A 50,739-nucleotide genomic window follows, 5' to 3' on the forward strand; every position below is an offset into this window, starting at 1 on the left:
TGCCGTGATCAGCACGAATACGAGCAGGCGACTGCCCGTCCACGCCAGCCCCCACCCGAGCCTTGCTCCCTGCGGCCCGCGCTTGCGCCCCTCCGCCTCCCGTGGAGCCGCATACAAATCGTTCACCAGGTAGCCGATCTCGTACAGGCTGATGAACGCCAGGTAAGCAAGACCCGCCATAGCCAGGGCCTGCCGCGGCTCCACCGCACCAACCGCGACCACGAGCACCATCGCAGCCAGCCACTCGAAGATCACGTGGAAGCTAAGGCTGCCCTCCCGGAGACGGGTGTCCAGGAAATAGCTAAAAGGGAGGAGGTAGACAAAGTTCATGCGTTGATCTCGATGAAGTGCACCCCGAGCCCCTGCCAGCGTTCACGGTGTGATGCATGGTGAATGACGATATAAGCCACCGAGGCCATCTCGACGAGAGCCCTATCCGAAGCATTGTCTGTCATCACGCCAAGCGGTCCTCCCAGGAGAGACTTGCCATACTTCGCGGCCAGCGCCTGCGGCTTTTGGCCTGTCAGATCCGTCTCGTAGCGCCCCGAGAGGATGCCGTCACGCTGCTCCAGCGTGCTAGCCACATACCGAGCACCGGTCAAGGAGGCCAAGGCCGCTACTACCGGATCCAGGCTGGCTGAGGCCAGCACGACACGCCCTGTCGCGAACGGTTCTTCCAACACATGCCATACGGACCCTATCCGCCGTTCAGCCAACAATTTGCTCGCATACTCGCGGGCACTCTCGTCGAGCGCCTCGCACCGCTCCCCGGCCAACAGGCGTACGACAAAACGCTTCAAGAGATGTTGCCCAGTCAACTTCTCTGCCACCGCGAAGCCCCACCACAGCAGGCGACGGCGGGAACTCACAGCATTGAAGAGCTTGGCGCGCAGCGGCCGCGCGGCATCCCTGGCAAAGTGGTGGCGCAGAAGACCGAGCGTGGTGTCATCGAAGACTAGGGTGCCGCAAACATCCACCACATAGAGTTCGGGAGCAGGCCACCCCATCATGACAAGGCCTCGATCTGCGTATAGACTTGGTGATAGGACATCCTCGCCCTTTCCAGCCCCAGACATTCCTGCGCCCTCAGTCGCAACCGCTCGCCTCCCTTGGCAAGAATCCCGTCGAGATCCCCGGCGATGCGCTCGAAGGCAGACGGATCGTTCAGATCGATCACCACACCCGCGTCCAGTGCCAGGGTAATCGCATCGATATCGCCCACTCCGGCATTGCTGATCGCAGGAATGCCCAGGGCAAACGCCTCGGCCAGCTTTGTGGGTGAGCAGGCCATCTGAGAATAGGTGGCGCGTCGAAAGCTCAGCATGAGATCCGAAGTGCCAAGCAACCCCGGGACCTCGTCGCGACGAGCAGACCTGATATGGATACGATGTCGTAGGTCGGCCAGGTTCGACTCAGCCAGGCGCGCATCATGCTCGGATGACCAGTCCTGGGTGATCAGTAGCAAATGGGCGTCGTCGCGCTGCCGGGCCACGGTCTCGAACAGCCGGAACATATCGTCAAGCAAGTAGACGGTCCCCAGCGACCCGAGATAGGAAATGACCAGTGCGCCCTTGTCGATGCCAATATCGGCGCGTGTTGCCAGTCTGTCCGATGTCGAGACCCCTGAAAAATGGTCGAAATCCGCACAACAAGGAATCACCGCAACGGGGGCATGCATGCCAGGCGCCAGGCGTCCTAATTCGGGGACCACTCGCTCGGTGAGCACGACTACTGCATCCGCACACTCCAGAAACCGTCTTTCCAGCCGCTTGTAATAGCGATAGAGCCGCCGATAGAACCAGCGGTCTTGCGGCCAGAGATTTCCCTCCACCCTGTCATCGACCCACAATCCGCGCATGTCGAATATCGTCTTGACGCCCGTGAAACGACGAAGGAAACAGCCAACCTGCATGGCCGGATAGCTGCGGCAGTGAGCGATACCAAAGCGGTAGCGCCGCTGCAACCTGAGTGCCGTGGCATACATTCGGAGCAGATCCCACATTTTTCCCAGTTTCCCCATGCGCGACGTAAAGGTGAGCGGCGTCCACCCGATTCCCCGTGTATCCAGCTCCCGCCGCAGGGCACTTTCTCCGCGTTCAAAACGACCGGGCTTCTCAAAGCTCACGATATGCAACTGGCGTGGATGATCCGCGATACAGAATAGGTAAGGCAAAATCTGACTACCACCCAGCGGGTCTAGCAAACCATCATAGGTAATGAATAGGGCAGACTGGTTAAGTCGGCGATTAAAAGGAATATTTCGCATAAAAAGACCAGATTATTCGTCATGACAATCAAGAACAAACACGACTCCAGTAACTTCATATTATGACTGAACGCAAGAATTTACCCATCAGACTTAAATGTAACTTTATTCATGAAATGATTAGAATTTACTTTCCTATTTATTTTTCTTATTGAACGCCAAAACAGAGAGTTTGAAGACACGCTAAAATTTCCATAGCCTATATTTGAAGAAAAAGCCACAAAACTTGCAGGCGCGGGGTGAATTAAAAATATTGGAAAACCTATACTTTTACTAATGGCATCCCACTGATCAGCAGTGTATTTAACAGGAGCCTGAAGAAAAATTACACTTTCAGCGAGCGGTGGAGGCAAAAAGTAACATGCCCCACTGTAAACCTTACAACCTAGCACTTCGTAAACTCCAAACTTCCCAAATGTCAACAAAGGCTTTTCCCTTACTGCTATAATATTATGCGAACTATAACAACCCAACACCAAACCATTGAGTTCTGAAAGCCTTGATCTTATCATTTCACATTGCCAATAACTTATAAATGAACCATCAAGAACGATATCATCCTCGCAAAGAAAACACTCCCTCTCCGCCGCTTCCTTCAGCAACTTGTCGCGATGCGTTATCGCGCAAGCAACAGCAGCTTCATTGACCCAACTCTTACCTCTATCCCTTTCTTTTTTCCGCAGTAACTTAAATTCTTCTGAAACATGCTTATCGGCGTCCTCAACCGTCCAGTCTCGACCATCGACACTTTCTACAAATCTATATTGAGCAGGATCCTTAAAGGAAGAAGAGAACATTAATCTACGCTCAATTTCGCTAGAGAGGCTTGCGCACAAAAACCCATCAAAGTACATATAAACAACTCCATCCGACCTTCATAAACCAAAGGGAGGCAAATAGCCGAACGAATATTTATAATGAATCACGTACTCAGCTCCCTAGCAGAGAGCTTGTTACAGATTGCAGCGTTCACTATAACGAGACTTATTCCACTTCACCCTGGACCTATAAATTCCACGAACAGGGGCGTGAGCCACGACTCTCAAGTCTTTCCTAAGTATACATTATGCCTCTCATTTTCATCCCAACAACTTGAGATACTTGTCTGCGGCCACGGAGGGAGAAAAGTAACTTGCCCTGGCGCTCAGTCGCTTACGCGAATGATCTCGTTTGAGTGATGCTGTCATGGCGTCAGCCAGTGCTGCACCATCACCCACCGGCACGAGGGAGCCATACTTCCCATTTTCCAGGATCTCGGCTGGACCGGAGGGGCAATTCGTTGACACAATGGGGGTGCCACAAGACAACGCCTCGACGATAACATTACCGAATCCCTCATAGTTGGACGAAACCACAAAGAGGTCAGCGGTATGATAGAAAGGCGTAGGATCACGATGAAAGCCGGCAAAAATCACCTGATCGTGAATGCCTAGCTCTCGCGAAAGCTTTTGAAGTCTTACTTCTTCGCCTCCCTGACCTACCAACATCAGCCGACTTCCGGGTCTTTCAAGCTGAGCAAACGAGCGCACAAGAAGATCATGATTCTTTTGGGCCTTGAGACTTCCGACCGACAAGATTCTACCGCCGCGGGGCACGCCCCATAATGACTCAGCCTCTGATATTTTCTCCAGATTCGGAACAGGCCTTTGGGGCACCGGGTTATGGATCACACTGAATCGATTTTTATTGATTCCCGACAAGAGAGCGATATCACAGGAAACGCCTTCAGAAACCGCCACACGTGCTTTTGCAAGGCGATACCCACAGGCAGTGCTCAATCGCAGAATCCCCCTATGCACCCTTCCCCAGCCTCTGTATTGCTCGGAGAGCGTATTGTGCTCCGAGATCAGAACGGCGCACGCGTGGCCGGAAAACCGAGCCGCCAAGGGCGCGAGAACAGTCATCGGCCACATGGCGGCAATCAGCGCGTCGGGGCGGTGACGTCTGAGATAGCGTGCCAGGGCCAGCGGCGAATAGCGGATACGTTCGCAGGCGAGATCATGCACTGAAAAGAGAGCTTCTGCCTCGGCCAGTAGCTCCCCTCTCGCTTGCAACAGCACGAATTCCACGTCATGACCCGCCCGGAAAAACTCATGAGCAAGATCGATATTGACCCGTTCGGCACCGCCACCACGCAGATCAGGAACGAGAATGGAAATTTTCACTCGGTTTTTATACCTCACGAGCCTGTTAATTAGAAGTGCCCACCCTCAAAGCCGGAGGGTAGTCTCTCGCCTCCTTGGTACAGCCAGACACGATCAATTACCTGCTGTGCTTTTCCTTTTCGCCCAAGACGTGATTCACGGCATCAAGCACCTTGGCATCATGCTCTTGAGACGAAAATAAGGAGCGAATGAGCTTGCCGTTTAACTCCAACTTGTCGTTGGGAATTACCAGGAGTGAGCGCATACGGGTTAACCACTCCTCCTCGTCGAAGCCCTCAATCCGGTAACGTGGATCAAATGCGGTTTCCGGCAGCCCTCCAGTGGAAGCTACCAATACCGCACGATCTGCGCCTTGCGCTTCTATCGAGACACGACCGAAAGGTTCAGCCCAAAGTGATGGCACTAACCATAACGCAGCAGAAGAAAACATAGCATCCCGGTCGGACGACCAGCCATGCCATGCAACATTTTCGGGAAGTGTGTCGGGTAAATCTCTGCTCTGGCCGTAGATAAGATAACGAAGATCAGGTGACCTGAGCGCAAGCTTTAACACAAAAGAGAGGCCCTTCTCGGGTCCGCGGGTGACAAACCCAACAGTCGATCGAGGAGTTGAGACGACCGAAGGGACTACATCACATGCCTGCTTCAAGACATATATTTTATGTTGATCCATTCGAAAGCGTGACGAGATTGCAGACCGCATAAAGTTGCTATTAGTGAGAACCGCGTCGGACCTACGCATGAGTCGCCGATCTTGAAACCGACGTACGGTCGCCTGTTTGCCAAGGTTTATCCTTTGGCGCACCGGCACCCAAGGACACAGCAGGCCAAAGTTTTCATATGCTCGCACAATAGCAATGCGGGCAGTAGCGGACGGGCAAACGTCAAATGCGGCGAGGGTCGAGGTAGTTGCCATAATGGCATCGGGAGCGTCTTCATGTTCAATAGCTGCGTTGACCTCTTTTCGAACAAAGTCAAGCCAATGTCGAATCAGTTGAGGTACCCGCCACGCCGGCGCAGGCCGTATAACAACTCGAAATGGCTCATTAGAAAAATCTGTCACTTGCGCAGTACCATCAAACGATATAACTGTAACTGAGTACTCCCGGGCAAGCACGCGAAGCATGTTTAGGTTACTGATTGTTCCACCAGTATTGCCTATACTGCCAGGCGCCGGAAAGAATGGAAGAACTGCTAACAAGCGAATAATCATTGCTTACCTTTTTGGGAGACATTTTCTTCAAATAAAATAAACCACCAGGAGCTTCTCTTAATTTAAAGTTTATAACCGTACAACCTCACAAACAAAAGTTTGGCTTCTTCGACCATCACCCCACTGCCCATTAGTTCTATTTTCTAGCCGCATTCAAGGACGACCTCAAGCTCCAAGTGCAAAAACTATTTTCTAGCTCACGAAGAGCTTGAAATAAATCATTCTTCTTAAGCAACCAATCCCCACACTGACAAAAAAAACATCAATTAAAGCCAAGGAATTAGCATGACTTAAAATCAAGACCATCAAGCTCGGGCAGCCATCAACTTGAAAGTTTGATTTTTGTTCATTAACTCACGATAACTCCCTCGATCTACCACACATCCTTTTCTAAACATATAGATGATATTGCATTTCTCTACAGTCGCCAGCCTATGGGCGATAATGATAATTGTCTTTTTCCCCAAAAACTTTTGTATGGAATCCATGATCAGCTTCTCGGAGATGCCATCCAGGGCGCTGGTGGCTTCGTCCATAATCAGCACCTCCGCATCGTGATAGAGGGCCCGGGCAATGCCGATTCGTTGGCGCTGACCGCCGGAGAGCTGTACCCCCCGCTCCCCTACTCGAGTTTCCAGGCCATCGGGCAGCTCGCCCAGGAACTCATCCAGGTGTGCGAGGCTCGCGGCATGGCGTACCTTCTCATCATCAATGACATCAGGCGGCAAGCCGAAGCCGATATTCTCGCGGATGCTGCTGTCCGCCAGGAAGATCGACTGTGGCACGAAGCCCAAGGTGTTCTGCCAGGCACGCCGGTTGGCGGATGTTACCGGCTGGTCATCGACCAGCAGCCGCCCCTGCCCCGGTTCGACCAGCCCCATCAACAGGTCAATGGCGGTTGACTTGCCGGAGCCGGAGGCTCCCACCAGGCCGACCATCTGGTTGACCGAAATCTCCAGATCCACCCCCCTCAGCGCTGGCTCCAGCTTGCCAGGATAGGTGAAGGTTACATTCTCGAGACGAATGGCATGACACGGCACCCAGCTGTCTTCCTGCGCATCAGGCGCCTGGTGACTCCGTGGCGTGTGTTGCACCCTGGCACTGGCGCGCAGGTCGTCCCGTAAGGCGTCGAAGGCCGCCAGGTTGCCGCGGATCTGCGAGATGCTGGTATAGACCTGCTGAAAGGCCGGCAACAGCTTGAAGCCCGCCAAGGCGTAGACGGAGAGCACCGGAAGGATGGTGCCGAGATTCCCCTGGTGGGCGGCCAGCAGGTAGAGAATCAGGAAGATCACGCTGCCGAAAGCCACCAGTTCCATGGCGTACCGTGGCGCCTGGCTCAATGCCTGGGTGGTGCCCTGTGCCTCGGCGAAACGCCCACTCGCGCCATCGAAACGGTCGGTGAACATCTGCTGGCGGCCGAGCAGCAGGGCATCCTTGATGCCACCGAAGCCTTCGGACATCAGCTTGAAGCGCAGCCGCTGGGCCTGGGAAATAGTCTTGCCGTTACGAATCAGTCGCCGCCGCACGGTGCGAAACAACAGCACATAGGCAATGAAGAAGATCGCCAGCCCCGCCAATGCCACCACCGGGTTGTAGAGAAAGATCACCACCGACATGAATACCGCCAGCACCAGCTTGGCGTTCATCTGCATCAGCGGGTTGATAATCTTAGAGGTGATGCGTTGGCACTCCTGAGCGATCTGGTTAGTCAGTTGGCTGCTGCTGCCACCGGCGTGAAACAGCCAGGTTTGGTGCATGTAATGCCGGTAGAGCCGACTGCTGAGCTCGGCGCCCACTCGCGCGCCATACATGGAAAGGCGCCAGATGGTGTACATCGAGAGCAGCGCCGAACTCGTGAGCACAACCAGCACGCCGATCCCCATCCAGAACAGGAAGCCGTGGGGCTCCTCGAAGCCGCTGGCGCGATAGAGCTCGGCCATCATCCCCTCGCCCTTCAGCTGGTTCATGTCGCCCACCAAGGCCATGAAGGGACCGATGGAGACCACGCCGGCGATCTCGGCGAGGGACATCAGTACCACCAGGAACTGCAGGCGCAGGAGCTTCTTGCGTTGCTCGGCGGTAAGCAGGGAATAGAGTTCTTTGAGTTGGAAGAGCATATCAGGGCCGAGGGGCAAGGGCTGAGGGCCGAGGGCCTAACGACTGCCGAAACCGGTAAGCACGGTACGGATTGTGCGCATCACGATCAGCAGGTCGAGCCAGAACGAAATGTTCTTGATGTAGTAGAAGTCGTATTCCAGCTTGCAGTTCATGCCGTCAACCTCGGCGGCGTACCCCTGCTCCACCTGGGCCCAGCCGGAAATGCCGGGTCGCACCACGTGGCGATAATGAAAGAACGGAACGTCCTTCTGATACCAATTGGCCAAGTCCATGGATTCCGGACGTGGGCCGATCAGGCTCATGTCTCCCTTAAGCACATTGAATAGCTGGGGCAACTCATCCACTCGATACTTACGGATCACCTTGCCCACGCGGGTGATGCGCGGATCATCGCTATCCACGGTATAGCCGATTCCCTGCTGACCGATGAACATGCTGCGGAACTTGTAGACGGTAAAAGGCCGACACTGAAAGCCCATGCGCTGCTGAGTGAAGAGAACCGGTCCCTCGCTCTCCAGGCGAATGGCGAGTGCGGTGATAGCCATCAGTGGCAGGGTCACAGGAAGGGTTATCACAACGGTGGACAGGTCCAGGCAGCGCTTGAGCACCTCGTAGCCCTCATCCGGATGCAGGCTGCCATAGCGATTCTCGTAGAGATGACCAAGCTGCACTCTGCCGGTCAACCACTCGTAGGTAGTGGTTGCGTGGTACACGGGAATACGGCGAAGCGTACAGTCGGCCAGGAAGCGCTCCCACTCCGACGGTAGATCGTCGTACAAGTCGGCAACCACGCCATCCACGCCGACATTGCCCAGTGCCGGGGTGCCCAGGCTGTGCCAGTCGACGCCGTGGTTATGGCAAAGGCTAGGCGCCTTGCCGAAGGGCACCACGGCGAGCTTGATCACCTTGAAATGCCGTTCGATCCAGTAGCCGACGGTACCGTATAGCATCGTGAGTAGGTAACCGACGAGATAGAGCTCATTAAGCACCTCGCTTTCTGAGATGAGCACCACCAAGTAGGGTATCGCGAAGCAAACGGAGGTGGCCGGAATACTCAGTAGATAGGCACAGGCTCCGGGTAGTCGCCCCATTCGCTGCACGGTCGTGATCGACCACCAGTAGGCTAGCGCCGTGAGCAGAAAGGTGAGCCACTGGGCCTGGTCGGCAGTGAGCCAAAAGCTGCCGCCCTGGCTAACCAGTGTAGGCATCAGAACAGCGAAAACCAAGCCTAGCCACAGCTGCAACTTACCATTAAGAAGCAGCCTTCTGACAAGATGTGATTGCCGCCCTTGACTCGGGTAGACGGTGCTAACAGTTGTCATGACATTATCCATCGGCTGGTGGCAATCAACCGGTTTCTTGTATTATTTTTTATTTATAAGCGTATGCATAATAACTGTATTTAGTGGATGCCTTTCGGCGCATCGCATTGAGGATGGCACCTTTAAGGAAGAGGCCGCTGGTCTCTAGTTTCTCCACCGTGGCCTGTATCTCACCCGGCGGGGTCATGCCGAAACGTGCCACGAGCAGGCTCGTGCCGACGTGCTTTCCAATGATGGCGGCATCGGTCACCGCGAGGACTGGCGGTGTGTCGATGACCACCAGGTCGTAGCGGGACGAAAGGTCCACCATCAACTGGGAAAAGCTGGGCTGCATTAGCAACTCGGACGGATTAGACGGAGTCTGGCCACGGGCGATGTATTCCAGCCCGTTCACCGCGGTGCTGCGGATCGCGTCTGTCAAGGTCAACTTTCCATCAAGCAGCTCGGAAAGCCCGCCTTCGCTGTCGCCATGAAAGACATGGTGTACATGCCCTTTACGCATGTCGCCGTCGATAACCAGCACTTTCTGGCCAGCCTGGGCACAGACCGCAGCCAGGTTGACACTGATGAAGCTTTTGCCGACCGCCGGCGAGGAGCTCGTCAGCATCAGCCGATTATCACCTGCCTCGAGCATGGCGAAATGCAGACTGGTACGCAGACTTCGCAGTGCCTCGATGGAGAGGTCAGACGGGCTTCGCAGCGCCAGCAGGTCAGACAGGCCTGCGCGCGTGAAGCGGTGGGCCTTGGAGCTTCTGGAGAGCTTGGTTTGCTCCCCGGAGAGAGGGACGGTGGCATAGACGGGAAGGCCCAGCTCCTCTAGCTGCCGGGGTGTCTCGATACCCCGATTGAGCAGGTAACGGGCCATGACAATGGCAATGGCAACGAGCAGGCCCGTGATCAGGCTCACTATCATGTTCCGACTCGAACGCGGCTCGATAGGCGAAGGTTGGACGACAGCACGGTCGAGGATCCTGACATTGCCAACGGTACCCGCCTGGACCAGACGCATTTCCTGCTGCTTGTTGAGCAGCTGGACATAGATCTCCTGATTGACGCGCGCCGACCGCTCCAGCCGAAGAATCTCCTGCTGGGTCTCAGGGAGGTCCATGATGCGCTCTTCCAGCTCTGCCTTGTTTACCTCCAGTTGCTGTTTCTTTTCCAGCAGCGCCCGGTAGGTGGGGTGGCTACTGGTGAACCGTTGCCCTAGCTCGGCTCGCTGGAACTCAATATCTGCCAGCTGGTTCTCAAACGCTACCAGTCTTTTCAGCATGGTTTCGGTCTGGAAGTCCAGGTCGACGGAATCGCGCTGGGCGCGATAATTGTTCAAGTTAGTTTCGGACGCAGCGAGCTGATCACCAACCTGGGGAAGCTGCTCCTCGAGGAACTCCAGCTGGCGGTCGGCCTCGGCGGATTGACGTTCGATATTCTGAGCCAGGAAGACCTGCATGATGGTGTTGAGCGTGTCCTCGATCTGCACCTTGTCCTGACCGGTCAGGCGAAGATTGACCAGCCACTCGCCTTTCGCCTGGTCGCTGCTCAAGCGCGACTTTAGCGCGTTGATCGCACTCAAGTGGGTGCTCCGATAGAGCAGGAACTCGGCGCCTGGATGCGCCTCGATGCGCTGCACGAACAACCGATAACCATCATCGCTGTGCACCGTCTGGCCGGCCTCGCCGGTCAACAGAACACGTTCCCCCTGCCGCAAGACGTACCCCCCATCGCCTATCGATTGGATGATATAGGGCCCTGAATCCGCCCCATCGGGCACCTCGAAGCGCGACACCTCAGCAAATTCATTGGCCCATACATAGGGCTGGTCACGCATGAAGGACGGCACGGACACGCCCTTATTGACCAGAAAGTCACCGAGGAAGGGCAAGCGCCTGGGTGAGACCCGGATGGTCAGGTTTTGACGATCGACGGCCTCACCCAGCACCATTCTCGATTTCAGGATGCCGATCTCGGTCAGGGTTCGGTTCTTCTCGATGCCCACCTGCCCCGGCATACCAGGCAGGTTGATCAACGAGCCATTCGCGCTTTCCACCTGGACGAGCGAATCGGCACTGTAGATGCGGGGCTGCGAGCCGGTATACAGATACCCACCAATGCCAAATAGAAACACCACCCAAATAATCAGCCATTTATGATCGACCAGCCACCCAACGAAGTGGCCAATATCGATATCCGGCACGGGGGATGATGACGATGAGAACTTATCTGTCACGGGGCGTCCTTCATGGTGGGACACGTCAGGCCACGCTACCGCCCCAAGGTAACTAGCGTATCCCTGAGGCCGTTATTAGTTGTCATTGTGTAACAAAGGCTAGTTGATTCTGGCCAATGAAGGCCGGCATTATTAGCATGGAATATTTCCTGAAAAGGGTTGATAAAAAATTGCCTTTGATTTAATCAATCGACTAACCTGATCCCTTTTATCTTATAGCCTGCATCATTTAAAACCAGCACAAAACACCATTATCAGCTATATAAAAAAAGTATGAGCGCATGAGAAAAAATCTGTATGAACCCCGTTAAAGTCAGGTTATTGAGCTCACTAACCACCTACCTCCTTATTATCGGTTTTTTGACGTTTTATGTGGATTTGGCCTCCTTGGACAGGCGGACCACCGGGTACATCTGCGAGACGTGGTTGACCATGTTTCGGTAGCGTCGTGCGCGTGGCCTGGCTGGCTGGAATGACTGATCGCACCCAGCAATCATGGGCAGCGATCCATGCGAACATTCGGGCCTCGAAGGCTCCGGGCTAATTAATCCAATGTGAGTTATACCGGCGCTGCGCCAAGCCGGTTGGGAGAAAACCGGCCTTTCGCCTCATACTCCAGGCCGTGGAGCGTATCAGCCTCAAGTTCGAGACACTGCCCATGCGTTGACCAGCGTCGCCTGACGGCTCAGTTGACGCTGGCACTGACCAGCCTGATCGCAAGTCAGCCACTGCCCTACTGTCCAGCAACAGGGGGGATGGCGATGACTCAAGTGCTTTCGCGGGCCGTGAGCTCGTAGCCAATGTCCACTCGGGACGCCGATGGCTTCCCACCCTCGAGTCTGGACAGCAACAACCTGGCAGCCTCGACCCCCATCTCGTATCGCGGGACGGTCACGGTCGAAAGCCGTGGGGTAAGATGCTCGCCCAGCGACAGCCCAAGGTAGCCGCCAATGGCGATCTCCTCAGGCACCCGGATCCCCCGCCGATTGGCCTCCAAAAGCGCTCCGGCGGCCAGATTATCGTTGGCAAAATGGAGTGCCTCCAGGTCAGGCCGAGTTGCCAGCGCCTCCAGGAACAAGCGACGCCCTGCCTCATAGGATGACGGCTCCTCGCGACGAAACAGTAGATCGCACTCCACACCCGCCGTCTCCAACACCCGCCGATGCCCCTCGAAACGCTGCATGGCTCGGTAGTCTCGATCCATCCCGGTTCCGAGGTAGGCGATGCGCTGGAAGCCTCGAGTCAGAAGGTGCTGTGCCATGCAGGCCCCGACCGCATGGCTGTCCACGCCGACATTCATGTCAATACACTCGTCGCCGAGTTCCATGATCTCGACGACGGGACGCCCCCAGCCCCTCAGGCGGCGTGCAGTGCGGTCGTGATGGCGAAGACCGGTCAAGATGACGCCAGACGGCGAATAGCCAAGTACCGAGTCGACCAGGCTCGCCTCGCGATCCAGGTCGAAGTCGGTCGAGCCCAGCAGCACCTGGTATCCAGCCTGTTCAAAGGTCTGCTGAATGCCGTGAATGACCTCGATAAAGGTCAAGATCGACAGCGACGGTACGACAACGGGAATCATCCGCATCTCCGCCGATGCCAGGCCACCAGCAACCAGGTTGGGCACATAGCCAAGGTTGGCCACGGCCTGATTAATGCGCTCGCGCAGTTTGGGCGACACACGCTCGGGCGTATTGAGGGCACGAGACACGGTAATCGGTGCCACCCCGGCCTCCGATGCCACATCTTGGATCGTCACACGATCCGAGCCGCGGTGGCGCCGCCGCTCTCGCGTTACGGGACTCTGTTTCACCATGGCTCTCCTTGAGGATGCGTCTTCTTATGTTCTCATTCTAAGGGATAATAAGCGAAATGGTAGCGCTACCATAAAACCCGTGCTAGCTTTTTTGGAGTGGCCCGAATCACATGGATCCGATCTCAAATGTCGTGATGCACGCCTTTTCAGGTCCAACGTCAGGATGAACCGAAGACGCCACTCATACTGAATTCCCAAAGGGGTACGCCAGATGAATACAAGAACAGCAAGTGGAATCGTCCTAGCCAGCCTGGCCAGTTTCGGCCTCGCCGCACACGCTAGCGCTGAAGAACTCGCTATCGCCATCCACGTCGAACCCTCTCACGCCATGTTCAAGGTGGGCGAGCGCCTCAAGGAAGCCATCGAGTCGGAAACCGACGGTGAATACACCGTCACCCTGCTGGGCACCGAGGTCGGCGGGGAACGCGACCACCTTGAGGGTGCCAGCTTTGGGGAATACGTCATCGCCCTCGGCGGGTCCATGCCGATGACCCTCTACGCCCCCGAGTTCTCCGCCGCCGACCTGCCCTTCGTCTACGGCAGCAGTGACCAGGCCCGACAGGTCTATGAGGGGGATACCGGTGACCTGATCAACGAGCAGTTGATCAGCCAAGGCAACATGCGCTTGGTCGGGCTATCGGCGCGCAACCCACGCAACCTGACATCCAACTCTCCCGTAGAAACGCCGGAAGATATCCAGGGCGTACGCATGCGCGTGCCGGAGATCGCGCCCTGGATCAAGATCTGGGAAGAGATCGGCGCCCTGCCGAGTCCCATCGCCTGGCCGGAGGTCTACACCTCACTGCAGACCGGCGTGATCGACATGCAGGAAAACCCGGTTGACCTCATTCATGCCGGTGGCATCCACGAGGTCCAGAGCCACATCAACCGCACCGAGCACGTCTATTCGTTCTTCCACTGGCTGATGAACGAGGACTTCTATCAGGGGCTCTCCGACGAGAACCGGGAGATCATTCTCGGGGCGATCGAAGAGGCTACTGCCTGGGGCGACGAGATGGTCGCCAACGGCCAAGCCGATCTCTACGAGCAGCTGCAGGAACTCGGCATGACCGTTGTCGAGCCTGATGTGGATGCCTTCCGCGAGGCCGCCGAGCCGGCTATCCGTGAGATCGCCGAATCCTACCATCCCGCAGTGCGTGATTACGTCATGTCACTGCTCGAGTAAGGCATGCCCCCGGCCCGGCGGGCCGGGGGCGCTCTCTCCCCTGACTATCCTGCATCCGGAGGCGCCCGTGACAACCGCGGACCGCATTAACCGTGCCATCGCTCTGTTCTGGGGACTTCTCACGGCCATCGTCACGACGGCCTTCGCGCTGATGCTGACGATCATGGCCATCCAGGTCATCTCACGTTATGCATTGGGCATTGCCGTGTCGTGGACCGACGAAGCCTCACGCTATCTCTTCCTGTCCCAGATTTTCCTCGGTTCGGTGCTGGCGCTGCGTTATCAGGAACACATTCGCATCACGATCGTGACCGATCTTTTGGGGCCACGCATGCGTCATATCGTGGCGAGCCTGGCCGACGTCATCTGCATCCTGGTGCTGCTGATGCTGGCCATCGGCGGCTGGAACATGATGGAGAGAACCGCCGGTGTCCTGGCCAGCACCTTTCGCTTGAGTTTCTCGTATATCTACCTGATCCAGCTCATTTCCGCGCTGATGATGATCGGGCTGTTGATTGGTGATCTTTACCACCGCCTGTTCGTCAAACTGCCCGCCATTCAAAACGACCGGAGTGAGTGACCATGGAAGTCTTCGTCATCCTGTTCGTCGGCCTGATCGTCCTGCTGATGCTAGGAGTGCCGGTCGCCTTTGCCATGATCGCTTCCTCAGCGATGGTGCTCGGGTACACGCGTGGCTTCGATGCCATCCCCATGGAGATGATCGCCCAGCGCACCCTCTATGGCGTCAACAGCTTCACCCTGCTGGCTATCCCGGCATTTCTGCTGATCGGTCGACTTATGAACAGCGCCGGCATTTCGGATCGTGTCTTCAACATCGCCAGAACGATGGTGGGCCACCTGAAGGGCGGCCTGGGCCATGTCAATGTGGTGGCCAGCATGCTGTTCGCCGGCATGTCGGGCTCCGCGGTGGCGGATGCTGGCGGACTCGGTGCCCTGGAAATCAAGGCCATGGAGGATGATGGATATCCCACCGGCTTCAGCGCAGCGGTCACGGCGAGCTCCGCCACTATCGGCCCGATCATTCCGCCCAGTATTCCCGCGGTGATCTATGGTGCCCTGGCCAATGCCTCCATCGCCGGCATCTTCCTGGCATCCATCATCCCCGGGCTCATCATGGGGCTGGGCCTCATGGCCATGGTCGCCATCATCTCGCACCGTCGTGGCTTCCCGACCCGTCCCCGGGCCCGCTTCAACGACTTCATGGCGGCATTGATGCGCGGCGTGCTGCCGATGCTGACCCCGCTCATCATCATCGTGGGAATCCTGACCGGCGTTTTCACGCCCACCGAGGCGTCGGTGGTCGCCCTGGTCTATTGCTTGTTCATTGCCTTCGTGGTCTACCGCTCCATCAGCTTTCGGGAATTCATCGGCATTCTGCGCGCTACCGCCATCGACTCCGCCGCCCTGATGTTCATCATTGCCGGCAGCGCCCTGTACAGCTGGGTACTGGGGCGTTACCAGGTCACTGCTCTGGTTGCTGACTTCCTGCTCGCTACCGTGACTGACCCGCTGGGTCTGCTGTTGCTGCTGGCCCTGTTCATCCTGCTGATTGGGCTGTTCATCGACTCGGTCCCGGCGCTGTTTCTGTTGACCCCCTTGCTGGTACCGGTTGTCGTGCAGTACGGCATCGACCCCGTGCATTTCGGGGTGGTGATGATCTTCACCCTGATGATCGGCCTGATCACCCCCCCAGTGGGTACGGTGCTGTTCACCATCCAGAAGATTACCAACCTATCGTTCGGCGTACTGGTGCGGGAGACGATGCCATTCTACATCCCCCTGTTCGTCGTCCTGCTGATCATCATCTGCTTCCCCTCCATCGTCATGTTCCTTCCGAACCTGGTCTTGAATTAAGGAGTCCCCATATGTCAGTGCTCATCACAGGTGGCCTCGGCCACGTTGGTTCCTGGGTCGCCTACCTGTTGGCAAAACAGGGCAAGCAGGTGGTTATCTGTGACACGGCCGCCAACCGCTTCGATAGCATGGGCCTGGACTACCTCGAGGAGGTACGTGACCTTCTCACCCTCGAGTCAGTCGACGTCCTCGACTACCACAGTCTCTTCGAGATCTTCCTGCGCCACCGGGACGAGCTGGAAGGCGTCATCCACGGGGTATCGGTGATCGCCGGGCCCTACTTCCAGGAGCATCCCTTCAAGCACCTGTCGATCAATGCCATGGGTACGCTCAACGTCTACGAAACGTGCCGCATTTTAGGCATCAATAAAGTCGTCAACATGAGCTCCGGCGCCATCTATGGCGATGCCCCGGGGCCCCAGCACGAAGACATGCCCTACAAGGCCACCGATCTCTACGGCGCCTCGAAGATCTCGGGGGAACTCTATGGCTTGCAGTACAGCGACACCTTCGGCATGGATATCCGCAATGCCAGGCTCTTCTTCGTCTACGGCCCCGGCAAGCGGCCATCGCATATGCACAAGGTCTATCAGGGGCTGTTCGGCCCCTTGGAGGGGCTTGATGACATCCAGGCCACCAATGGCGCGGATCAGGCCCTGGACTGGACCCATGTTGTCGACACCGCCACCGGCATCGTGAAGCTGTTCGAGAAGCCGCAGGTGACGAATCGCAACTTCAACATTTCCAGCGGGATACCGGTCGAGCATCTGAAGATCGTCGAAGAGGTGGCCGATATCACAGGCAAGACCGCTAATGTGACATTGGGGCCTGGCCCGTTCGTTGTCAGAGGGTCGCCGTTGGATATCTCCCGCGCGCGGCAGGAGCTTGGCTTCGAGCCCCGCTTCACCGATATCCGCGAGGGGATTCGTGACTACTGGCAATGGCTGCAGAACGCTACGAACGCCTAGGCTATAGACGCAGGCCCAGGCTAGAGAGAGGTCGAGTTATGAGTCATCGCATCCTGGCCACCTACCTGATCGAGACACCCTACCCACTGGAGCGTGCCGCCGAGGTGATGGCCGGTGAGCAGTCATGCGGCACCTTCACCCGCCTGGCCGGCGAGACCGATGCACTGCGCGAGGCCCATGCGGCCCGTGTTGAGCACATCGAGCCGCTGGAGGTGAATCACACCCCTTCGCTACCGATCCCGGCGCTGCCGGCCAGCCATACCCACCCCGTCTACCGACGCGCACGGGTCACACTCTCTTGGCCATTGGCCAACCTCGGACCCTCGTTGCCCACCCTGTTCGCGACGGTGGCCGGCAACCTCTTTGAACTCAAGGAGTTCTCGGCGCTCAAGCTGCTCGACCTGACACTGCCAACACCCTTTGCCGAGGCCTACCCCGGCCCGCAGTTCGGTGTCGCCGGCACCCGCGATCTGACAGGCATTGCAGATCGACCACTGATCGGCACCATCATCAAGCCCAGCGTGGGGCTATCGCCGACTGCCACCGCCGAGGTAGTAAGCGAGCTGTTAGCGGGCGGCATCGACTTCATCAAGGACGACGAACTGCAGGCCAACGGCCCCCACAACCCCCTCAAGGCACGGGTCGATGCCGTGATGCCGCTGATCCGCGAACACGCAGAGAGCACCGGGCACCGGGTGATGTACGCCTTCAATATCACCGGTGAGGCCGATGAAATGCGCGACCACCACGACCATGTGGTCGCCGCTGGCGGCAGCTGCGTCATGGTCGCCCTGAACGCCGTTGGCCTCAGCGGCGTGACCCAGCTGCGGCGCCACTGCCAAGTGGCGCTGCATGGCCACCGTGCCGGCTGGGGGATGTACAGCCGTTCGCCACACCTGGGCATGAGCTTCGTGGCTTACCAGAAGCTATGGCGCCTGGCCGGCGTCGATCATATTCACGTCAACGGCCTGCGCAACAAGTTCAGCGAGGAGGACGCCAGCGTGATTGCCAGCGCCCGCACCTGCCTGACGCCCATGTTCGACCCGCCGACCCCAGGCTGCCAGGTGATGCCGGTGTTCTCATCGGGCCAAACTGCCGACCAGGCAGCGGATACCTACGCGGCCATCGCCAGTACCGACCTTATCTTCTGCGCCGGCGGTGGCATCATGGCACACCCCGATGGTATCGGCGCCGGGGTAAGGAGCCTGCGCCAGGCCTGGGAGGCCGCCGTGGCGGGCATCGATGTCGACGCCTACGCCCGTGAGCACACTGAACTCGCCCGTGCCCTGGAGACTTTCCGCCGATGACCCTGAAAGCCCCTGCCCCCCTTATCACCTACTACGGCGATGACCTGACCGGCTCCACCGATGCCATGGAGGCCCTCGCCGGGCAGGGCGTCGATACCGTGTTGTTCACGGCCATTCCCGATGACGCCCTGCTGGCACGCTTTCGCCACTGCCGTGCCATCGGCCTGGCCGGCACAAGCCGCAGCGAATCGCCAGCCTGGATGGACCAGCACCTGACTCCGGCGCTGGCCTGGCTGCGCGAGCGCGGCGCGGCGGTATGCCACTACAAGACCTGCTCCACCTTCGACAGCGCACCAGAGGTCGGCAGCATTGGCCGCGCTCTGGAGATCGGCCACCGCATCTTCGGCCACGATGGTGTGCCGATCGTCGTCGGCGCGCCACAGCTACGTCGATACACCGCCTTTGGCCAGCTGTTTGCCGCCGCCCAGGGCGTGGTATACCGCATCGACCGCCATCCGATCATGTCGCGGCATCCGGTAACGCCGATGCACGAGGCCGACCTGCGGCGCCACCTGGCTTCGCAGACCGAGCTAACTATTGGCCTCATCGACCTGGTGACCTTGGCCGAAAGCGGGGTCGATGCCCGTGTCGACGCCGCTCGCCTCCATCACGCTGCACTCCTCTATGACGTGCTGGATTCGACGAGCCAGGCAGCGGTGGGACGCCAGTTGTGGCGCACCCGGCCGGCGAACGGCGGCTTCATGGTCGGCTCCTCAGGGGTCGAGTACGCGCTGCTCGCCGAGTGGCGCCGCCTGGGGCTGATCGAGGCGCCGCCAACCTTCTCCAATCCGGGCCCGGTGGAACGCATCGCCGTGGTCTCAGGCAGCTGTTCCGAGACCACCGCCCGCCAGATCCGCCACGCCGAGGCCCAGGGTTTCCACGCACTCCGGCTAAATGTGGCGAAGTTGGCCGATGAAACCCAGGCGCCGACCGAACTGGCCACTGCCCGAGAGCAGGCTCTGGCCGCACTTGGCCTGGGGCGCAGCGTGGTGCTCTACACCGCCCTTGGGCCCGACGCCAGCCTGGCGACCCTGCCTGGCAACAACAGCGCGCACGCCATCGGCCGTCGGCTGGGTGAACTGCTGCGCGATCTGGTGCGCGCCGAGCGCCTGACACGCGTAGTCGTCGCCGGTGGCGACACGTCAAGCCACGCCATTCAGGAACTCGGCATCCAGGCGCTGACCACCTGCCTACCCCTGCCGCAGACGCCGGGCTCACCGTTGTGTGTCGCACACAGCACCGACACCACCCTGGACGGCCTGCAGGTTGCCTTCAAGGGCGGCCAGGTCGGCGACGACGCCTTCTTCGTGCGAATCCGCGACGCAGATCTGTGCTGATTGCAACATTAGCAGAACACTAAGATGGCGCGGTTCTTCTCCCACGAACACGCCGTCGCCTTAAAGTTGACTACACCGAACAGACATCGAAACGCTATATCAGTGAAAAAATAGTCTCCAGAGCATTTAATTGTTCAGGTGGATTTCAGCGAGTCTGACCACCGTTTAGCAATCTCTGGCCAGGCAGAGAAATTGACGAGATGTTTCGGCTTCTTTCCCTTTAGAGCCAGAAGTGTGTCGCTCACGGCAACTTCACTCATACGTCGCATACTCTCGCAAGTGATACCTGCGACATGAGGCGAAATCAGTAAGTTGGCGCATGAACGAAGCGGTGAGTCTTCCGGCAACGGTTGTTGCGAAAAGACATCGAGTGCGGCACCCGCGATCCGTTGCTCGCGCAGAGCCGTGACCAACGCCATTTCATCAATGATCGCGCCGCGTGCGGCGTTGATAATGATGGCATCTTTGCGCATTGCGCTTATCAAGCGCGCATCGACTATGCCTCGTGTGCTTGGCGTCAAGGGACAAGCTATAACCAGGACATCGGCCAGCGATGCGATTTCCCTTATGCTCGAGAACTCGACCCAGTCGGGTCCGAGACGTGGCGTCTGCCGAGCAGCCATAACATTCATGCCAAAACCGAAATGGCCAATGCGTGCAACTGCCTCACCAATACTACCGAAACCTATCACCCCCAGGGTCATACCCGCGATTTCGTGCAGCGCGGGAGCTTCAGCACGCAACGTATGCCATTCTCCAGTCCGTATAAGCCGGTCATTTCGTGCGATACGACGATGGAGCCCGAGAATCAGCCCAAACACATGTTCAGCCACGCTCTGTGCATTAGTATCGGGAGTGTTTGTCACGGCAATCCCGGCGGCGCTCGCGGCCTCGACGGGTATGAAATCAAGGCCTACTCCATGTCGGATCAGGGCACGCAAGGAGGTGGCCGCTGGAAGAAGCGCAGAGGGAATCGGCCGCCGGACAATAACGGCATTCGCCTCGATGATCTCATCTTCCAGAGGTCCTGCCTGAGCCTCCCCAAGCAATCGGACTTCGGCTACTTGTTGAAGCCTGGCCGTCTCAGCCGGGTCAATAGGATCAGTAAGAAGCACAACGGGCATCAGGTATCCTCAGTGCCATAAATCCTGCCGCCTAAGGGCGGCAGGACACCTTGGGAGCAGTGGCGAGTCAGTCGACTTCCATCTCTGCCTGCTCGGCTATCGGAATCCACGTTTCCATCTGCGTTTCGACATAAGCCTCGGCCTCTTCGGGAGTGCCTCCAATTGCCGTGATGCCTTGATTAGCAAAAACATCAAGGGTTTCTTGTTTTCCTAGGAAATCGTTCAACGCTCCATTCAGTTTGGCTATCACCGCGTCGGGCGTTTCCGCTGGGGCATATACCCCCCACCAGGTCGCCACCTCATAGCCATCGACCGTATCCGAGACAGGCGGTACGCCTGGCATCAACTCGCTTTCCTGCGGAAGCGTCACACCTAGGGCCTTGAGATTCCCCGCTGCAACCAACTCCTTGAAATTCGTATAATTGTCGAACATTACATCGACTCGACCTGCCATCAGGTCCGTACGTGCAGGGGCGCTACCGCCATACGGGATATGGACCATATCGACGTCAGCCAACGCCTTGAACATTTCTCCGGAAAGATGATTCGAAGAGCCGTTTCCCGCAGACGCATAATTGATCTCACCCGGATTTTGTTTGGCGTATTCAATCAACTCTTCGACCGAGTCAACAGGAAAGTCAGGGTAGGCGGCAAGTACGTTAAAGGCGCTACCTAGCACTATCGCATGGCGAAGATCCTCTTTCGTATCGTAGGGAAGGGTCGGGAAGAGGCCGGGGTTTACACCAAAGGCAAAGGGTGAGATGCCAATGGTATGGCCATCTGGGTCAGACTTGGCCACATAGTCGGTACCGACGACGGTCCCTCCCCCGGGACGATTATCCACCACTACATCAACGTCCCAACGCTCTCCGAAATCTTCGGCGATCATGCGTGCCACCCGGTCATTGAAGCCACCTGGAGGATAAGACACGACAATTGTGATCGTCTTACTGGGAAATTCGTTTGCTGCCAGTACCGGAGCGGCAACAACCGTGCTCACAAACGCTGCCACCAGGGCAACATTAGCCATACCTGTAAAATTGAATCTCATGGCGTTCTCCTGGATTCTTTATTTTGTAACGCAATAGCCCTGAGAGCGTCAAAGCACAAGCAAGGCTTTCAAACATGTTATAGGACATGACAGGTTGTGACGTCAAAGTATTCCTCAACGGTAGCGCAGCAAGACGCCGCCACGTGGCGCTGAACGAAGGGCTACTGGCGATTTCGGGCTCGGCGAATCATTTCCTCCCCGCGGGCGAGTACACGAAGCTGGGAGTGCTCAAGATGCTTGCGCATCGCCTGGTAGGCGGCATCAGGAGCCTGTGCCTCGATAGCCATATAGATTTGCTGGTGCTCGGCGTAGATAGCCGCTCGCCGGTCAGCCTGCCCTAACCGGGAAAGGTGCCTGGCCAGGGTAATACCAAGGTCGATGTCGTAGTCAATGAGCTCCAGCGAGCGCACATAATGATCATTCTGAGAGGCACGGGCGATCGAGCGATGAAATGCCATGTCCACACGTGGCCGCGCTTCCCCATCCGCGAAGCGGCGAAACTCTTCGAGTGCGGCGGCCACGCACGCCAATTCCTCAGGGGTTCGCCTAATGGCGGCATAGTAGGCTGCCTCAGGTTCAGTACTGCGGCGAAATTCCAGAGCATACAGCATCTTGGACAACTGTTGCTCGGGGTCTCTTTCGGCCACGCTTGACGAGACATAAGAGCCAGATCCCTTGTGGGAGACAACGAGCCCGGCTTCGCGACAGCGCGATAGCGCCTTGCGGACGACAGGGCGCGAAACGGCAAACAGACGGCACAGATCACCTTCGGAAGGCAATTTTTGTCCTGTGGTCAACTCCCCTGAGTTAATCAGCTTCGCGAGCGCATCGTACACATCATCTCCCAAGCTGCGCTGACGAGCGGGCTGGATGGCCTTCTCAAACGCTTCTTGATCCGTTCTCCTCAACTCATTGTCGGGACTGATCTTCTCAGTCATCTCGCCTCCGGGCAGATCCCGCTCAATTTTTGGGTCAACCAGCATTCAACAAATCATTCGGCTTTGTCGAGCAAACCAAGCGAATGGGTACGCTGCGTTGCGGCTATTGACACTATACTCAATATCAACCAGCCTGTAATTGAATATTACAGCATTTTGATGGCCCGCAATCTGAATGCGCCTGTATCGGGGCCGTTCCAGGGACCAGCGCCGAAATTTGGAAGAGGTTACAATGAAAATAGAAGAAATTACTGTTCACCCTATCTCTTATCGCGTCCCTGACGGCACCGATTTCCGCATGGGGGTCGGGCGCATGGTCAAGCGCGATGCCGTCCTGGTGAAGGTCGTCACCGATGAAGGCCTCGTGGGCTGGGGGGAGGCTCACCACGGTCGCTCTCCCGGCGCGATAGCCAAGCTCATCGAAACCACGCTGCGCCCCATGATTCTCGGGATGGACCCCTGTGACACCGTTGGTGTCTGGCATCGGCTGTATCGTGGACATCTGGCAACGCATGGCTTCGGCGCTGGCACTGCCATCGCCATGAGCGGTATTGATTTGGCACTTTGGGATATCCGAGGCAAGGCGGTTGGCTGGCCGGTTTTTCGCCTGATCGGCGGTGCACAGCGGCGAATCAAGGCCTATGCCGGGGGGCTGACGCTGGGTTATCAGGAGACGGGCGCTCTGGTTGAAGAAGCTCAAGGCTACATAGCGGCAGGGTACCGCGCACTCAAGTTGCGCCTCGGTGACACCCCTGCCCGAGATGCCGCAAGGGTTGAAGCCGTACGCAAAGCCTTGGGCGATGAAATCGATATCCTGACCGATGTCAACGCGGCCTACGGGCTGGATGAGGTCCGCCAGCTGATGCCTGCGCTCGATGCTTGCCGTGTCGGCTGGCTGGAGGAGCCATTTCCTCCCTATGACGACTACGCCTACGGGAAGGCCGCAGCGCTTGGCCGCACCCCCATCGCGGCAGGCGAAAATCACTATACCCGCTACGAGTTCCAACGGCTGATCGAGCAGGATGCCGTCACGGTACTTCAGCCAGACCTGTCAAAATGTGGTGGTCTGACAGAAATCCTGCGAATCGCCGCCATGGCCTCAGCACGCAAGCTCAAGATCAATCCACACAGCTCGATGACAGCGTTGAACATGGTAGCGTCATTGCACCTCCTGGCGGCGATCGATAACCCCGGGTACTTCGAAGCAGATGCGACCGCGATAAACCCGTTTCGAACCGATATGGTTTCGGGAAGCCTGGAGATCGACAAAGACGGCATGATTGCCCCTCCCGATGCCCCGGGCCTGGGCATGGAGGTTGACGAAAGCTTCGTTGCAGCGCACCCCTTGATCGAGGGGCCTTGCTACGTTTAGTCCCCCATGAATGGCGAGAGGTCGGGCGATGTCGACAATGCTGAAGGACCGGGACGTTCTAACGGGGCTGGTGTTCATTTTGATCGGCGGTGCCTTCGCGCTGGGAGCTGCCGATTACGGAATGGGCACCGCCCGCAGAATGGGGCCAGGGTATTTCCCCGTGATTCTCGGTGGCCTGCTGGTCCTGGTGGGCGCGCTGATTGCGGCCAAGTCCCTATGGCGGCGTAGATACGAGCCCATACCCCGCTTATATTGGCGGCCGGTTGCCGCACTGGCCCTATCGATACTGGCCTTCGCGGTCTTGATTGATCGGTTGGGTTTGATCGCCGCTTGCATGGCATGCGTGCTGGTGTCGGGGTTTGCCACCCACGAAACGCGCTGGAAGGAAATCATCTTCATTGCTCTCGGGATGACTGCTTTCTCGGTGATCGTTTTCAGCCTGCTGCTGGGGCTGCCTTTCCGTCTGTGGGTACAATTATAATGGACTTGCTTGCGAACCTGGCGAACCTGGGCCACGGCTTTACCGTTGCGTTGTCATGGAACTATCTCCTTTATTGCCTTGCCGGCGTGATTCTGGGCACCTTCGTTGGCGTGCTCCCGGGACTGGGTACCGTCACAGCAATTTCGATGCTGATGCCATTCACCTTCGGTCTGGATCCACTGGAAGCGCTCATCATGCTGTCCGGCATTTTTTATGGTGGGCTCTATGGTGGCTCGACCGCATCGATTCTCCTGAATTTGCCAGGCACCCCAGCCTCAGCCGTCGTGGCACTCGATGGCTATCCCATGGCACAACAGGGGCGAGCAGGCGTGCCGCTGTTCATGACCGCTATCGCCTCTTTCGTGGGAGGCTGTACTGCCCTCGTTATGGTAGGGCTGGCGGCGCCGGCGATTGTACAGATCGCCATGGAATTCGGGTCGGCGGAATACTTCAGTATGATGCTGCTTGGCCTGATTGCTGCCGCTGCGGCTTCCAGTGACATGCCGCTGCATTCAATCGGCATGGTTATCGTCGGCTTGTTACTGGGCATGGTTGGCATGGATATCGTGTCGGGAATGATGCGATTCACCTTTGGTGTGCCGATCATGGCAGAGGGAATCAGCTTTATAGTGGTCGCTATGGCGTTTTTTGGGCTCGCTGAGGTGATAACCAACCTCGAACCACACGTACACCGGCAAATGGTGCAACAAGTGGGGGGTTGGCGCTCGATGATGCCAACTCGGGACGAAGCCCGGCGGTCGGTCGGGGCCATGTTGCGGGGTACGCCACTAGGCGCCTTCCTCGGGGCTTTGCCGGGCGCAGGCCCCACCATCGCCTCTTTCATGGCCTATACCGTCGAAAAGCGGGTGAGTTCTCATCCGGAACGGTTCGGCAAAGGGGCAATAGAAGGCGTTGTCGCCCCCGAAGCTGCCAATAATGCGGCGGCTCAGACTGGCTATATTCCTACCTTGACCTTGGGCATCCCGGGCGATGCCGTCGGCGCGCTGATTCTGGGTACCCTTATCATGCATGGCATAGCGCCAGGCCCCAGGGTGATCTCCTCTCATCCTGATCTATTTTGGGGGTTGATCGCCAGTATGTGGATCGGCAACTTCTTGCTGCTGTGGGTGAATATCCCCTTCATCAACATCTGGATAAAGATCCTCTCCATCCCTTACCGGATACTCTATCCGGCGATTATGGTTTTCCTCTGCATTGGGGTATACAGCGTATCGAATAGCGCCTTTCAGTTATTCCTCTTGGCGGGGCTGGGTGGGGCCGGTTATCTGTTCGCCAAGCTCGGCTGCCCTGCCTCCCCTCTCCTTCTTGGTCTAATCTTGGGGCCGATGATGGAAGAGAACCTACGTCGTGCACTCCTGATTGGAAGGGGCAACCCGATGGTCTTTCTCGAATCCCCGATCAGTGCCGGCATCTTGTCGCTCTGTGCGGCGCTGCTGATATTGATGATTGCAATGCCCATTGTCAGGGAAAGGAAGTCGAGAAATAAACAGGGTAACCAGACGGAATGACTGCCCCAGAATAAGCCTCGGCATGAGGCACCGGCACAGATATTCCTGGGAGAATACTGAAGTGGTCCAATTGGAGCGGACACCCCGATAAGCCTCATAATGGAGGCAATGGAGGTGTTCATGACCAAGAAGACTCGACGTCGGTTTTCCGATGAATTCAAGACGGATGCGGTGAGCCTGGTGATTGATCAGGGATATTCCGTTTCCGAGGCCGCCCGGCGCCTGGGCTATGAACTGACCCCAGTGCAGGCCCTCGGGCAGTGAATTTCTTAGGAAGGCGGCGGCCTTCTTCGCCAAAGAGTCGAGCTGAGATACCAGTTCATCGAGTCGGAGAAGGCCACCTATTCCGTAGCCGTGTTGTGTCGAGTCATGCGGGTTAGCCGGAGCGGATTCTATGCCTGGCGACGACGTGGCCCTGATGACCATCGTCAGGCCTTACTTCAAGAGGTCAGAGAGATTCATCGCCAGAAGCGCGGCAGCTACGGCAGCCGTCGCATGGCCAGAGAGCTGCGACGCCATGGCTACCACATTGGCCGTTATCAAGCCCGGAGCCTGATGCGGGAAGCGGGTGTAGAAACACGGCAGCGGCGTCGCTGGCGTCATCCGACCGACAGTCAGCACACCCTGCCGGTCACGCCTATGTTGCGCGGCAGCACCCGCCCGCCAACCCGATAGGCTCGCCTGACCTTTCCCCCAGAAACGAAAAGCCGCCGCTTCGAGTCATCGAGGCGGCGGCTTGTGGTTTCCGGGCATAGACGGCTGAAGTTGGATCCCACCCTCCAGCCCGTGAGCCTGGGTGCGGGCAGCCAGGCTCACCTACGCTGAGCTCATGCTCTGCTTTTTCCAGCTCGGGAAGGTATGCCAGTCTCGATACCAGGAGAGCAGCGCGTCTGCCGGCATGGGGCGGCCAATGCCAAAGCCCTGGCCTTGCCTGCATCCCAGCTCAATCAACGCAAGGCCCTGCGCCTCATTTTCAACTCCTTCGGCAATGACTTCAAAACCGAAGGCATCTGCCAGGCTGACGATGGCCTTGACGATCATCCGGTCTCCACTGTCCGCAAGCATGTCACGGACGAATGTCTGATCGATTTTCAGGCTGCTGGCGGGCATGAACTTGAGATAGTCAAGCGAAGCATAACCGGTACCAAAGTCATCCAGGGCAATGGATACCCCCATGGAACGACACTCGCTGAGCACCTGACTGGCACGCTTGATGTCGCCAATGGCGGCGCTTTCCAGAATCTCGAGCTCCAGCATATCGTTGGCGAGCTCGGGGCGTGCGGCCAGGTGCGAACGCAGATTTTCCACGAAGCCCGGGTGGTGGAGCTCCTGGGCACTCACATTGACGCTGACCCTGATGGATGCTCCCTGGCGTTGCCAGTGCTCCATCTGTGCCAAAGCCGTTTCGACGACCCAGTTGCCGATGGTGACCGCGATCAGGTGCTGCTCCAGATAGGGGAGAAACTCACCCGGCAGTACCATGCCGCGTTCGGGGTCTTGCCAGCGAAGAAGTGCCTCGGTGCCTATCAGCTCGCCGGTTACCAGGTCGACCTTGGGTTGGTAGTGAAGCACCAGCTCGTTATTGACCAGTGCGGCTTCCAGGCGCTGTACCAGGCGTGACAGCGACGATTGCAGCTCTGCATCGCGCAAATCGAAGTGCTGGATGCGGTTCCGACCGTTCAGCTTGGCTTGAAGCAACGCTTGATGTGCATGGCGCAGCAGCGTTTCGGCCTCGCCGCTATCGAGGGGGAAGTAGGTTGTGCCAATGCATGCCGAGACGTTTACGGTGGTGTCTTGGATGACAATGGGCTTCGCTGCTTGCTGGTGCAGCCGCTCCAGAATGGCAGTGGCCTCATGGGGCGAGGCAACGCCTTCGATGATGACGGCAAACTCATTGCCGCCCAGCCGTGCCAGGGTGTCACCGTCACGTAGCAGTTTCTGGAAGCGTTTTGCCATGATCTCGATCACTCGGTCGCCAGCCGCATAGCCATGGCGCTCGTTGAGCACCTTGAGATCATCCAGATTGATCACGGCAACGGCCACCGCATGCTGGTCGCGGTCGGCATTTCTCAAGGCGTGGCGGAGCCTGTCGACCAGCAGCGTACTGTTGGGAAGGCCCGTCATGGAATCATAGGATGCGCGTCTTTCCAGCTGTCGCTGATGTTCGTTGGCCCGGTCGGTGATGTCGGAGAAGATCGCGATGTAGTTCTTTGCCTTGCCGGACTTGTCGTGCACGGCACTGATGGTAAGCAGTTCCGCATAGAGCTCACCGCTTTTGCACCGATTCCATATTTCTCCATGCCAGGTACCGTTAGTTGCCAGCTCCTGCCACATCTTCCGGTAGAAGAGTGGCCCCTGCCGCCCCGACTGGAGAATCCGCGGGTTTTTTCCCTCGACTTCATCGCGGGCGTAGCCGGTAATGCGGGTGAAGGCGCGGTTGGCATCGATAATGTTGGCATTGTGATCCGTGATCGTAATGCCGTCGTGCGTATGGTTGAAAATGGTGTCAGCCAGTTCCAGGCGCAGATGGGTGCTGCGGATGATCAGGTACACCAGCAGCAGTGCAGCCAACACGGACAACGGGGAAATGATCAGGTAGCGCAATAACGAGCCATTCGCCGCCTCCCGCTGGGCTATGGCCTGGGAAATGATCGCAGCGGCCAGGGAGTCTTCCACGGCCTTGATCTGATCGATATAGCCTGTCTGCAAGGCAAACCACGACTCCACCCTCAGGAGGGGCAGGCCGGCACTGCGGTCATCAAGCACCAGCTCTGCCTGCGCGGCATGATCCAGCAGGGTTTGGCGAATGTTGGCCCGCTCCGGATGATCATGACGGCGCAGCATTCCCTGCAGCTGCTCGCCATGCCGGGTATCTACCAGGCGGAGAAAGGTGGTATAGAAGCCGCGCTGCTCACCTGATAGCTGCAGCAGATCGCGGCGCTGATCGGCCGTGAACACCCCGCTGGAAAGAACAAGGGTAACCGTGGCGCGCTCCAGCCCGGCAAGTTCCTTGTACATCATCAAAGTGTGATAGGCAGTCAGCTGCCGATTGATGGCCACCTGCCGGGGGTGCTGAGCGAGCCGGGCGATCAGGGAGTGCAGCTGCAGATTGACCTGAGTGTAGTAATCCCGCGCTTTCTGGGCGCTGATGTTGAAATCATCGAGTTGCTGCCGAACCTCTGGCAAGTTCTCCAGCTCTCTAATAATGACGCCGAGGTCGTGCATCGAGTGGAAGACATCGATCTCTTCAGGGCCGCTTGCCGGCGTCTCTGAGTTGCTGACAGGCGAAGGCGCCCACTGAACCGGCGTCTGCTCCTGATAGCGTTCCAAGAACGCCAGATCGTACTGGTCAAGATGGTCAAGCAGCTGGTGGAGTTCACGATCGGTGGCAGCTCTTGCTGCCGGCAACGCATCGAAGAAGGTGCTGCCCCGGCTGCCGAGGTAGCCATGGCTCATGCCGCGCTCGACTTGCAGTTGGTGGACCAGGCTGCCGACTTGAACGGCCAGCCGGGAAAGCGTCTCCACCTCGCGCAGGTTGGAAGCCTCCTTGTGGCGATCGAGAGCACCGCTGGTGGTCATCCAGATGATGGCCACCAGCGGCAGTCCAAGAGCCAGGAAGAAGCGCGCCTCCAGGGACAACCGATCAAGGAAGCGCAGCATATGCCCGCGTCTCCGACAATGCTTCGATCATGAACACCAGGCTGCTTCCGGCTGCACGGCCCGGCTTGTCGGCAAGGAGTCGCCGTCCGGCTGCCTGCTATCGCTGACCTTGAACTGGCCAATCAGCTGCGCCATGTCGCTTGCCTGCTCATCGAGTGAGCGGCTGGCCGCTGCCACCTGCTCGACCAGCGCAGCGTTCTGCTGGGTCACGTCCTCCAACTGAGAGATCGCCTGGTTGATCTGCTCGATACCCGCGGACTGCTCGCCCGTGGCGGCGGCCATGTCGGCCACCAGCTCGGCGACTTTTTCGACCGCCTGAGAAATATGGGTCAGCGTTTCTACCGTGGTACGCACCAGGCCATCGCCTTCGTTGATGCGCGCCACGCTGGTATCGATCACGCGGCGGATCTGCTCGGCCTCCTCGGCGCTGCGGCTGGCCAGCTTGCGCACCTCCTGAGCCACAACGGCAAATCCGCGGCCATGTTCACCGGCGCGAGCCGCTTCAACCGAGGCGTTGAGGGCCAGCAGGTTGGTCTGGAAGGCGATGTTGTCAATGGCCGTCACGATGGTGGTGACTTCCTGGTTGGCGGCATGGATCTGCTGCATCGCTTCGCTGGCCCGCAGCGCAACGTTGTTGGCGGAACGTGCCTGCTGGGCGGTTTCGTCGGTCATGCTCCGCGCCTGATGGGCATTGTCGGCGGTCTGGCGAACGGTTGCCGTGATCTGTTCCATGCTGGAAGCGGTCTCGACCAGCGAAGCGGACTGCTCCTCGGTACGCTGGGCCAGGTCCTGGTTGCCCTGGGCGATCTCGCCACTGGCAATTTCCACCGAGAGCGCGCCTCGACGAATATTGCTCACCAAGCTTTCGGTAGACTCGGAAGAATGGTTGAACGCCTTGTAAAGTCGGCTCAGCTCATCGCTGCCGAGCACGGGAAGTCGCCGGGTCAGGTCGCCGCCGCGGCTCTCGATATCGTCCAGAGCGCTGCGCAGGGAGCGCACCAGACTCTGCACCACAAGGAAGGCAAACAGAATGGACAACCCCGTGGTCAGTGCCGCTACCACGAGATAGGTGATCAACGTCTGGCGGGCCTCACGGCGCAAGGCAGCGGCGGTAAATTCGACATCCTGAGCCACCGCATCCTCCACCTCTTTCAGCAGATCGATCTTGTCGGTCTGCCAGTCGAACCACTGCTGGGCATCTACCCCGTATCCACCTTCAGTGCCGAGGCTGATGGCAGCACTGCGCAGAGGCTCGACCCGAGAGACCTCCGGGCTGTCGGCGACTGCCTGGAGCCGCTGGCGCATCGGCGGCGTCGCCAGGGTGTGGAAGGCCTCATGGTAGGCCGTTTCCTGGCCGATTCGCATCAGCAGCTGCTGATAGGTCGCCTGGGTCATGCCATCGGCGCTGAAGGCGCCGGAGAGGACAGCTCGCTCGATTCCAGCTAGCTCTTTGGCCTGTAGAAGGTTGTAGTAGGCGGCCAGGCGACTTGAAACGCTGCCTTCGTCAGTGGCCAGGGTCATGCGGCCGATCATGGTGATCAAGGCGCTATTGATCTCGGTGTAGTGGGCGATGGCCTCGCCGGTGGCGACGTCCAGGCCGTCAATACGCTGGCGTAGCGCCGCGGTGGCGTCCAGTCGGCTCAGGGTATCGTCGATGCGGGCGGCCAGTTGCGGGGCAAGAGCGACCAGGTCGACATTGTTGAGATAGCGCTGAAAGGTTTCCAGCCGGGCATCCGTGGCCTGTCGCTGATCAGGCAGGCCGTCGCGGAAATTGTTGCCATTGCTGCTCAGAAAGCCCGCCGTCATCCCCCGTTCGCGCTGCAGCTCATGGACCAGGTTGCCGGCGCGCTGGGCAATGTGGGTCATCTCCTCCAGATCGGCCATGTTGGCCGCCAACCGCTGACGCTCGAGAACGCCCGAGCCGGCAAACCAGGCCAGGGCCAGGAGTGGAAGCAGCAAGCTGAGAAGGAACTTTATGCCCATCGGCATGCGGTGAAGCAGGTAGGCCATACGATGCCTCCAGCGGGCGGCGGCCCGGAAGTAGATCTAGAAATGTTGTGAATCAGAGGCTTAATAAATGGCGCTTAGCTTTTTTAATGCAGCACATTAGCCCGCCAGGGAAAGAAGTATATGGAATAGTTGTATTGAGCTTAAGGCGCCTGGCAATTACTTGAGACAAACCTGATGCAGATCAAATGACGGTCTCATCACTCATCTGAGCGCTGGCTGATTATGACTGGAAGCCGCAGGCCTCCCGGCGGTGTTGCCGGTATTCGCGACGACAACCAACCTTTCAGCCTCCGCCGAGGCGCCTGACGGCGCCAGTCGCGATGGAAACCAGCGCTCCAACAGCGAATCTCTTCACCGACGGTGCCACGACGCTGTAGGAGGAAGCTTTAGCTCCGGTCCGACGCATCGGCGACTGGGGGCCGCAGGCCTCCCGGCGGTGTTGCCGGTATTCGCGACGACAACCAACCTTTCAGCCTCCGCCGAGGCGCCTGTGACGGCGCCAGTCGCGATGGAAACCAGCGCTCCAACAGCGAATCTCTTCACCGACGGTGCCACGCCGCTGTAGGAGGAAGCTTTAGCTCCGGTCCGACGCATCGGCGACTGGAGGCCGCAGGCCTCCCGGCGGTGTTGCCGGTAATCGCGACGACAACCAACCTTTCAGCCTCCGCCGAGGCGCCTATCGGCGCCAGTCGCGATGGAAACCAGCGCTCCAACAGCGAATCTCTTCACCGACGGTGCCACGACGCTGTAGGAGTAGCTTCAGCTCACGACTGGAGGCCGCAGGCCTCCCGGCGGTGTTGCCGGTATTCGCGACGACAACCAACCTTTCAGCCTCAGCCGTGGCGCCTGACGGCGCCAGTCGCGATGGAAACCAGCGCTCCGACAGCTGCTTTCTCCACCAACGTTGCCACGCCGCTGTAGGAGTAGCTTCAGCTCACGACTGGAGGCCGCAGGCCTCCCGGCGGTGTTGCCGGTAATCGCGACAACAACCAACCTTTCAGCCTCCGCCGAGGCGCCTGACGGCGCCAGTCGCGCAGTTGAGCGGCCCTAAGGAAACTCTGCACAAATCCCCCCTGAACGCCACCTGAACGCCACCTGAACGACCATCATGCATATTTTTCATTAGCGCACGAAGTATTCAAACTTGAAACTTCAACCTTGAAATATATTTCATTTCTACCTAGGCTGATTTTCAGCCCTGCCGCCAAGCGAGCAGTGCCTATCACAATGTGTTGGTAATTCAGCAAGCAAGGGAACAACGACAATGACATCCCGCTTGATACTGCTGCCCACTGTCGCGTGCATAGCAGCCTTGAACGTTGCAACGGCCCTGGCGGCCCCGTCAGGAGAACACCAAGCCCACCTGGAGAGTATCCAGCAGGCACCTGTGCCACCCTGGCCCGGCGGCGATGAAGCCGGCATGGGCAATACCCAGAGTTCGGGTACATGGCAGCGCTGCGCCTTCCACCTCATGCAGCCCGGTGCACAGGCGTACGAGCTAGCCTACCCGCGCACTGCGACAATGCCGCAGTCCCCGTTTGCCGAACCCGAGTCCTATCGCTTCGACCCTTCCAGTGGCATTCCAGGCACTCGCCACGGCTTCAATACCGAGTCGATCAGCGGAAATATCGGTGGTCAAGGCACCCAACTGGACGGCCTGGGCCATTTCGCCCACCTCTCCGAGCCCTGGAGCGGTGAAGGGGAATTTCCCGCCGAGGACCTGCGTTACTACGGCGGGTTCTCACAGGACGACGTGAAGCCTACACCGGATGCACCGCTCGAAAGGCTTGGCCTCGAGAACCTTCCGCCGATCGTTTCCTCTGCCGTGCTGCTGGATGCCGCGGCATACCTCAACGACGGTGAGGCCCTTGCGGCCGGCGACCTGGTCACCCGCGACGACATTCAGGGCATGATCGAGGCCCAGGGACTCGCATGGCGTGGCCTGCTGCCCGGCGATGTGCTCTACATCCACACCGGCTGGGGCAACCTATGGGAGGAGGGAGACGAGCGCTACTACGCTCAGGGGCCAGGCCTTGCCTACGACACCATGGAGTGGCTGGAAGAGCAGGCTGTCGTGCTGGTCGCCCTGGATAACCCCTTCACCGATCCGGCTCCGGAAGGCATGTTGACGGGCCAGGCAATACCCGAAGGCGTGCCCGATGGCCTACCCTTCGCCATCCATCACCACAACCTGACGCAGTCAGGCATCTACCAGATCCAGAACGCGCGGCTGGCAGAGCTGGCAGCTGATCAGGTCTGGACTTCCTGCACCATGATCCTTCCCACCCTGACGAAGGGAGCAGCCCAGGCGCCGGTCAGGCCCGTTGCCATCGGCGCTCCGGCGCAACCCTGAGAATCACGAACCCCGTCACGACAATAACAAGGGAGTACAACATGAACCGCACTATCCACTGGACCACCACCATCGGTGCCGCCCTGGTCTCCCTGGGGCTGGTAACCCAGGCTGCCGCCGACACGGCGACACTGAGAACCGTCAGCGCCTTCAACTCCGGCACTGCCATTCCGCATACCTTCGAGATGTTTCTCGAAGAGATTCAGAACGATCCGGATGCACCGATCGAGATCAACTTCATCGGCGGCCCTGAAACCATGCCGCCCTTCCAGATAGGCAATGCGGTAAGCAACGGCGTGGTCGACATGGCCTTCGTCACCTCGGCGTTCTACACCAGTTCCCTGCCGGCAGCCCACGCCCTGAACCTGACGCGCTACTCCCCCGAGGAACTGCGGGAAACGGGCCGTTTCGAGCAGCTGCAAGAGATGTGGCGCGAGCAGATGAACGTGCACTACCTGGCCTATACCAACTACGGCAATCGCTATCACCTGTATCTCAACGAGCCGATCAGCGGCCCCGAACTCAACGGGCTGCGCATGCGTATCACGCCGGTGTACCGCGCCTTCGTCGAAGCCATGGGCGGCGAAGCGGCCCAGACCCCGCCAGGCGAAGTCTATACCGCGCTGGAGCGAGGCACGGTGGACGGCTACGGCTGGCCGGTCCAGGGCATCTTCGATCTCGGCTGGCAGGAGCATACCCGCTACCGCGTCGACCCCGGCTTCTACCACGTGGAAGTCGGCGTATTGGTCAACCAGAACACCTGGGACAACCTTACCGACGAGCAGCGTGACTATCTCACCGACAAGGCGATCTGGCTGGAAGAGCTCAATGGTCTCAATGAGGAAATCAACATCGAGGAGGAGCGCCGTCAGGCCGAAGCGGGTATCGAGGTGATCGAATTCGAGGGTGAGGATCGGGAGCGCTTCCTCGAGACGGCCTACGAAGTGCAGTGGGAACGGCTGGCTCAGGAGCATGCTGAAAATACTGAGCGACTGAGAGAGATTCTGGACAGTGAATGACACAGCACTCGCCGATGACAAGGCCGCGCGTTCACCGCTACAGAAGACATACCATTACGTGATGCAAGCCTGCGGCCTGGCCGCAGGTGTCATCATCGGTGTCGTGTCGATTGTCATCGTTCTCAATGTCATGAGCCGAAACCTGGGTTTCGGCTCGATCTACGGCACAGTGGAAGGCAGCGAATATGCCATTGCCGCCGCCACTTTTCTTGCCGCTCCCTGGGTGCTCTATCACGGCGCCCACGTACGGGTTGACCTGCTGCAGCAGGCGCTGCCGCAGCCCTATCGGAATTTCCTGGAAATGGGCATCAACCTGCTCGGCGCGCTGATCAGCCTATGCTTCGGCTATTTCCTTCTGGCAACCGGCACCGACTACCTGAGCCGAGGAACCATGGTCTACAAGTCGTTCGTGTTCCCCGAATGGTGGACCTTCCTGCTCCCCGTCTTGTGCTTTGCCCTGCTGACTCTCGAATTCCTGCGCCGCCTGTGGCGCCTCATGCTGCAGCGGCGAGAGGTGACATGATGGAATGGCATTCTGCTCTGTTGCTGCTGATAGGCGGACTCATCCTGCTCATGGCGTTGGGCCTGCCGGTCGTTTTCGCCTTCATCGCGATCAACCTCGTCGGGGCCTTCGTTTTCATGGGCGGCGAGGTGGGCATCATGCAGATGGCACGCAACAGCGCCGAGGCCATCACCAGCTTTTCACTGATCCCCATCCCCCTTTTCGTGCTCATGGGTGAAATCCTGTTCCACACCGGTCTTGCCTACAAGGCGATCACCGCCATCGAGCGGTTGATCAAGCGTGTACCCGGCCGCCTGAGTATCGTCTCGGTACTTGGCGGCACGGCCTTCGCCACGCTCTCCGGGTCAAGCATTGCCAACACCGCCATGATGGGTAGCTCACTGCTCCCCGATATGCTCAAGCGTGGCTACCACCCCTCCATCGCCATGGGACCCATCATGGCAGTGGGCGGCATCGCCATGCTGATTCCCCCTTCGGCGCTGGCGGTCACCTTGGGGAGCCTGGCCGGCATCTCCATCGGACAGCTGCTGATAGGCGGCATCATTCCTGGCATGCTCATGGGCGTCGCCGTACTCCTGTACGTGATGATCCGCTGTGCGAGAAATCCCGACCTGGCACCGGCCGACGACGTGGATACCAGCCTGACCACGTGGCAGCGCTGGCAACCTTTCTGTGTCTATGTACTGCCGCTGAGCGGCATCTTCGTGGCCGTGGTGGGCAGCCTGCTGACCGGCTGGGCCGAGCCCACGGAATCTGCCGCTTTCGGCGCCGTCGCCGCCACGTTTGCCGCGCTTTGCTATCGCTGCCTGAGCCTGGACTCACTGGTCACGTCGCTGATGGAGACGGCCAAGGTCTCGGTCATGATCCTCTTCGTGCTGGTTGCCTCCACCACGTTCTCACAGCTGCTCTCATTCTCCGGTGCCACAAGCGGGCTTCTGCAAGTGGTGACGGGGTGGGAACTGACACCGCTGATGGTCGTACTCGGCATGCTGCTGGTACTGCTGGTGCTGGGCTGCTTCGCCGACCAGATCAGCATGATCATGATCACCCTGCCGTTCTTCATGCCACTCGTATCGACCCTGGGCATCGACCCGATCTGGATCGGCGTGCTGTTCCTGGTGGCCATGGAAATCAGTTTTCTGACACCGCCCTTCGGGCTGCTGTTGATCGTGATGCAAGGTGTGGCGCCGCCCGGAATCCGGCTTACCCAGGTATACCAGGCGGCACTGCCTTTCCTGATCCTGCAATTGCTGGTTCTGGCGCTGGTCGTTGCACTCCCCTGGCTGGCGACCGGCCTGCCCGACATGATGCGCTGAAACCACTAAACACCACTCACGCCCTGGGCTGAAAACCCACGCGACGAGGCAATCACAATGGCTGAAAGAACATTTGTCGAGGAGGTCAAGAAGCTACGCCTGGGAGAGGGCGAAACCTTCCAGGGCGAGGGCATCCTGGCCGTCACCAAAGCGCTGCTGCAGTCAGGAGTCGCCTACGTGGGCGGCTACCAGGGGGCGCCGATTTCCCATCTCATGGATGTGCTTCACGACGCCCAGCCCATTCTCGAGGAGCTGGGCGTACACTTCGAAAACAACGCCAGCGAAGCCGCCGCCGCCGCCATGCTGGCGGCCTCGGTCAACTACCCGTTGCGCGGTGCGGTGGCCTGGAAATCCACCGTGGGCACCAACGTCGCCTCCGATGCACTGGCCAACCTGGCCTCGGGTGGCGTGACCGGGGGCGCGCTGATCATCGTCGGCGAAGATTACGGCGATGGCTCGAGCATCATGCAGGAGCGCACCCACGCCTTCGCCATGAAGAGCCAGATTTGGCTGCTCGACCCGCGCCCCAACCTGCCCTCCATCGTCAAGGCGGTGGAGAAAGGGTTTGAGCTGTCGGAAGCCAGCAACACACCGGTGATGCTGGAGCTGCGTATTCGCGCCTGTCATGTCCACGGGCGCTTCCAGACCCAGGCCAACCGCTCGCCCAGCTTCACCATCGACGACGCCTTGGCCAACCCGGTTCGCGATACCAGCCGCATAGTATTACCGCCCGCCAGCTTCCAGCATGAGCATGAGAAGGTAAATACGCGCTGGCCGGCGGCGGTGAACTTCATCAAGGAGCACGGCCTCAACGAGACCTTTCCCGGCGATCATGCCGACATCGGCCTGATTCTTCAGGGCGGGCTCTACAATACGGTCATTCGCGGGCTCGAGCGCCTCGGCCTGGCCGACACCTTCGGCAACAGTCGCATCCCCCTGCATGTGCTGAATGTCACCTATCCGCTGGTGGACGACGAGCTGGAGGCCTTCTGCTCAGACAAGCGTGCCGTGCTGATGATCGAGGAGGGACAGCCCGACTACCTGGAACAGGCACTTGCCAGTATCCTGCGTCGTGCCGATATCGACACTCGACTGCATGGCAAGGATGTGCTGCCCAAGGCCGGTGAATACAATGGCCAGGTGATGCTCAAGGGCCTGCGCGGCTTCCTTGCGGCTGCCGCGCCGACGCTGCTGCCACAGCCTGAGGCACTGCCCACCCCCGACGAGCAGGCACCCACCCTGCCACCTCGCCCACCGGGGTTCTGTACGGGCTGCCCCGAACGACCGATCTTCACCGCCATGAAGCTCGTCGAGCGTGAGCTTGGGCCACGCCACGTGAGCTGCGATATCGGCTGTCACCTGTTCTCCATCCTCCCGCCCTTTAATATCGGCAATACCACCATGGGCTATGGCCTGGGGGCCTCCGCGGCTTCGGCCTTCCACGGTTCCAAGGGCGGCCGCGCCATCAGCGTGATGGGTGATGGTGGCTTCTGGCACAACGGCCTGACCAACGGCGTCGCAAATGCCGTCTACAACGGCGACGATGACGTGCTGCTGATCGTGGATAACTTTTATTCCGCAGCCACCGGAGGGCAAGACCTTCCCTCCTCTCGCGCCGAGAATCCCATACGTCGCACCAACATTCCGATCGAGCAGGCGGTAAAGGGCGTGGGGGTGAAGTGGATTCGGGTGATCGATCACACCTATGACGTCCAGCGCATGAAGGCGACGCTCACCGAAGCCCTGACCACCCGGGAAAAGGGGCCCAAGGTCATCATCGCCCAGTCGGAGTGCATGCTGAATCTGCAGCGGCGCGAAAAACCCAAGGTGCGCCAGGCGCTCAAGGAGGGGAAGCGCACCGTCCGCCAGCGCTTCGGCGTCGACAGCGACACCTGCACCGGGGACCACTCCTGCATCCGTATATCCGGCTGCCCCTCCCTGTCGATACGGCCCAACCCCGATCCTCTGCGGGAACACCCCGTTGCCCACGTGGACAACACCTGCGTGGGCTGCGGCCTGTGTGGCGAGGCAGCCCATGCCGCCGTGCTCTGCCCCTCCTTCTATCGCGCCGACGTGATCAGCCACCCCAATCGCTGGGATCGCCTGCTGCACCGTTGGCGCCAGGGGATCATTCAGCGCCTGCAGGCGTGGCGCGAAAAGCGCCTGGCCCCGTTGCCCCCATCGGCTCACCTATCGGGAGACACCCATGCCTGACGTGACCACAGCCAAACGACCGATCACGCTGGCCATCATGGCGATGGGCGGCCAGGGCGGCGGGGTCCTCTCCGACTGGATCGTCCACCTGGCCGAAAGCAACGGCTACCTGGCCCAGGCGACCTCGGTGCCCGGGGTCGCCCAGCGCACCGGAGCCACCATCTACTACCTGGAACTGTTTCCCGAGGCCGAGGCCGAACGCGCCGGCCAGGCACCGGTATTGGCCCTGATGCCGTCGCCGGGAGACGTCGATATCGTGCTGGCCGCCGAGTTCATGGAAGCGGGCCGAGCCCTGGAGCGCGGGCTCGTGACCCTGGACCGCACCACGGTGATTGCCTCGAGCCACCGGGTATATGGCATCACCGAAAAAAGCGCCATGGGCAACGGCATCCTCGACCCTGAACCAGTCCGTGAGCAGCTTCGGCAGCATGCCCAGCACTTCATCGAATTCGATATGGAAGCCACTGCGCATAGCCAGGGCAGTGTCATCAGTGCCGTACTGTTCGGCGCACTGGCCGGCAGCCAGACGCTACCCTTCCCCCGTGAAGCGTTCGAAAATGCGATACGCGACGGTGGCATTGGTGTCTCGGCAAGCCTGCGCGCCTTCGATGCAAGCTACCAGCAGGCACAGGGCGCCGAACCCCATAGCGCACCGAGCAACACCGCCTCAGTCAATGAAGCCATCCCAGCCAGTAAAACCACCCCTCCCAAGGCAGAGCTGGCGGAGCTTGTCGCCTTGAGAGCCGAGATTGATAGCCGCTTCCCCGAACCGGTGCGTCCGGTAGTGCACGAGGGAGTACTGCGCCTGATCGATTATCAGGATATCCCCTATGCGCGCGAGTATCTGGAGCTGTTACAACTGCGCATGACAGGAATCCAAGAACACCTGGATCACAGCGTTCTGCGAGAGCTGGCACGGCATCTGGCACTCTGGATGAGCTATGAGGACACCATTCGCGTCGCCGATCTGAAAATCCGTTGCGACCGCCTGGCGCGGGTGCGCAACGAGGTCAAGGCCGATCCAGACCAGATCGTCTATACCGCCGAGTATATGCACCCACGCGTCGAAGAGATCTGCGACACCCTGCCGTCCGGCCTCGGACGCTGGGTGATGCGTACCGGCTGGGTTCGCCGCCCCCTGGCAAGAATGACCCAGCGCGGTCGACGCATCAGCCCCCAGCGGCTGCGAGGCTTTCTGCTGCTGCTGAGCGTGGCGAGCCTGCGGCGCTGGCGCAGGAAAACCCTGCGCTATCTTGATGAGCGCCAGCGCATCGATGCCTGGTTGGCAGCGGTCGATCGTGCGCTTGCCATCTCACCGGAGGTCGCCCTGGAGGTGATCAAGGCACAAGGGTTGGTGAAAGGCTATGGCGATACCCACCGCCGCGGCCTGGCCAGCTTCACCACCGTGATGGAGGCCTTCGAGCGCTTCGGCGAAGCGCCCGATGCCGCCGCACGCCTGCACCAGCTTCGCGAGGCGGCTCTCGCCGACGAGAAGGGCGAGACCTTGCAGCGCAGCGTGGGTGAGTGGAAGCCGGAAACGTCCACGGCAGCGGACGACTCGCGTATCGCCGTGAAGCAGTTATAGACGCTAGGCTTTGTCTGAAAAGTCGGCGAGCGAAGGCCAGACAAGGCAAAAATCGGCGAAAAGACGGAGTTTACGGGGTGTAAATGAGTACTTTGAGCCGATTTTTAACGCCGTATGGCCGAGTGCAGCCAGTTTTCGGACAGAGCCTAGGGGCCTGTCGGACTTAACGCTTATCTACTGCGAGATCCGGGCATGGGTACTGATATGAGCACTGACACGAGAAAAACATGAATGAGTACTTCACCACCCGACGCAAGGTTCGCTTCGAGCATTGCGATCCGGCTGGCATCGTCTTCTACCCGCGCTACTTCGAAATGATCAACGCGGTCGTCGAGGATTGGTTCGATGACACCATGGGAATCGGTTTCAACCAACTCGTGGAATCGGGTAGAGGCGTTCCTACCGTCTCCCTGGAGACTCAGTTCCATGCGCCCAGTCGGCTGGGGGAGAGTCTGGCCTTCCACCTCGTTCCCCAGGCCGTGGGGCGCACCAGCCTCACCCTCGAAATCACCGCCACCTGCAACGACCAGCGCCGACTGACAGCCCAGGTAACGCTGGTACTGATCGACCTGACAACCGGCCGGCCATTGCCCTGGCCCGATGCCATGCGCCAGCACTTTTCATGCAACGACACCTGAAGGAAAACCAAACATGACCACCGTCCCCACCCATCAACTCCTTCATCCCGCCCACTGGAAGCCTGCCGTGGGCTACGCGAACGGCATGATGGCCACTGGCCGCACCATTTATGTGGGCGGCCAGATCGGATGGAACGGTGGCCAGACGTTCGAAAGCGATGATTTCGTTGCCCAGGTGCACCAAGCACTGACCAATATCGTAGAGGTGCTGCAAGAAGCCGGCGCCGGCCCCCAGCATCTGGTACGGCTGACCTGGTTCGTGGTCGACAAGCAGGAGTACCTGGCTCGCTTGAAAGAGGTGGGCGCCGCTTATCGCGAAGTGCTGGGCAAACACTTCCCCGCCATGACCATGGTTCAGGTCGCCGACCTGATCGAGGATCGAGCCAGGGTAGAGATCGAAGCCACCGCGGTAGTGCCGGGCGACTGAGTGAAGGGCCTACAGCGGCGTGGCAACGTTGGTGGAGAAAGTAGCTGTAGGAGCGCTCGGTTCGGCGCTCCGAGTCCCCATCGCGACTGGCGTCGATAGGCGCCTCGGCGGAGGCTGAAAGGTTGGTTGTTGTCGCGAATACCGGCAACACCGCCGGGAGGCCTGCGGCCTCCAGTCGTGAGCTGAAGCTACTCCGACAGCGGCGTGGCAACGTTGGTGGAGAAAGCCGCTGTCAGAGCGCTGGCCCCTACAGCGGCGTGGCAACGTTGGTGGAGAAAGCAGCTGTTGGAGCGCTGGTTTCCATCGCGACTGGCGCCGATAGGCGCCCGGCGGAGGCTGAAAGGTTGGTTTTCATCGCAAATACCGGCAAACACCGCCGGGAGGCCTGCGGCCTCCAGTCGTGAGCTGAAGCTACTCCTACAGCGGAGTGGCAACGTTGGTGGAGAAAGCAGCTGTCGGAGAGCTCGGTTCGGCGCTCCGACTCCCCATCGCGACTGGCGCCGTCGGTGGATAGAATCGCTGTAGGAGCGCTGGTCCCCATCGCGACTGGCGCCGGTAGGCGCCTCGGCGGAGGCCTCTTCCAGTGTGGCTCAAGATTGGCCCGATGGCTGATCAAGGTGAGTAATCAGGAAACGAAAAAAGCCTGAGCCCCGTGCAATACAGGACTCAGGCTTTTCGTGTCACTTGAGGGCACCGGCCAATCCAAGGCCAGTTCAGATGGTTTCTACATGGCTGCCTACCGTTCTGGCTGGGAGCGCATGGCGATCCAGCACTGGTGAAACGCGGCGGTGGCACCACAGGCCACGAGCAGTACCACCAGGGCCAATGAGCCCGGGTCGCGTATCGGTACCGCCAGGAAGAACATCGAGACGACCGCCGCCGCGCAGTTGAGCAGCCCAATGGCCCAGACCGACGGCCAGATTTTTCCGATGGCCACCTGCAGCACCGCACGAATCAACAGCAGCGTGACCACGGCGAATCCCAAAAGCCCCACCAGGCCAAAGCCTGCGGCAACGCCGGCGTAGAGGGAATGGAAGCCCTGATAGCCATCCAGCCACAGGCCGAGGTCGCCGGGTGCCATGCTGCCGGTGCCGAACCAGACGTTGCCCCGCCATTCGCGCCACGCCTGCGCCCACAGCATCAGCCGTTCGGTACTGCCGGGATGAATGGCGTGAGCCGCGGCCATCTCGCCCTTCAAGGTCAGAAAAATGGCCTGTAGCGGTTCGAGCAGGCCTTCCACCAGGGTCCTGTCATCGCTGACCAGCACCTGCCAGGTCATCAAGCCCACCAGTAGCGTCAGCAGCAGGGTCAGGGCACCCACCAGGCCAAACTGGCGGCTGCGATATATGCCCATCATCAGCGTAATCCCGGCGAAGCAGAGCACCCCCGCCATGGCGCCGAGCCATCCGGTGGCGTAGCCGGTGGCCACCAGCACCACCAGCACCGGAATGCACATCAGCAGCGCCGCCCCCACCTGATAGGTGGGGCGCCAGCCGATGCCGAGCCGCTGCACGCCGGAAAAGAGCATGGCCAGCAGGATCACAAAACCGATACTGGCGACAAAGCCAGTCTGGGAAGGGTTGCCCCAGGCATGCGGATTGGAGAGCACGCCGTCATCCAATCGATCCCAGTCGGCATGCAGCACGAAGGAAGCGACACCGCCGAGCAGGAACAGCGTGAAGAGCCATGGCCACTGCAGGCGCACCTGGGCCAGCCACCAGCCGATGGGAATGCTGACGACGCCCGTGATCAATACCAGCGGCACCCAATCCGGCGACACCGGCAGCACGCTACTCGCCCCCAGCGTTCTTGCCACCACATAGCCGCCAAGCCCCAGGCTGGCCCAGAACAGCGGCAGCCGGACGGCATCACGCAGAAAGCTAGGCAGCGCAAACAGCGTGGCCAACAGCACCATGCAAGCGCCCAGCGCGCTGACCCAGGGATTCAGCGTCAGCGTGAACAGCGCCAGGTAGAGCCCGCCCAGTGCCAGGTTGAATCGCCAGCCGTTGACGATGGGCCGAGTGCGCAGCATCACACCATCGGCATGGACGCGGGTCAATATGCCAGGCCCCTGTGGCGTGGCGTACAACCTGCGCAGCGCCTTGCTGGTTCGCCAGGCGTGGCGGATGAACACATAATGGGCCACGCCGACGCCGATAAGGCCGAGCAGCAACAGCACATCCGGCACGCCCAACAGCGAGCCCAACACCCCCACGGCTCCCAGCGCGGCGGTCAAGCCCATCAGCGCCATAGTGGCCGCGCCCGGCGAGAACCCCGCGCGCAGGAAGATGTGGTGCAAATGATCGCGGTCGGCGGAGAACGGGCTGCGCCCCTTGCGGATACGCCGGATCATCAGGCTCAGAGTATCCATCACCGGCATTACCAGGACCCAGCCGTAGGCCACCGGGCTCAGCACCGCCCCTTCCTGCTGGGAAAGCTCGATCACGAACCAGGCGATGGCAAAGCCGAGCGCCATGCTGCCGGCATCGCCCATGAACACGCTGGCCTGCTTGCGCCAGGGGTGGCGCATGTTGAAGAACAGAAAGCCCACCACCGCCGCGGCCAGCGAGGTGATCACCACCAGCAACGAAACCTGGCCCTGCAGGGCGGCAATGACGCCTAGCCAGGTCAGCATAACCAGCACCGTGCCCCCCGCCAGGCCATCGATGCCGTCCATCATGTTCACCGCATTGACCAGCCCCGCCACGGCCACCACCGTGACCGGTACCGCCAGCCAGCCCAACTGGACCTCGCCCACCAGGGGGTAATGGCCGAGCGTGGTCACCAGCTGCCGCCCCCACGCCACCATCAACACGGCGGCCATCAACTGTACGCCGAGCTTGACCGTACTGAGCATGTCGCGGGCATCGTCGATCACCCCGCAGGCCACCAGCAGCGCCATGCCGGCAAACAGCGGCCCATGACCGCCCTGCTCAACTGGCAGGAACGGCTGGATCAGCAGGAAACCGATGAAGACCCCAAGCCCACCGGTCAGCGGCACCACCCCCTGATGCTGCTTGCGCCCCCCGGGCTTATCGGCCAGCCCCACCGCCGCGGCGGGGCGACGAAGTACCGCAATGGCAATGGCCGACAGCACCATGGCCAACAGGGGAATGAAACTCCATGAGCCCATATAACTCCCTACGTTCCAGTTATCGCCATGGCGTGGCCGCGCTTTCTGAGAAGCGTTGAACTCACGCACGGCTTGTTCTTGATGATCGAAACCCTTACTTGAAACGGAGTGGCGGCAGAAGCCACAAACACAGGCGGGAAAACTCAGGCCAATAACGCCTCGCCGGGCTCTACTGGCCTGATTGTTGTTATGGGTTTATTTGTTGTCAGGAAACGGGAAGTGCCTGGTATGGATTTTCCAGGAGTCGTCAGACCACCGGTTTCATCAGGGGGATGGTGGGACGCGGCAGGCGTGCTTCGGCCGATATTCGTAATGCGTGCTCACGCCAGAACGGCCAGGTGTTATGTACGGCGTTGTATCGCATGAATTCACTGATTGCCGCTTCGGAAAGGCCATCCCGGTAGCGGTAGGTCGCAGCAAAGCAGGCCGTCATCTCAGCCAGCACCTAACTATCCCCGATATTCGATTCGTAGCTGCCTTGCCGCGGCATGGGCATCCTTCAGGTCATAGATCGGCACCGCCCACCTCTCCTAACCATCATGGTTAGCTCCTTGAGTGTCACGTGCTAACCGGCCATGCGCCAGCCGCGATGCGGACTCGGAGCGCCGAACGGAGCGCTCCGACAGCAAACCTCTCCACCAACGTTGCCACGCCGCTGTCGGAGTATCTTTAGATCACGACTGGAGGCCGCAGGACTCCTGGCGGTGTTGCCGGTGCCAGCGATAACCACTGACCTTGCCGCCTCCGCCGAGGCGCCTATCGGCGCCAGTCGCGATGGAAACCAGCGCTCCAACAGCGATTCTCTCCACCAACGGAGCCACACCGCTGTCGGAGGAAGCTTTAGCTCCGGTCCGACGCATCGGCTACTGGAGGCCGCAGGCCTCCCAGGAACGGGTAAGTTCACGCATTTCTACCAGCGGCAGCTTGAGGATCTCGCCTCCGCGGGAAAGCGAAATGAGGCCTTCCTCCAATCCTTGGCGTACCAGGCGAGCCAACCGGTCCTCCTTGAAGTCGTAGGCATCCATTCCATAAGGCTCTTCGCCGAGCTGTCGCTCACTGTAGAGCGCATGGTAGACCTCGGCATCGATGCCGCTGGGCTCATCGTGCTTGAGCAGCGAACGAGCCCGTTGCCGCTTGTATTCGGCATTGAAGCGTGCCCAGAGCCCGCCACGCGACGCCTCGGGCATGCTTTCCGCCACCCGGAACAGAACGGTACGCCAACTGACGCGAAACACTCGCTTGACCTTGAACACCCGGTCGAGCAACGAGAGCCCCGCAGTCTCGTCCCATTCGCGACGGAAGGCCCCTTCGGGCATCAGGAAGTGTGAAGCAAAGCGGTCGGCCTCACGTTCCTGGGCAGCGTCTTCTTCCGATGCCGCGACATCATAGGCCCCGAGATGCATCAACAAATGGCCAAGCTCGTGAACCGCACTGAAGATCCAGGTCTCTACCGGCAGCCGCCCCCAGGTATTGACCACGATGGCAGGGCCGCCTCGCTCATCGGCCCCGACGGAAAGCCCCATGAAGGCATCGTTGGGCACGGAAATGGAGCGCACCTTGATGCCACGCGCCTCCAGCAGGCCACAGATATCATGCACCGGCTCGCGGTCATTGAGGTGGAAAGCCGATCTCACCCGCTGCGCATAGGCCGGGATATCTTCCGGCCCATGATGGAGGCAGTCCTCCCAGAGCAGCTCCAGCGCATGCCCCGGCCGCTTGTCAACGTCAGTGAAGGTTGGCCGTATTGGGGGACAAATTCCACACCCACGGCGAAGAGCCATAACAGATACGGGACCGAAGTTCGGGTGAAACAGGGTATGAGGCTTGTATTCCAACGGCCAACGCCACTCAGAGTCTGCAGCAATATATTTTATTTTAATAAAACTTAGGATGCGGACACCAAGTCTAGAGTCTCAAGGTACGCATTAATTACCGTTTCTTCATCAAAATGTGTTGCCATACGAATTCGGGCAGCATTGCCCATTGCGGTACGTTCTGCATCTGAAAGCTTCAGGAACTGCCCCATAGCCGCAGCCAGCCCCGCGCTGTCTCGGGGTGGGCACAAGTAACCAGTCACACCTGGCTCCACCACATCTCGGCAGCCAGGCATATTAGTAGTAATAACAGGCCTTCCCACAGCCGCCGCCTCCAGCAGGCTGCGGGGAGTGCCCTCACGGTAGAAAGTTGGCAATACCACACAGTCAGCTGCAGATATATAGGGGCGAACATCAGTGGTTTCACCAAGATAGCTGACCACACCTGAATGGGTAAGGCGAGCAATGTCCCTTTGGGTCAGACCTCCGGCCTTGCCCGTACCATAGGGACCGAGGAGCTGAAATCGAGCTTGCGGGTAAGTCGCATGCAACGATTCTGCCGCTTCAGCGAAAACCTCCACACCCTTGTCGCCCAACATACGGGCCACAAGTAAGAAAGTCACTTGGTCCTGATTCGGCAACGGTGCAGCAGCAAAGTGAGCTAGGTCTACCCCGGACCCAGGCAGTAACCGGGCCTGGCGTTTATCGATTAGTCCAGCCTGAAGAAAGAGTTCAAGGTCATCGGGATTTTGCAAATAAACCTTTGGACAGTGGCGAAATGCAGTTCGATACAGCGGTTTAACCATCTTTTTCAACAGTCCCGGCCTATCAAATACCGAGCCAAGGCCCGTCACGTTGGGAATAAAAGGTATACCAAGTGCCCGCGCACTAAGCGCACCGTAGATATTTGGTTTTATAGTGTACCCCAGAATAGCGTCCGGTCGTATACGACGAATAGAAAGAAAAATACGAAGAAGAAGCTTCAACTCCCGAAACGGTGATGTGCCTGTCGCATGCATGGGCATATTAATCACCCGCACTCCCAAGGCAGTCAGTTCAGGTGTCCGATTGTCAACTGGGACTAGCGCCGTCAGGCTATGCCCTTCTTCAACCAACCGCTGGATCAGCGTAGAACGGAAATTAACAAGTTTGAAAGAAGTGTTCGCAATAAGTAGTATTTTCATTGCAGTACCGAAGAAGACAAGTTAATCAAGGCAGGAAATTGCCACTCATTTAGGCAGCAGGCTGCATTATATAAAAATGGAATTTTGGTAGGGAATCCAATACTGTGAATTATTTGCGTAAAACAACCATATTAGCAATGTTGCAAAGTAAGATAAAAGTATAACCAAGACAGAAATAGTCCGAAAACATCCTTTGAAATTTTCTGGAAAAACAGAAAACACATAAAGTTGCAATGGTATAAAATATACAGCAACTCTATCCAAGAGGGTAGAAGATGGCGAGAAAGGAAGCGCTGCCAAAAGAAGTAGCGACGCTATCGAAAACATACTCCATAAGCGACGCTTACTTTCATTTTCCTCATAATTTCTCAAGAACAGGAGATAGATAATCGCTGCAACAACGCCTATTGATAAACGAACAAATGCACCTGATGAATTATACTCACGTTCGATATAGATATAATGCAATCTGTCCACATGCCCATCAAGAAAAATTAAATATGCGATAGGAATTAATGCAAAAAGCATTGAATATGTGAAAAGGCTCCTTTTAGCAACTGCCAACACAGCAATGGGGGCCAGTAGAACAGCCGTTTTGTGAAAAGTTGCCGCCAATGCAATCAACAACAATGCTCTAAACAGCTGTCCCTTTTCAACCTGCAATATACTTATTAATATGATCCCAAGAGCAACACTTTGACGTGTATAGCCCATTGAAACAACAATTATTAAATAAGGCAACGCTATAGCCAAAACTAAGGCAGGCCTAGTTCTAGAAAATGAAAACTTACGCAAACCATAAAGAAATATTGCAGCGCAAACTGTATTTACCCCCCAGACACCTGCACCCAACTGGAAACTGAGCCAGTTAATAACCATATAGCCAACATCGCTTCTGAGGATGCCTAGCGTAAAACCAATATGATCAAAGACTGTATATATACGATAGTAGCTATCCCAATCCCCTCCCACCTCAAACCTAGCACCAATAAAAAAAATTAGGAATAAAAATATTAAAAACCATAGATAATGCCAAATAAAAGCACCTTTGATACGAGGCTCGATAATCGCCAGAAGACAAGCATAAAAATAAAGGAAAAAATACACTGCCACGGAAAATAAACCTTATGAGTAGTGTTGATATATTTCACATCAGAAAATCAAACATGCAAGTGGTTATGCAAAATTAATCGTGCGCTCTGTTCCGTAGTCTCTTAGCAGGAGCTGTACCTCCTTGCAGAGCCGATCGAACGATAAGTAGGCTCCCCAGCGTAGCCAGTAGTATTTGACCTGCCGCCACAGAATCTCGATCAGATTCTGCTCCGGCGAGTAGGGCGACAGGTAGACCAGGGAAAACGCATGAAAGCCGTCACACCGCGAGAATGTCTGCCAGATAGGTCTCATCCAGCGCGGCTTTCTTCTGTTTCCGCCGGATACCGCCTTTGAAACGGGTCTCCCCTTTCAGGTAATTCAGCGCGATATGTCGGACCCTGGCGAGGTTTTCAGCCGCCTGACCACGGTGAAGCGGAGCGCCACATCCAGGTACCAGTGGAGCTTATTCTCCACATGCCAATGCTGGCGGGCCGCTTCGGCGAGCTTCTTGGCGCTCAGATCGGCAGAGCTGATGTAGTAACGGATCATCGGTGCCTCAGGTGCACCCTCGCCTTCCTGGCGAAAGCTCATTACGACACCCAGCGTTTTCATCCCAGGCCATTCGTTGCTAATCTCCTGAAATTCATCGGTGATTTCGCTGACGATATGATAGCGCGTCTCTTGCCGCCCGCGGTTCTTCTCATCCGTGACATAGGCGCCACCCTCGAAGCTGGCTACTTTGGCCATGGGAAACGCAGCCTCAAAGGCGTCGGCTAAGGCCGGCTGGTTGTCCTTCACCGATAGCAAGTAATCAGCACCCTTCTGCAGCACCTGTGTGGCGATCTTTTTCTGACACCCCATTGCATCGATCGTCACCAGGCAACTTTGCAGATTGAGAAGCTTGAGCAGCTCGGGAATCGCCGTAATCTCGTTAGATTTCTCCGCCGCCTTGTCCTGTCCCAGCACTACACCATTCGCCGCGCTGAAGGCACTGACCATGTGGATCGCGCCTTTGCCCTTCCCTCGGCAGTACGACCCGCTGACCTTCCCCCCAGAAACCGGTCCACCGTCGATGTGAGATTTCCGCTACGTTTACTCTGATAGCAGGAGATCTCACGATGAAGCGTAACCGACATACCGAAGAGCAGATCATCAGCATCCTCAAGGCCAACGAGCGCGGCGTCTCGATCGCCGAGCTGGCTCGGTAGAACGGCGTGACCGAGCAGACCATCTACCGCTGGAAGGCCAAGTACAGCGGCATGGAAGTCTCGGAGGCCAAGCGCCTGCGCGAGCTGGAGACCGAGAACGCCCGGCTGAAGAAGCTCCTGGCGGAAAGCGCCCTCGACAATGCTGCGCTCAAGGAGATTGTCTCGGGAAAATGGTGACGCCCGAAGCGAAGCGGCGTGCGGTGAAGCACCTGGTGGCAGGCGGCTGGCTCAGCCAGCGAGGTGCCTGCCGATTGCTGGGCCTGGCAAGGTCGGT

39 protein-coding genes and 3 pseudogenes (1 of these 42 running past the window's edge) are annotated in these 50,739 nt (G+C 58.7%); 20 read left to right on the top strand and 22 right to left on the bottom strand.

Annotated elements, in window-relative coordinates:
* From LY622_RS11210 to LY622_RS11255, 10 genes are all read right to left on the bottom strand, one after another.
* Positions 1-330, bottom strand: the beginning of a protein-coding gene (locus tag LY622_RS11210; RefSeq protein WP_234290991.1) for a hypothetical protein. Its footprint begins 444 nt before the window's first position; the window shows 330 of its 774 coding nt (coding positions 1-330); the start codon lies at positions 328-330; the stop codon falls past the left edge of the window.
* Positions 327-1,010, bottom strand: a complete 684-nt coding sequence (locus tag LY622_RS11215) for a haloacid dehalogenase-like hydrolase (RefSeq protein ID WP_234290992.1) — start codon at positions 1,008-1,010, stop codon at positions 327-329. The genes LY622_RS11210 and LY622_RS11215 overlap by 4 nt, the downstream gene beginning before the upstream one ends.
* Positions 1,007-2,266, bottom strand: coding sequence for a glycosyltransferase (locus tag LY622_RS11220; RefSeq protein ID WP_234290993.1), 1,260 nt, complete (start codon positions 2,264-2,266; stop codon positions 1,007-1,009). Before LY622_RS11220 ends, LY622_RS11215 begins: the two co-directional genes overlap by 4 nt.
* Positions 2,267-2,346: 80 nt before the next feature.
* On the bottom strand, positions 2,347-3,120 hold the full coding sequence (locus tag LY622_RS11225; RefSeq protein ID WP_234290994.1) for a hypothetical protein: 774 nt from the start codon (positions 3,118-3,120) through the stop codon (positions 2,347-2,349).
* Between the two features lie 225 nt (positions 3,121-3,345).
* Entirely contained in the window at positions 3,346-4,431 is a 1,086-nt protein-coding gene (locus tag LY622_RS11230) for a glycosyltransferase (RefSeq protein ID WP_234290995.1), read from the bottom strand.
* 97 nt (positions 4,432-4,528) lie between these two features.
* Positions 4,529-5,644 carry a glycosyltransferase family 4 protein gene (locus LY622_RS11235; protein WP_234290996.1) on the bottom strand — a complete coding sequence of 372 codons (1,116 nt, stop codon included), beginning with the start codon at positions 5,642-5,644 and terminating at the stop codon, positions 4,529-4,531.
* Between the two features lie 305 nt (positions 5,645-5,949).
* Positions 5,950-7,761 carry an ABC transporter ATP-binding protein gene (locus LY622_RS11240; RefSeq protein ID WP_234290997.1) on the bottom strand — a complete coding sequence of 604 codons (1,812 nt, stop codon included), beginning with the start codon at positions 7,759-7,761 and terminating at the stop codon, positions 5,950-5,952.
* A gap of 36 nt (positions 7,762-7,797) precedes the next feature.
* Entirely contained in the window at positions 7,798-8,970 is a 1,173-nt protein-coding gene (locus LY622_RS11245) for an exopolysaccharide biosynthesis polyprenyl glycosylphosphotransferase (RefSeq protein ID WP_234290998.1), read from the bottom strand.
* Positions 8,971-9,133: 163 nt separating this feature from the next.
* On the bottom strand, positions 9,134-11,308 hold the full coding sequence (locus LY622_RS22665) for a polysaccharide biosynthesis tyrosine autokinase (protein ID WP_234290999.1): 2,175 nt from the start codon (positions 11,306-11,308) through the stop codon (positions 9,134-9,136).
* Between the two features lie 766 nt (positions 11,309-12,074).
* The gene (locus LY622_RS11255; protein WP_234291000.1) at positions 12,075-13,121 is read right to left on the bottom strand and encodes a LacI family DNA-binding transcriptional regulator; all 1,047 of its coding nucleotides are present in this window, start codon (positions 13,119-13,121) and stop codon (positions 12,075-12,077) included.
* 211 nt (positions 13,122-13,332) lie between these two features.
* On the opposite strand from LY622_RS11255, the gene LY622_RS11260 reads away from it, so the two are divergent.
* The 6 genes from LY622_RS11260 to LY622_RS11285 all read left to right on the top strand — a co-directional run bounded on the left by LY622_RS11260 (position 13,333) and on the right by LY622_RS11285 (position 19,794).
* Entirely contained in the window at positions 13,333-14,307 is a 975-nt protein-coding gene (locus LY622_RS11260; protein WP_234291001.1) for a TRAP transporter substrate-binding protein, read from the top strand.
* 67 nt (positions 14,308-14,374) lie between these two features.
* Positions 14,375-14,887, top strand: coding sequence for a TRAP transporter small permease (locus tag LY622_RS11265; RefSeq protein WP_234291002.1), 513 nt, complete (start codon positions 14,375-14,377; stop codon positions 14,885-14,887).
* Positions 14,888-14,889: 2 nt separating this feature from the next.
* The gene (locus tag LY622_RS11270; RefSeq protein ID WP_234279628.1) at positions 14,890-16,182 is read left to right on the top strand and encodes a TRAP transporter large permease; all 1,293 of its coding nucleotides are present in this window, start codon (positions 14,890-14,892) and stop codon (positions 16,180-16,182) included.
* 11 nt (positions 16,183-16,193) lie between these two features.
* Positions 16,194-17,150, top strand: coding sequence for an NAD-dependent epimerase/dehydratase family protein (locus LY622_RS11275; protein WP_234291003.1), 957 nt, complete (start codon positions 16,194-16,196; stop codon positions 17,148-17,150).
* 38 nt (positions 17,151-17,188) lie between these two features.
* Positions 17,189-18,457, top strand: a complete 1,269-nt coding sequence (locus LY622_RS11280) for a ribulose-bisphosphate carboxylase large subunit family protein (protein ID WP_234291004.1) — start codon at positions 17,189-17,191, stop codon at positions 18,455-18,457.
* Positions 18,454-19,794: a four-carbon acid sugar kinase family protein gene (locus LY622_RS11285; protein ID WP_234291005.1), complete on the top strand. Its 1,341-nt coding sequence runs from the start codon at positions 18,454-18,456 to the stop codon at positions 19,792-19,794. The genes LY622_RS11280 and LY622_RS11285 overlap by 4 nt, the downstream gene beginning before the upstream one ends.
* A gap of 134 nt (positions 19,795-19,928) precedes the next feature.
* Here the strand turns inward: LY622_RS11285 and LY622_RS11290 are convergent, their stop codons facing one another.
* The 3 genes from LY622_RS11290 to LY622_RS11300 form a co-directional block, all read right to left on the bottom strand.
* Positions 19,929-20,918: an NAD(P)-dependent oxidoreductase gene (locus tag LY622_RS11290; protein ID WP_234291006.1), complete on the bottom strand. Its 990-nt coding sequence runs from the start codon at positions 20,916-20,918 to the stop codon at positions 19,929-19,931.
* A 67-nt stretch (positions 20,919-20,985) separates the two neighbouring features.
* On the bottom strand, positions 20,986-21,969 hold the full coding sequence (locus tag LY622_RS11295) for a Bug family tripartite tricarboxylate transporter substrate binding protein (RefSeq protein WP_234291007.1): 984 nt from the start codon (positions 21,967-21,969) through the stop codon (positions 20,986-20,988).
* 161 nt (positions 21,970-22,130) lie between these two features.
* Positions 22,131-22,907 carry a FadR/GntR family transcriptional regulator gene (locus LY622_RS11300; protein WP_234291008.1) on the bottom strand — a complete coding sequence of 259 codons (777 nt, stop codon included), beginning with the start codon at positions 22,905-22,907 and terminating at the stop codon, positions 22,131-22,133.
* 232 nt (positions 22,908-23,139) lie between these two features.
* On the opposite strand from LY622_RS11300, the gene LY622_RS11305 reads away from it, so the two are divergent.
* The 4 genes and pseudogenes from LY622_RS11305 to LY622_RS11320 form a co-directional block, all read left to right on the top strand.
* Complete coding sequence (locus LY622_RS11305) at positions 23,140-24,279, top strand: mandelate racemase/muconate lactonizing enzyme family protein (protein WP_234291009.1); 1,140 nt, start codon at positions 23,140-23,142, stop codon at positions 24,277-24,279.
* A 28-nt stretch (positions 24,280-24,307) separates the two neighbouring features.
* Entirely contained in the window at positions 24,308-24,760 is a 453-nt protein-coding gene (locus tag LY622_RS11310; RefSeq protein WP_234279636.1) for a tripartite tricarboxylate transporter TctB family protein, read from the top strand.
* A complete protein-coding gene (locus LY622_RS11315; RefSeq protein ID WP_234291010.1) occupies positions 24,760-26,289 on the top strand; it encodes a tripartite tricarboxylate transporter permease in 1,530 nt (509 codons plus the stop codon). The genes LY622_RS11310 and LY622_RS11315 overlap by 1 nt, the downstream gene beginning before the upstream one ends.
* Before the next feature lie 120 nt (positions 26,290-26,409).
* Positions 26,410-26,934, top strand: a pseudogene (locus tag LY622_RS11320) (transposase); the annotation flags it as partial.
* 171 nt (positions 26,935-27,105) lie between these two features.
* Here LY622_RS11320 and LY622_RS11325 read toward each other — a convergent pair.
* Complete coding sequence (locus LY622_RS11325; RefSeq protein ID WP_234291011.1) at positions 27,106-29,745, bottom strand: EAL domain-containing protein; 2,640 nt, start codon at positions 29,743-29,745, stop codon at positions 27,106-27,108.
* Between LY622_RS11325 and LY622_RS11330 the strand changes: the two genes are divergently transcribed.
* Positions 29,737-29,982, top strand: coding sequence for a hypothetical protein (locus tag LY622_RS11330; RefSeq protein WP_234291012.1), 246 nt, complete (start codon positions 29,737-29,739; stop codon positions 29,980-29,982). The two genes, LY622_RS11325 and LY622_RS11330, sit on opposite strands and share 9 nt — an antisense overlap.
* Here the strand turns inward: LY622_RS11330 and LY622_RS11335 are convergent.
* Entirely contained in the window at positions 29,977-31,959 is a 1,983-nt protein-coding gene (locus LY622_RS11335; protein ID WP_234291013.1) for a methyl-accepting chemotaxis protein, read from the bottom strand. The two genes, LY622_RS11330 and LY622_RS11335, sit on opposite strands and share 6 nt — an antisense overlap.
* 1,312 nt (positions 31,960-33,271) lie before the next feature.
* On the opposite strand from LY622_RS11335, the gene LY622_RS11340 reads away from it, so the two are divergent.
* The 8 genes from LY622_RS11340 to LY622_RS11375 all read left to right on the top strand — a co-directional run bounded on the left by LY622_RS11340 (position 33,272) and on the right by LY622_RS11375 (position 42,034).
* Positions 33,272-34,312, top strand: a complete 1,041-nt coding sequence (locus LY622_RS11340) for a cyclase family protein (RefSeq protein WP_234291014.1) — start codon at positions 33,272-33,274, stop codon at positions 34,310-34,312.
* A gap of 41 nt (positions 34,313-34,353) precedes the next feature.
* Complete coding sequence (gene dctP, locus LY622_RS11345; protein WP_234291015.1) at positions 34,354-35,331, top strand: TRAP transporter substrate-binding protein DctP; 978 nt, start codon at positions 34,354-34,356, stop codon at positions 35,329-35,331.
* On the top strand, positions 35,324-35,854 hold the full coding sequence (locus LY622_RS11350; protein ID WP_234291016.1) for a TRAP transporter small permease: 531 nt from the start codon (positions 35,324-35,326) through the stop codon (positions 35,852-35,854). Before dctP ends, LY622_RS11350 begins: the two co-directional genes overlap by 8 nt.
* Positions 35,851-37,170, top strand: a complete 1,320-nt coding sequence (locus LY622_RS11355) for a TRAP transporter large permease (protein WP_234291017.1) — start codon at positions 35,851-35,853, stop codon at positions 37,168-37,170. The genes LY622_RS11350 and LY622_RS11355 overlap by 4 nt, the downstream gene beginning before the upstream one ends.
* A gap of 57 nt (positions 37,171-37,227) precedes the next feature.
* Positions 37,228-39,384 (top strand): thiamine pyrophosphate-dependent enzyme, encoded by a 2,157-nt coding sequence (locus tag LY622_RS11360; protein ID WP_234291018.1) that lies wholly within the window; start codon positions 37,228-37,230, stop codon positions 39,382-39,384.
* Positions 39,377-40,969, top strand: coding sequence for an indolepyruvate oxidoreductase subunit beta family protein (locus tag LY622_RS11365; RefSeq protein ID WP_234291019.1), 1,593 nt, complete (start codon positions 39,377-39,379; stop codon positions 40,967-40,969). The genes LY622_RS11360 and LY622_RS11365 overlap by 8 nt, the downstream gene beginning before the upstream one ends.
* A gap of 227 nt (positions 40,970-41,196) precedes the next feature.
* Positions 41,197-41,607 carry an acyl-CoA thioesterase gene (locus LY622_RS11370; protein ID WP_234291020.1) on the top strand — a complete coding sequence of 137 codons (411 nt, stop codon included), beginning with the start codon at positions 41,197-41,199 and terminating at the stop codon, positions 41,605-41,607.
* A gap of 13 nt (positions 41,608-41,620) precedes the next feature.
* Complete coding sequence (locus LY622_RS11375) at positions 41,621-42,034, top strand: RidA family protein (RefSeq protein ID WP_234291021.1); 414 nt, start codon at positions 41,621-41,623, stop codon at positions 42,032-42,034.
* A gap of 736 nt (positions 42,035-42,770) precedes the next feature.
* Here LY622_RS11375 and LY622_RS11380 read toward each other — a convergent pair.
* The 7 genes and pseudogenes from LY622_RS11380 to LY622_RS11410 form a co-directional block, all read right to left on the bottom strand.
* On the bottom strand, positions 42,771-45,167 hold the full coding sequence (locus LY622_RS11380; RefSeq protein WP_234291022.1) for an MraY family glycosyltransferase: 2,397 nt from the start codon (positions 45,165-45,167) through the stop codon (positions 42,771-42,773).
* Positions 45,168-45,414: 247 nt separating this feature from the next.
* Positions 45,415-45,612 carry a hypothetical protein gene (locus LY622_RS11385; RefSeq protein ID WP_234291023.1) on the bottom strand — a complete coding sequence of 66 codons (198 nt, stop codon included), beginning with the start codon at positions 45,610-45,612 and terminating at the stop codon, positions 45,415-45,417.
* A 418-nt stretch (positions 45,613-46,030) separates the two neighbouring features.
* Entirely contained in the window at positions 46,031-46,801 is a 771-nt protein-coding gene (locus LY622_RS11390) for an ImmA/IrrE family metallo-endopeptidase (RefSeq protein WP_234291024.1), read from the bottom strand.
* A gap of 251 nt (positions 46,802-47,052) precedes the next feature.
* On the bottom strand, positions 47,053-48,165 hold the full coding sequence (locus LY622_RS11395; RefSeq protein WP_234291025.1) for a glycosyltransferase family 4 protein: 1,113 nt from the start codon (positions 48,163-48,165) through the stop codon (positions 47,053-47,055).
* Positions 48,166-48,231: 66 nt separating this feature from the next.
* Positions 48,232-49,278, bottom strand: a complete 1,047-nt coding sequence (locus LY622_RS11400) for an EpsG family protein (protein WP_234291026.1) — start codon at positions 49,276-49,278, stop codon at positions 48,232-48,234.
* Positions 49,279-49,341: 63 nt separating this feature from the next.
* A pseudogene (locus tag LY622_RS11405) lies at positions 49,342-49,527 on the bottom strand (transposase); the annotation flags it as partial.
* Positions 49,528-49,635: 108 nt separating this feature from the next.
* Entirely contained in the window at positions 49,636-50,331 is a 696-nt protein-coding gene (locus tag LY622_RS11410; RefSeq protein ID WP_369413786.1) for an ISAs1 family transposase, read from the bottom strand.
* Positions 50,332-50,375: 44 nt separating this feature from the next.
* Here LY622_RS11410 and LY622_RS11415 point away from each other — a divergent pair.
* Positions 50,376-50,739, top strand: a pseudogene (locus tag LY622_RS11415) (transposase); the annotation flags it as partial.

This window comes from Halomonas alkalisoli (assembly GCF_021412585.1).
GTDB classification, from domain to species: Bacteria; Pseudomonadota; Gammaproteobacteria; order Pseudomonadales; family Halomonadaceae; genus Halomonas; species Halomonas alkalisoli.

Excerpts from the sequence above, each read along its gene's own strand:
- LY622_RS11365 (WP_234291019.1), top strand. The coding sequence starts at position 39,377 with ATGCCTGACGTGACCACAGCCAAACGACCGATCACGCTGGCCATCATG.
- LY622_RS11270 (WP_234279628.1), top strand. The coding sequence starts at position 14,890 with ATGGAAGTCTTCGTCATCCTGTTCGTCGGCCTGATCGTCCTGCTGATG.
- LY622_RS11310 (WP_234279636.1), top strand. The coding sequence starts at position 24,308 with ATGTCGACAATGCTGAAGGACCGGGACGTTCTAACGGGGCTGGTGTTC.
- LY622_RS11305 (WP_234291009.1), top strand. The coding sequence starts at position 23,140 with ATGAAAATAGAAGAAATTACTGTTCACCCTATCTCTTATCGCGTCCCT.
- LY622_RS11375 (WP_234291021.1), top strand. The coding sequence starts at position 41,621 with ATGACCACCGTCCCCACCCATCAACTCCTTCATCCCGCCCACTGGAAG.
- LY622_RS11235 (WP_234290996.1), bottom strand. The coding sequence starts at position 5,644 with ATGATTATTCGCTTGTTAGCAGTTCTTCCATTCTTTCCGGCGCCTGGC.
- LY622_RS11380 (WP_234291022.1), bottom strand. The coding sequence starts at position 45,167 with ATGGGCTCATGGAGTTTCATTCCCCTGTTGGCCATGGTGCTGTCGGCC.
- LY622_RS11215 (WP_234290992.1), bottom strand. The coding sequence starts at position 1,010 with ATGATGGGGTGGCCTGCTCCCGAACTCTATGTGGTGGATGTTTGCGGC.
- dctP (WP_234291015.1), top strand. The coding sequence starts at position 34,354 with ATGAACCGCACTATCCACTGGACCACCACCATCGGTGCCGCCCTGGTC.
- LY622_RS11360 (WP_234291018.1), top strand. The coding sequence starts at position 37,228 with ATGGCTGAAAGAACATTTGTCGAGGAGGTCAAGAAGCTACGCCTGGGA.
- LY622_RS11275 (WP_234291003.1), top strand. The coding sequence starts at position 16,194 with ATGTCAGTGCTCATCACAGGTGGCCTCGGCCACGTTGGTTCCTGGGTC.
- LY622_RS11225 (WP_234290994.1), bottom strand. The coding sequence starts at position 3,120 with ATGTACTTTGATGGGTTTTTGTGCGCAAGCCTCTCTAGCGAAATTGAG.
- LY622_RS11285 (WP_234291005.1), top strand. The coding sequence starts at position 18,454 with ATGACCCTGAAAGCCCCTGCCCCCCTTATCACCTACTACGGCGATGAC.
- LY622_RS11355 (WP_234291017.1), top strand. The coding sequence starts at position 35,851 with ATGATGGAATGGCATTCTGCTCTGTTGCTGCTGATAGGCGGACTCATC.
- LY622_RS11330 (WP_234291012.1), top strand. The coding sequence starts at position 29,737 with ATGGCTCATGCCGCGCTCGACTTGCAGTTGGTGGACCAGGCTGCCGAC.
- LY622_RS11280 (WP_234291004.1), top strand. The coding sequence starts at position 17,189 with ATGAGTCATCGCATCCTGGCCACCTACCTGATCGAGACACCCTACCCA.
- LY622_RS11300 (WP_234291008.1), bottom strand. The coding sequence starts at position 22,907 with ATGACTGAGAAGATCAGTCCCGACAATGAGTTGAGGAGAACGGATCAA.
- LY622_RS11325 (WP_234291011.1), bottom strand. The coding sequence starts at position 29,745 with ATGAGCCATGGCTACCTCGGCAGCCGGGGCAGCACCTTCTTCGATGCG.
- LY622_RS11220 (WP_234290993.1), bottom strand. The coding sequence starts at position 2,266 with ATGCGAAATATTCCTTTTAATCGCCGACTTAACCAGTCTGCCCTATTC.
- LY622_RS11240 (WP_234290997.1), bottom strand. The coding sequence starts at position 7,761 with ATGCTCTTCCAACTCAAAGAACTCTATTCCCTGCTTACCGCCGAGCAA.
- LY622_RS11290 (WP_234291006.1), bottom strand. The coding sequence starts at position 20,918 with ATGCCCGTTGTGCTTCTTACTGATCCTATTGACCCGGCTGAGACGGCC.
- LY622_RS11315 (WP_234291010.1), top strand. The coding sequence starts at position 24,760 with ATGGACTTGCTTGCGAACCTGGCGAACCTGGGCCACGGCTTTACCGTT.
- LY622_RS11260 (WP_234291001.1), top strand. The coding sequence starts at position 13,333 with ATGAATACAAGAACAGCAAGTGGAATCGTCCTAGCCAGCCTGGCCAGT.
- LY622_RS11295 (WP_234291007.1), bottom strand. The coding sequence starts at position 21,969 with ATGAGATTCAATTTTACAGGTATGGCTAATGTTGCCCTGGTGGCAGCG.
- LY622_RS11245 (WP_234290998.1), bottom strand. The coding sequence starts at position 8,970 with ATGCCTACACTGGTTAGCCAGGGCGGCAGCTTTTGGCTCACTGCCGAC.
- LY622_RS11395 (WP_234291025.1), bottom strand. The coding sequence starts at position 48,165 with ATGAAAATACTACTTATTGCGAACACTTCTTTCAAACTTGTTAATTTC.
- LY622_RS11255 (WP_234291000.1), bottom strand. The coding sequence starts at position 13,121 with ATGGTGAAACAGAGTCCCGTAACGCGAGAGCGGCGGCGCCACCGCGGC.
- LY622_RS11370 (WP_234291020.1), top strand. The coding sequence starts at position 41,197 with ATGAATGAGTACTTCACCACCCGACGCAAGGTTCGCTTCGAGCATTGC.
- LY622_RS11335 (WP_234291013.1), bottom strand. The coding sequence starts at position 31,959 with ATGGCCTACCTGCTTCACCGCATGCCGATGGGCATAAAGTTCCTTCTC.